Source organism: Brevibacillus sp. FSL K6-2834 (genome assembly GCF_038592925.1).
In the GTDB taxonomy this organism is placed as follows: domain Bacteria; phylum Bacillota; class Bacilli; order Brevibacillales; family Brevibacillaceae; genus Brevibacillus; species Brevibacillus borstelensis.
On the sequence record NZ_CP151945.1, the window covers coordinates 1,392,843 to 1,450,513 of the forward strand.

Annotated in this window: 55 protein-coding genes and 3 pseudogenes (2 of these 58 cut by a window edge); 44 read left to right on the forward strand and 14 right to left on the reverse strand. The window is 49.3% G+C overall.

Features of this window, described 5'->3' with window-relative positions:
* From NST96_RS07000 to NST96_RS07010, 3 genes are all read left to right on the forward strand, one after another.
* On the forward strand, positions 1 to 474 hold the 3' portion of the coding sequence (locus NST96_RS07000; RefSeq protein ID WP_003388180.1) for a winged helix-turn-helix domain-containing protein. It extends 456 nt beyond the left edge of the window; only the last 474 of its 930 coding nucleotides appear in the window; its start codon lies beyond the left edge, outside the window; its stop codon occupies positions 472 to 474.
* A complete protein-coding gene (locus NST96_RS07005; protein ID WP_031932166.1) occupies positions 471 to 1,700 on the forward strand; it encodes an MFS transporter in 1,230 nt (409 codons plus the stop codon). Before NST96_RS07000 ends, NST96_RS07005 begins: the two co-directional genes overlap by 4 nt.
* A 217-nt stretch (positions 1,701 to 1,917) precedes the next feature.
* Positions 1,918 to 2,346 (forward strand): DoxX family protein, encoded by a 429-nt coding sequence (locus tag NST96_RS07010; protein ID WP_081924304.1) that lies wholly within the window; start codon positions 1,918 to 1,920, stop codon positions 2,344 to 2,346.
* A gap of 112 nt (positions 2,347 to 2,458) precedes the next feature.
* Here NST96_RS07010 and NST96_RS07015 read toward each other — a convergent pair whose 3' ends face one another.
* Together NST96_RS07015 and NST96_RS07020 are read right to left on the reverse strand one after the other, a co-directional pair.
* The gene (locus NST96_RS07015; protein WP_003388177.1) at positions 2,459 to 3,079 is read right to left on the reverse strand and encodes a DUF6143 family protein; all 621 of its coding nucleotides are present in this window, start codon (positions 3,077 to 3,079) and stop codon (positions 2,459 to 2,461) included.
* Between the two features lie 213 nt (positions 3,080 to 3,292).
* The gene (locus NST96_RS07020; RefSeq protein WP_024983513.1) at positions 3,293 to 3,667 is read right to left on the reverse strand and encodes a DUF423 domain-containing protein; all 375 of its coding nucleotides are present in this window, start codon (positions 3,665 to 3,667) and stop codon (positions 3,293 to 3,295) included.
* Between the two features lie 199 nt (positions 3,668 to 3,866).
* On the opposite strand from NST96_RS07020, the gene NST96_RS07025 reads away from it, so the two are divergent.
* The 3 genes from NST96_RS07025 to NST96_RS07035 all read left to right on the forward strand — a co-directional run bounded on the left by NST96_RS07025 (position 3,867) and on the right by NST96_RS07035 (position 5,625).
* Positions 3,867 to 4,049 (forward strand): hypothetical protein, encoded by a 183-nt coding sequence (locus NST96_RS07025; RefSeq protein ID WP_171505782.1) that lies wholly within the window; start codon positions 3,867 to 3,869, stop codon positions 4,047 to 4,049.
* 263 nt (positions 4,050 to 4,312) lie between these two features.
* Entirely contained in the window at positions 4,313 to 4,915 is a 603-nt protein-coding gene (locus NST96_RS07030; protein WP_172920417.1) for a hypothetical protein, read from the forward strand.
* Positions 4,916 to 4,941: 26 nt separating this feature from the next.
* Positions 4,942 to 5,625, forward strand: coding sequence for a hypothetical protein (locus NST96_RS07035; RefSeq protein ID WP_171505784.1), 684 nt, complete (start codon positions 4,942 to 4,944; stop codon positions 5,623 to 5,625).
* Between the two features lie 390 nt (positions 5,626 to 6,015).
* On the opposite strand, the gene istB (NST96_RS07040) is transcribed toward NST96_RS07035, so the two are convergent.
* A complete protein-coding gene (istB, locus tag NST96_RS07040) occupies positions 6,016 to 6,738 on the reverse strand; it encodes an IS21-like element helper ATPase IstB (RefSeq protein ID WP_311067724.1) in 723 nt (240 codons plus the stop codon).
* On the reverse strand, positions 6,738 to 7,625 hold the full coding sequence (locus NST96_RS07045; protein ID WP_342405836.1) for a hypothetical protein: 888 nt from the start codon (positions 7,623 to 7,625) through the stop codon (positions 6,738 to 6,740). Before NST96_RS07045 ends, istB (NST96_RS07040) begins: the two co-directional genes overlap by 1 nt.
* 158 nt (positions 7,626 to 7,783) lie before the next feature.
* On the opposite strand from NST96_RS07045, the gene istA reads away from it, so the two are divergent.
* Positions 7,784 to 9,271, forward strand: a complete 1,488-nt coding sequence (gene istA / locus NST96_RS07050) for an IS21 family transposase (RefSeq protein WP_227278712.1) — start codon at positions 7,784 to 7,786, stop codon at positions 9,269 to 9,271.
* Between the two features lies 1 nt (position 9,272).
* Positions 9,273 to 9,998, forward strand: a complete 726-nt coding sequence (gene istB / locus NST96_RS07055; RefSeq protein WP_171506466.1) for an IS21-like element helper ATPase IstB — start codon at positions 9,273 to 9,275, stop codon at positions 9,996 to 9,998.
* A gap of 69 nt (positions 9,999 to 10,067) precedes the next feature.
* Here istB (NST96_RS07055) and NST96_RS07060 read toward each other — a convergent pair.
* From NST96_RS07060 to NST96_RS07070, 3 genes and pseudogenes are all read right to left on the reverse strand, one after another.
* Positions 10,068 to 10,673, reverse strand: a pseudogene (locus NST96_RS07060) (IS21 family transposase); the annotation flags it as partial.
* A 959-nt stretch (positions 10,674 to 11,632) separates the two neighbouring features.
* Positions 11,633 to 11,770: a hypothetical protein gene (locus NST96_RS07065; protein ID WP_221175479.1), complete on the reverse strand. Its 138-nt coding sequence runs from the start codon at positions 11,768 to 11,770 to the stop codon at positions 11,633 to 11,635.
* Positions 11,771 to 11,805: 35 nt separating this feature from the next.
* Positions 11,806 to 12,153, reverse strand: a complete 348-nt coding sequence (locus NST96_RS07070) for a sigma-70 family RNA polymerase sigma factor (RefSeq protein WP_251247560.1) — start codon at positions 12,151 to 12,153, stop codon at positions 11,806 to 11,808.
* A gap of 560 nt (positions 12,154 to 12,713) precedes the next feature.
* Here NST96_RS07070 and NST96_RS07075 point away from each other — a divergent pair.
* Entirely contained in the window at positions 12,714 to 13,907 is a 1,194-nt protein-coding gene (locus tag NST96_RS07075; protein WP_024983511.1) for a hypothetical protein, read from the forward strand.
* Between the two features lie 312 nt (positions 13,908 to 14,219).
* Here NST96_RS07075 and NST96_RS07080 read toward each other — a convergent pair whose 3' ends face one another.
* A complete protein-coding gene (locus tag NST96_RS07080) occupies positions 14,220 to 15,215 on the reverse strand; it encodes a hypothetical protein (protein WP_024983510.1) in 996 nt (331 codons plus the stop codon).
* Positions 15,216 to 15,463: 248 nt separating this feature from the next.
* Between NST96_RS07080 and NST96_RS07085 the strand changes: the two genes are divergently transcribed.
* From NST96_RS07085 to NST96_RS07095, 3 genes are all read left to right on the forward strand, one after another.
* Positions 15,464 to 16,888, forward strand: coding sequence for a SpoVR family protein (locus NST96_RS07085; RefSeq protein WP_003388171.1), 1,425 nt, complete (start codon positions 15,464 to 15,466; stop codon positions 16,886 to 16,888).
* A gap of 313 nt (positions 16,889 to 17,201) precedes the next feature.
* The gene (locus tag NST96_RS07090) at positions 17,202 to 17,585 is read left to right on the forward strand and encodes a BlaI/MecI/CopY family transcriptional regulator (protein WP_003388170.1); all 384 of its coding nucleotides are present in this window, start codon (positions 17,202 to 17,204) and stop codon (positions 17,583 to 17,585) included.
* Positions 17,586 to 17,615: 30 nt separating this feature from the next.
* Positions 17,616 to 19,784, forward strand: coding sequence for a M56 family metallopeptidase (locus NST96_RS07095; protein ID WP_342405844.1), 2,169 nt, complete (start codon positions 17,616 to 17,618; stop codon positions 19,782 to 19,784).
* 119 nt (positions 19,785 to 19,903) lie between these two features.
* Here the strand turns inward: NST96_RS07095 and NST96_RS07100 are convergent, their stop codons facing one another.
* Positions 19,904 to 20,368 carry a hypothetical protein gene (locus NST96_RS07100; protein ID WP_024983508.1) on the reverse strand — a complete coding sequence of 155 codons (465 nt, stop codon included), beginning with the start codon at positions 20,366 to 20,368 and terminating at the stop codon, positions 19,904 to 19,906.
* Positions 20,369 to 20,730: 362 nt separating this feature from the next.
* Here NST96_RS07100 and NST96_RS07105 point away from each other — a divergent pair, with 362 nt between their 5' ends.
* The 6 genes from NST96_RS07105 to NST96_RS07130 all read left to right on the forward strand — a co-directional run bounded on the left by NST96_RS07105 (position 20,731) and on the right by NST96_RS07130 (position 27,348).
* Entirely contained in the window at positions 20,731 to 21,411 is a 681-nt protein-coding gene (locus NST96_RS07105; RefSeq protein WP_024983507.1) for a response regulator transcription factor, read from the forward strand.
* A complete protein-coding gene (locus NST96_RS07110) occupies positions 21,408 to 23,207 on the forward strand; it encodes a HAMP domain-containing sensor histidine kinase (RefSeq protein WP_227278409.1) in 1,800 nt (599 codons plus the stop codon). Before NST96_RS07105 ends, NST96_RS07110 begins: the two co-directional genes overlap by 4 nt.
* A 127-nt stretch (positions 23,208 to 23,334) precedes the next feature.
* Positions 23,335 to 24,006 (forward strand): GDSL-type esterase/lipase family protein, encoded by a 672-nt coding sequence (locus NST96_RS07115; protein ID WP_152562206.1) that lies wholly within the window; start codon positions 23,335 to 23,337, stop codon positions 24,004 to 24,006.
* A gap of 149 nt (positions 24,007 to 24,155) precedes the next feature.
* Positions 24,156 to 25,562 carry an MBOAT family O-acyltransferase gene (locus NST96_RS07120; RefSeq protein ID WP_031932173.1) on the forward strand — a complete coding sequence of 469 codons (1,407 nt, stop codon included), beginning with the start codon at positions 24,156 to 24,158 and terminating at the stop codon, positions 25,560 to 25,562.
* 53 nt (positions 25,563 to 25,615) lie between these two features.
* The gene (locus NST96_RS07125) at positions 25,616 to 26,761 is read left to right on the forward strand and encodes a DHHW family protein (protein WP_340701180.1); all 1,146 of its coding nucleotides are present in this window, start codon (positions 25,616 to 25,618) and stop codon (positions 26,759 to 26,761) included.
* An 89-nt stretch (positions 26,762 to 26,850) separates the two neighbouring features.
* A complete protein-coding gene (locus NST96_RS07130; RefSeq protein WP_024983502.1) occupies positions 26,851 to 27,348 on the forward strand; it encodes a DUF4358 domain-containing protein in 498 nt (165 codons plus the stop codon).
* A 160-nt stretch (positions 27,349 to 27,508) separates the two neighbouring features.
* Here the strand turns inward: NST96_RS07130 and NST96_RS07135 are convergent, their stop codons facing one another.
* On the reverse strand, positions 27,509 to 27,928 hold the full coding sequence (locus NST96_RS07135) for a MarR family transcriptional regulator (RefSeq protein WP_003388168.1): 420 nt from the start codon (positions 27,926 to 27,928) through the stop codon (positions 27,509 to 27,511).
* A 385-nt stretch (positions 27,929 to 28,313) separates the two neighbouring features.
* Here NST96_RS07135 and NST96_RS07140 point away from each other — a divergent pair, with 385 nt between their 5' ends.
* The 12 genes from NST96_RS07140 (at position 28,314) to NST96_RS07195 (ending at position 39,429) form a co-directional block, all read left to right on the forward strand.
* Positions 28,314 to 29,060 (forward strand): gluconate 2-dehydrogenase subunit 3 family protein, encoded by a 747-nt coding sequence (locus NST96_RS07140; protein ID WP_024983501.1) that lies wholly within the window; start codon positions 28,314 to 28,316, stop codon positions 29,058 to 29,060.
* 22 nt (positions 29,061 to 29,082) lie between these two features.
* The gene (locus NST96_RS07145; protein WP_024983500.1) at positions 29,083 to 30,804 is read left to right on the forward strand and encodes a GMC family oxidoreductase; all 1,722 of its coding nucleotides are present in this window, start codon (positions 29,083 to 29,085) and stop codon (positions 30,802 to 30,804) included.
* A 40-nt stretch (positions 30,805 to 30,844) separates the two neighbouring features.
* A complete protein-coding gene (gene tatC, locus NST96_RS07150) occupies positions 30,845 to 31,585 on the forward strand; it encodes a twin-arginine translocase subunit TatC (RefSeq protein WP_024983499.1) in 741 nt (246 codons plus the stop codon).
* A gap of 16 nt (positions 31,586 to 31,601) precedes the next feature.
* On the forward strand, positions 31,602 to 31,802 hold the full coding sequence (locus tag NST96_RS07155) for a twin-arginine translocase TatA/TatE family subunit (RefSeq protein WP_003388163.1): 201 nt from the start codon (positions 31,602 to 31,604) through the stop codon (positions 31,800 to 31,802).
* 63 nt (positions 31,803 to 31,865) lie between these two features.
* A complete protein-coding gene (locus tag NST96_RS07160) occupies positions 31,866 to 32,288 on the forward strand; it encodes a cupredoxin domain-containing protein (protein WP_003388162.1) in 423 nt (140 codons plus the stop codon).
* A 244-nt stretch (positions 32,289 to 32,532) separates the two neighbouring features.
* Complete coding sequence (locus tag NST96_RS07165; protein WP_327925760.1) at positions 32,533 to 34,131, forward strand: OPT/YSL family transporter; 1,599 nt, start codon at positions 32,533 to 32,535, stop codon at positions 34,129 to 34,131.
* A gap of 20 nt (positions 34,132 to 34,151) precedes the next feature.
* On the forward strand, positions 34,152 to 35,213 hold the full coding sequence (locus NST96_RS07170) for a DUF917 family protein (RefSeq protein ID WP_024983496.1): 1,062 nt from the start codon (positions 34,152 to 34,154) through the stop codon (positions 35,211 to 35,213).
* 16 nt (positions 35,214 to 35,229) lie between these two features.
* Complete coding sequence (locus tag NST96_RS07175; RefSeq protein WP_003388159.1) at positions 35,230 to 36,186, forward strand: DUF1177 domain-containing protein; 957 nt, start codon at positions 35,230 to 35,232, stop codon at positions 36,184 to 36,186.
* Entirely contained in the window at positions 36,183 to 36,860 is a 678-nt protein-coding gene (locus NST96_RS07180) for an AroM family protein (RefSeq protein WP_003388158.1), read from the forward strand. The genes NST96_RS07175 and NST96_RS07180 overlap by 4 nt, the downstream gene beginning before the upstream one ends.
* A 14-nt stretch (positions 36,861 to 36,874) precedes the next feature.
* On the forward strand, positions 36,875 to 37,828 hold the full coding sequence (locus NST96_RS07185; protein WP_342405858.1) for an aminopeptidase: 954 nt from the start codon (positions 36,875 to 36,877) through the stop codon (positions 37,826 to 37,828).
* Positions 37,825 to 38,463, forward strand: coding sequence for an aspartate/glutamate racemase family protein (locus tag NST96_RS07190; RefSeq protein ID WP_122958617.1), 639 nt, complete (start codon positions 37,825 to 37,827; stop codon positions 38,461 to 38,463). Before NST96_RS07185 ends, NST96_RS07190 begins: the two co-directional genes overlap by 4 nt.
* A 195-nt stretch (positions 38,464 to 38,658) precedes the next feature.
* Positions 38,659 to 39,429 carry an IclR family transcriptional regulator gene (locus tag NST96_RS07195; RefSeq protein WP_024983492.1) on the forward strand — a complete coding sequence of 257 codons (771 nt, stop codon included), beginning with the start codon at positions 38,659 to 38,661 and terminating at the stop codon, positions 39,427 to 39,429.
* Positions 39,430 to 39,554: 125 nt separating this feature from the next.
* Here the strand turns inward: NST96_RS07195 and NST96_RS07200 are convergent, their stop codons facing one another.
* Entirely contained in the window at positions 39,555 to 40,802 is a 1,248-nt protein-coding gene (locus NST96_RS07200; protein WP_255320275.1) for an MFS transporter, read from the reverse strand.
* Positions 40,803 to 41,064: 262 nt separating this feature from the next.
* On the opposite strand from NST96_RS07200, the pseudogene NST96_RS07205 reads away from it, so the two are divergent.
* The 3 genes and pseudogenes from NST96_RS07205 to NST96_RS07215 all read left to right on the forward strand — a co-directional run.
* Positions 41,065 to 41,427: pseudogene (locus NST96_RS07205) on the forward strand (RidA family protein); the annotation flags it as partial.
* Between the two features lie 14 nt (positions 41,428 to 41,441).
* Complete coding sequence (locus NST96_RS07210; protein WP_342405863.1) at positions 41,442 to 42,392, forward strand: threonine/serine dehydratase; 951 nt, start codon at positions 41,442 to 41,444, stop codon at positions 42,390 to 42,392.
* A 416-nt stretch (positions 42,393 to 42,808) separates the two neighbouring features.
* Positions 42,809 to 43,504: a response regulator transcription factor gene (locus tag NST96_RS07215; RefSeq protein WP_003388149.1), complete on the forward strand. Its 696-nt coding sequence runs from the start codon at positions 42,809 to 42,811 to the stop codon at positions 43,502 to 43,504.
* 62 nt (positions 43,505 to 43,566) lie between these two features.
* Here NST96_RS07215 and NST96_RS07220 read toward each other — a convergent pair whose 3' ends face one another.
* Positions 43,567 to 44,496: an EamA family transporter gene (locus NST96_RS07220; protein ID WP_342405865.1), complete on the reverse strand. Its 930-nt coding sequence runs from the start codon at positions 44,494 to 44,496 to the stop codon at positions 43,567 to 43,569.
* A gap of 7 nt (positions 44,497 to 44,503) precedes the next feature.
* Positions 44,504 to 44,908: a MerR family transcriptional regulator gene (locus NST96_RS07225; RefSeq protein ID WP_081924324.1), complete on the reverse strand. Its 405-nt coding sequence runs from the start codon at positions 44,906 to 44,908 to the stop codon at positions 44,504 to 44,506.
* Positions 44,909 to 45,261: 353 nt separating this feature from the next.
* On the opposite strand from NST96_RS07225, the gene vanG reads away from it, so the two are divergent.
* From vanG to cyoD, 8 genes and pseudogenes are all read left to right on the forward strand, one after another.
* Positions 45,262 to 46,311 (forward strand): D-alanine--D-serine ligase VanG, encoded by a 1,050-nt coding sequence (gene vanG, locus NST96_RS07230; protein ID WP_024983485.1) that lies wholly within the window; start codon positions 45,262 to 45,264, stop codon positions 46,309 to 46,311.
* Entirely contained in the window at positions 46,308 to 47,072 is a 765-nt protein-coding gene (locus NST96_RS07235; protein WP_342405868.1) for a M15 family metallopeptidase, read from the forward strand. Before vanG ends, NST96_RS07235 begins: the two co-directional genes overlap by 4 nt.
* Positions 47,069 to 49,212, forward strand: a pseudogene (vanT, locus tag NST96_RS07240) (serine racemase VanT catalytic subunit). Before NST96_RS07235 ends, vanT begins: the two are co-directional and overlap by 4 nt.
* Before the next feature lie 217 nt (positions 49,213 to 49,429).
* Positions 49,430 to 49,639, forward strand: a complete 210-nt coding sequence (locus NST96_RS07245) for a hypothetical protein (RefSeq protein WP_003388141.1) — start codon at positions 49,430 to 49,432, stop codon at positions 49,637 to 49,639.
* 307 nt (positions 49,640 to 49,946) lie between these two features.
* Positions 49,947 to 50,963: a cytochrome aa3 quinol oxidase subunit II gene (qoxA, locus tag NST96_RS07250; protein ID WP_251255160.1), complete on the forward strand. Its 1,017-nt coding sequence runs from the start codon at positions 49,947 to 49,949 to the stop codon at positions 50,961 to 50,963.
* 23 nt (positions 50,964 to 50,986) lie between these two features.
* Complete coding sequence (locus NST96_RS07255; protein WP_003388139.1) at positions 50,987 to 52,957, forward strand: cbb3-type cytochrome c oxidase subunit I; 1,971 nt, start codon at positions 50,987 to 50,989, stop codon at positions 52,955 to 52,957.
* The gene (cyoC, locus tag NST96_RS07260; protein ID WP_003388138.1) at positions 52,957 to 53,577 is read left to right on the forward strand and encodes a cytochrome o ubiquinol oxidase subunit III; all 621 of its coding nucleotides are present in this window, start codon (positions 52,957 to 52,959) and stop codon (positions 53,575 to 53,577) included. The genes NST96_RS07255 and cyoC overlap by 1 nt, the downstream gene beginning before the upstream one ends.
* 1 nt (position 53,578) lies before the next feature.
* The gene (gene cyoD, locus NST96_RS07265; RefSeq protein ID WP_003388137.1) at positions 53,579 to 53,890 is read left to right on the forward strand and encodes a cytochrome o ubiquinol oxidase subunit IV; all 312 of its coding nucleotides are present in this window, start codon (positions 53,579 to 53,581) and stop codon (positions 53,888 to 53,890) included.
* 337 nt (positions 53,891 to 54,227) lie between these two features.
* Here cyoD and NST96_RS07270 read toward each other — a convergent pair whose 3' ends face one another.
* Complete coding sequence (locus NST96_RS07270; RefSeq protein WP_003388136.1) at positions 54,228 to 54,833, reverse strand: TetR/AcrR family transcriptional regulator; 606 nt, start codon at positions 54,831 to 54,833, stop codon at positions 54,228 to 54,230.
* 205 nt (positions 54,834 to 55,038) lie between these two features.
* Between NST96_RS07270 and NST96_RS07275 the strand changes: the two genes are divergently transcribed.
* The 3 genes from NST96_RS07275 to NST96_RS07285 form a co-directional block, all read left to right on the forward strand.
* On the forward strand, positions 55,039 to 55,608 hold the full coding sequence (locus tag NST96_RS07275) for an FAD-dependent oxidoreductase (RefSeq protein WP_003388135.1): 570 nt from the start codon (positions 55,039 to 55,041) through the stop codon (positions 55,606 to 55,608).
* Between the two features lie 118 nt (positions 55,609 to 55,726).
* Positions 55,727 to 56,410 carry a hypothetical protein gene (locus NST96_RS07280; protein WP_024983481.1) on the forward strand — a complete coding sequence of 228 codons (684 nt, stop codon included), beginning with the start codon at positions 55,727 to 55,729 and terminating at the stop codon, positions 56,408 to 56,410.
* Between the two features lie 178 nt (positions 56,411 to 56,588).
* Positions 56,589 to 57,671: the 5' portion of an MDR family MFS transporter gene (locus NST96_RS07285; protein WP_003388133.1), read on the forward strand. Its footprint extends 456 nt past the window's final position; only the first 1,083 of its 1,539 coding nucleotides appear in the window; its start codon is at positions 56,589 to 56,591; its stop codon lies off the right edge, out of view.

Sequence of the window (57,671 nt, forward strand, 5' to 3'; positions counted from 1 at the left end):
ATCGAGGCGCCGTTCTTGATCGATGAAGCGACAAATGGCATCTGGATCGAGCCGACAGAGAGTCTCAAACGCGTCGTGCTTGTTCCTCAGGCTCACTGTACACCGACCACGATTCTTGACTTTTATCGCGGCATGGCGACGGTCTTGTACCCGGTCATTGACGGAGAAATTGTGAAACAAAACCCAGTGAGGCAGCTATTGGCGACTACCCAATGCCTGGCTGACGAGAAGCGCCTCCTCATCCTTCGTACGCTGGCCCAGAAAACATGCACATTGAGCGAATTGCAGGCAGCAGTCGGGCTCGCCAAAAGCACCGTTCATCACCATGTCACGGCTTTGCGCAGGGCAGGCCTGATCCGCGCCCACTACGCTGACAGTACAACGGTGCAGGGCTATAGCATACGGGACGCGGTCTTTGCCAAACTGCCTGACATGTTGTCGCAATACTTCTACGATGGAGGAAGCGAGCGATGAACAGGCTGAAAGAAGCGTGGGCCGCCCAACATCCCGTTGTCCATCTGCTGATGGCAGGCACCGTATTCGTCATGCTGACGCAGTCGATGAGCATGCCGTTTTTGGCGATTATGCTGAGCGAGACGACGTCGCTGTCGCCTGCAGAGATCGGCGTGATTATCGGTGCCGGTCCCTTGGCCGGAATGGTCGGAGGATTTCTGGGCGGCCTGCTGTCCGACTTGTTCGGTCGCAGAAAGCTGATGCTTCTGTCCATGCTTTTGATGGCAGTCGCTTTCGCCGGATTTGTCGTCACCAACGACCCGTTCATACTCCTTCTCAACAGTATTTTGAGGGGATTGGCCAGCGCCTTCTTCGGTACCGTATCCAAAGCGCTGATGGGAGATTTGACACCGGAGGACAAGCGGTTTCGCGTCTTCGCCAACCGGTATTTGGCGATCAACCTGGGCTTCTCCATCGGGCCGATGCTGGGGGCTTTTCTCGGAATCGCGGGCAGCGGCTTCACGTTTGTGCTGACTGCCATGACCTATTTGCTGTTCGCCGGATTGCTCTCGTATGTTTGCAAAAAGTACCGGGTAGGGGACGCGCCCGGCCAGTTGGCGGAAAAACCGCAAGTTGCAAAGATGTGGCAGGTGCTTGGCCGCGATGTCGTCCTGCTGATGTTTGTGCTCGGAGGCGTACTCTTGGTTACGGTACATGGCCAGATGTCCGTCACACTCTCTCAGTATCTGCAGCAGAACATCAAGGAGGGCGTGGCTTTATTCAGCGTGATGATGAGCGTCAACGGAGTGACTGTTCTGCTGCTGCAGGCCCCTTTGACCAGATGGGCAGAGCGCTTAACGCTGTTTCGCCGGATGGTCGGGGGAGTGCTCTTGATGGCTGCAGGCGAGGTTGGCTTTGCCTTTTCCCAGGAATGGAGCTCATTCATCATTGCGATGATTGTATTTACTCTTGGTGAAATACTGATCGTTCCAGCAGAATACGCCCAGATCGATCAGATTTCTCCCGCACACATGAGGGGAACCTATTATGGAGCGCAAAGCTTTAGTGAGTTGGGCAATTTTTTGGGCCCGTGGGCCGGCGGCATGATTTTATCCACTTATGGGGGACCGGTCATGTTCCTCGTCATGGCGGCACTTGCCCTCATCAGTCTCGTGTTTTTCGGAGCGGGGCGCAGTCTTTACGAAAAGAAACAGCGCAGGTTGGCCAGTCCAGTATCTGCAGGTTGAGCCGGACGAACGATGCCAACGTGAGATATTGGTGTAATATCGTATGCAGTGCCAAATAGATTACGAACGCAGTACGGCATGCAGAGTCGAAGCCGAATCAGAGCCATATGCAGCACCGAATCCGTCACGAAAGCCCGGACTTTTTCTGTTCGGGTTTTTCCTGTTTGTCCGACAGGGAGCATAGAGTAGTAGAAAAAGAGAAAAGGAGGTCGCAAAGATGCAGAAACGGATGGAGGAAGACGACACAGCAGCCGTTTCTTGGGGAAAGGGGATCGAGCAGGCGTCGTTTCTATTTTTGCGGTTCGTAACCGGACTGGTTTTCTGGGCGCATGGCCTTGCGAAGCTGAAAAAGGGGATGGAGCCGGTCGGAGAATCGTTTGTCGGCTACGGTTTGCCGGAATGGCTGGCTTATCCTGTTCTGGCCGTGGAACTGCTCGGAGGAATGGCGTTGATCCTCGGTATCGCCACCCGCTATGCGGCATGGGCGCTGGCAGCCATCATGATCGGTGCCATTGTTACGGTAAAATGGCAAAACGGCTTGATAGGAAGCGGAGGCAAAAGCGGGTATGAGCTTGATCTGGTGCTGCTGGCGACAACTCTCTACCTGGGTGGTCGAAGGCAGAAGCCGCGGATAGCAACGGACTAATGAGTCGTTTTCTGGCAACAGCTTTTATCGTTTCAAAGGCCTCCCGACTGTTCTGCGACTTGGATTGGGATGTGCATGAAGACGCGAAAAAACCGCCAACGTGTAGCGGTTTTTATCGGTACATCGGCTGCTCCCACCATCCGAGCGAAACGATCAAATCGACAGCTTCTCCCTCCCCGGGAAAATAAAATAGCAGAGCTGTACCGGGACCCAGTATCCAATGGCCGGTTTTTTCGGCGGCGACGGATGAGCTGGGAGAGACGACCCGCGTAGCCGAGGCAGTGCCGTTCATGGGAAGCGGGCCGGTATCGTAGACGATCTGACCTTGGGGCTGTGGACAGGGGGAGAGCTGCACAAATCCGGGTGTGACGAACTGGGATACGGTAGGATTGCCGAGAGAAGCGGCTTTGCCGAACCAAAGCTGCGCTTCAGCCGGATAGGCGGCAGAGCGGTTCGTGATTACATACTCATTTACGAACAGATGGACTTCAGAGCGGAGCGGATTGACCAGCGCCGCCCAGGCAGAAGTGCCGCCCCCCGCTGTCAATGGTTCGGTCTGGCCGAGGTAGTATTTGCATTGCATGGCCATGGCCATGGGCAAAGGGATGCCAACGTTCGCATCGGGATGTTCTTCGGCTGTCTGTCCTGGATAGGGGTAAAAGCCCATTTGCATGTACATATCTGTCATGCCGTAAAAGTAAGGCGGCTGATGAGAAAACGGGTGTTTTGCCATCCGGTTCGCTCCTTCGGGGAAACTCACCTACAGGATATGGCAAAGGCCCGGGTGCCGTGCTAGGCATTTTCGCTGAAGATGTCAATTCCGCGTCTGCTCAAAATCGCGGCAGCCTGGCGAACAGGGAGGCGCGGCAGTCCGAATTCTGTTGCAGAATGGAAAACGGCTTCTCCGTCGAAGAAGAAGCCGCATGATGTAAAGACAATGAGTAGGTTAAGAAGCTGTTTTCCACGCCTGGATGGCAAGCAGCGCCCAGCCGACCAGGAAAAGCACGCCCCCGAACGGGGTAATCGCACCCAGCACCTTGATGTTGGTCAAGCTGAGGGCATAGAGACTGCCGGAAAACAGGACAATGCCGAAAAAGAAGCACCAGCCTGCCCAGGTCAATGTGGAGGAACCGGGGAAAAACTTGATGAGCAAGGCAACCGCGATCAAGGCGAGAGCATGTGTGGCCTGGTAGGTAACGCCGGTCTGAAAGACGCCCAGCAAATACTCATCCAGCTTTTGCTTCAAGCCATGGGCTGCAAACGCGCCGAGTGCAACGGACAAAAAACCGTTGATCGCGCCAAGCAATAAGAAGGTACGCAACGTATATCGCTCCTTTGAAGAGGAAATGGTCAATTCAACTGACTCGCTGCTTCTATTGTACCTTACAGGAAGAGCAATGCCCAATTGCAAATTGATGAACACGCCTTGTACTTCTGTCTAAACCGCTTGGCCACCTCTCGCATAGGGTGTAGTAAATCCAGCAGAAGTTAGAGCTGGGTGAACGGGAGGTGACGCACAGATGAACAAATGGCTCTCGCTTCTTGGCGGCTTGGTCGGAGGCTATGCTTTTCTGAAAACGCCTCTGGAAGGTTCCTTCCTCTCCGGCCTGGATCCCGTCGTGGATGGTCTGGGGATTATCACGATGCTGGTATTTTCCGCTGCACTTATTTATACGGGTGTACGCGACATGATCCAGAAGTAAATGCAACAAAATAGGATACGGATTTCAGTGACGATGGCGGCGTCCGGGGAAGGGACGCCTTTTTTCTGTGGGGGATGGGGAGGAGTTTTCTAATTTTTTTATTCTTACGATTGACAAAACTTAACAAAAAATAGATAATTGGATTTAATAGGAATATATAATAAAAACAGGTTATGATCACAATATTTTCCGTTTTTATAATTGAAAAAGAAAGATTCCTAGGTAGGCCGCGGTTACGCTTACCAAGTCAGAGGTGGCTATATATGAGGAAATATAAGTTGGTATTGTTGATAGGTGGATATATATCAGCATTTATTATAGGTGGATATACTTATGGAATTGTTACAAAAGCCCAAATGGTTAATGCTGGGGATGTTTTGACAGAGGAAAGCAGGGAAAAATTCCAAAGTATGACAAAGGAAATGGAAGAGAATTTCAAACCAGACAATTATGAAGAACTATTAAAAGGAAACGATAACATATTAACTGTTCCAGATACTATTCTAGGTCCACAGCAAGAGGATATCACTAAATCTATTTTTGGAAGACAAAAAAACTATATTTATAAAAACAAAACAAATGGAACTATTGTACTTCTAAGCATTAGTTCCCGCCTTGGATCTCAGCACCAACAGTGGCAGCATAGTATCTACTATAGCAATGCCAGATATAATTCGCTTGATAATGAACTTAAGGAATATTATTCCGATATTTATCCCTCTATTAATGTATATCAATATAGTTTTGAAAAAAAAGGATATAGCATAAGCTGTACACTTTTTGCTAATGCTGACTTTGATGAAGGTTCCAACTCTTTAGTAGATTTTGTAACTCAGTTAGATACTTTCTTAAATGGAAGTTTCTAAATATTAGAGAGAAAGGGAGAATTCAATTGTTTAAAGTAAAGAAAAAAGCAGTTCTCAGTAGTTTATTGTCTGTTACTTTTGCCTTGGGTATTTTCGCTTCTGGTACAAACGTATTCGCAAAAGATATTGATCGTGAAGTTGGGTCCTACTCAGTAGGACATCTAAACTACGATTCAGGAAGTAAGCTTCCAAGTTTTGAAAAATCAAATTCGGTACAACCTGCTTCCTCGACTATAGTATATAAGCAAGATGGATTTGTACGCGGTTCAATAAGAGCTAAACAAAATGGTTATGATAGGGAGTATTTTTTAGTTCATAAAGCTGACGTAGAAGTGGCAAGAGGGACAAAGATAAATTATAAATTCCTCCAAACTATAAAGAAGATCAATGAAACTTCGCATTCAATAGATACAGGAGCAAGAGTACAAGGAGGATACAAGTTTCTTACTGAAATAGAGGGGCACTTTGACTACAACTATGTGACCTCGGAAACAATTGAATACACTAAAGGTACGGAAACAAGTGTTTCAGTAGACGAAGTAGGTGATTATACTATTTATTTTTATGCTCAAGCTAAAAGATATGATGTTTATGGAAAGTGGTTGGGTTATACAATAGATGATCGTACTGAGCGACCATTAGACCGATATGTTGGTGAAGTTTATGAAGCTACAACTTATGAAACGATTAGGGCAAAAAAGAATAGATGAGTAATGAAACGATAATTACGTAAAATTTTTTTCTAACATTTTAATAGATCCAGCTTCGTATATAACCCGTAAGATAACCACTAAAAAAAGTGACCTCTTGCGGGTTATTTGTTTTTTAAAAAGATTGATGGTTATGCCGAGAAGAGTATCATTCAGAGTATAAAAATGTTATTACCGAATGAAGCAGGTTGGAGATCCAGATAACGAGATAAAATATTATCTTCGCGGACAATAGGTTCATGCTACTTTTTAATTTTACAAAGAGATTCTAAGAGGTCTTTTTCATGGTCCTTCTCTACATTAAAGTTGGGAACGACTCCTGAACTGTTTTTGGCAAGTAAGAAATGTAGCAAATGGCAATTAAAAATGTACCACTTGCCAACCCCTAAATTATTTACCGTGTAATAGCGATTCTTTGTATCGATGGCTTTCGCCATTGAAGACGATCAAATGAGAGTGATGAATCAAGCGATCAATAACTGCCTCTGTTAAAATTGGATCACCAAATATATGATTCCATTGGCCAAACTGTAGATTGGTCGTGATAATAATACTTTTTCTTTCGTAGCACATGGAGATAATCTGAAATAGCAGTTCTGCACCTTGTTTATGCAGAGGAATATACCCCAGTTCGTCGAGTATTAACAGATCTAGCTTCTCAATATGGTTAAAGAATCGGCTCAACGAGCCAGTCTCGTGAGCGTCTAGCAGCCGATTGACTAATCCAGCGACAGTAAAGAACTTTATCTTTTTCCCTTGCTGCTGAATGGCATTTAAGCCAATCAGAGTGGATAAGTACGTTTTCCCCGTTCCCACACCGCCATAAAAGATCAGATTTTCTTTCTCCTCTATAAATCCACCATGAAGGATATGATCCTGCGTGAGACCTTGTCCCATCTGAATATGACCCCATTCAAATGGCTTTCCTGTTACTCTTGGCAAGGAAGATTGTTTAAAGAGCAGATTGATTTTCCGTACTTCTCGTTGTTGTATCTCGTTTTCTAGTATTTTGAGTAAGTACTCTTCATTTGTAGTAGCTTCAACCTCATGGAAATGTTGCCGAACCCAACTCAACTTGAGACGCTTTGAATATTCTTTTATCAATGCATCCACTAGTGATGACCTCCCGTTCCCTTAAAAAATTCATTGTAATGGGCTAATCCTCTAGTGGCTGTTGGAACGGCAGGAACAAAACCTTTCGGTTGGATGGTATCCCTTTGTCCACGGCCATTCATGAGTTGATAATAGATCTGCTTAATAGAATCAACGGCTGGGTGACCATTCTCAGAGGCAAGCTGCAAAGCTTGCGTGGGTATTTTCATATCATCGTTTTTTAAAATGACGGATAGTAGCTGGAGAGCTTCTTGCTTCTCTGGGACCGTGCAATTCGAGAGATAGACTTGCCATTCGATTGGCAATTGTTCATAAAAACTTGTGTATTTAATAGCAGTTGGCCGTTTTGCCATCAATATCAAATATGGCTGCCAAATCACTGATTTTGGCTCTTTGCCATACAGCCTGGGATGCTGTACGATCAGCTCATATTCTTCAGTTAAAATATCGACTCGGTCAAATGAGATCTTTGCCAAAACCATACATTTGGCAAAACGGGGAGACGTTGAGTAGAGTTTATTTTCGACTCGGATATATCCGTATTTATCCGCTTTTACTCGTTCATATCGGATACAATCAAACTCTTTGGCAGGTAATTGAAGAAGGTGTTCCTTGTCTGCCAAATATAGTTCGGAAAGCATGGTTTCTTTCACATAATGAGGTCTCTCCCGATCTTTCTCGGCTTTTTTCCAAAGGGTTTCGTTTAGCTGATCAAGATTGTGTATCTGCAACTCAGGAAGCAGGAAGTTGTTGCGAACGTACTTGACCATCGCCTCTACGTGCCCTTTTTCATTGCCACTACCGGGATTGCAAAACTCGTATTCAAAGTCATAATGAAAAACGAAGTTTTGAAATTCCTCCGTCAGTTCACGCTGACCATTTGGCATGATCTTTTTCACCGCTGGTGATTGTTTATTGCACAATAGAAATGCCTAATATTGCAGCGTAAAAATGCTCAAAACAAATACAAAAAAGGCACTTGTCAGCATCAATAATTCCTCCTACCGTTAGGTTTGGGACAACTTAGCGAAGGAGAATGGAAAGGATGCTGAAAATGCCTCAACAACACTATATCAGGTTTTTACGCGAAGTAGAAGGATGCTCGGTAAACGAGATTGCAGGACGCGTAGGTGTTCACTGGCGGACTGCCAAAAAATATGCCGATAAAACCGATTGGAATGCCTCGATGACAAAACGAAAGGGCAGAAGTCCTGTCATGGGTCCATTTATGGAGATCGTCGATACCTGGTTAGAGGAGGACCGTTTGGTCCCCCGTAAGCAGCGACACACAGGTGTGCGCATTTTCCAACGTTTGCGCGATGAGCATCAGTTTACAGGTGGACAACGTACAGTATTGGCCTATGTGCAGAGACGAAAAAGTGAAATGGAACTGGACCGTGCCAAAACGTACGAACGGCTTGAACATCCACCGGGTGAGGCACAAGTGGACTTTACAACCATTGAGGTATGCCGAGATCATCGATTGGTCACATACAAACTGCTGGTAATGTCTTTTCCGTACAGCAATGCCGCTTTCGTCTATCCGACACCAGCGGAGAATCAGGAATGCTTTTTGGAGGCGATGAAGCTGTGCTTTGAACAAATGGGAGGTGTTCCTCAGCGAATCTGGTTTGACAATCTCTCCGCTGCCGTCGTTCATATCGAGAAGCAGGGCGAACGGCAATTAACGGATGGCTTCCAGCGATTCTGCGCTCACTACCGGTTTGAAGCTGTCTTTTGCAACCCATACAGTGGTCATGAGAAGGGGCACGTGGAGAACAAATGCGGGTACTCCAAGCGCAATTGGGCAGTGCCGATTCCCATCTATGAAAGCCATGAACAGTTAGTTGCCTACTTCGCCGAGCAAGCTAGCCGTGATCGTGGTCGTCAGCATTATGCCCTAAATCGTTGCATCGCAGATCTATGGGAGGATGATCGCCGTAAATTGCTTACCTTGCCGGAGCATGGATTTGAGGCTTTTCGCTTGGGTGCTGCAGTGGTGAATAAGTATGGAGAGATTCGGAAGGATGAATTGACGGTTCCGTTGCTGGGGATGGCAACGCCAGGCAGTGAGGTACTGATCCAAACGTTTTGGGATCGCCTTGTCATTCTAAACGGCCAACACCAGCTAATTCGGGAAGTACCCAGACCTTATACGGGACGAAATGTAGACATTCCGTGGTCACAAGTATGCGCTGGATGGCTGAAAAAACCACGTAGTGTAACGCACTCGCAGTTTCTCCGTATGCTACCGGAGATCTTGCAAGGGTATGTAACCGTGAAGGATCTAACAGAGCGAAAAGATCGTCTTCAGGCAATGTCGCACTGGTGTGATATTTACACCATCGAACAGATTCAAGAGGTAATTGCTCTACTAGGCCAAGACACACCGATTACGCGCATCACGGCCGTGCTAGGCGTAAAATATGGCAGTCGTGACCTCCCTGTCACGTGGGAGGAGACGTTGTCCCCTCCGGGAACTCGCGTAGAAGGTTCTCTCCAACGCTATGATCAACTTGTGGGGGTGAGCTGAGATGCCGACGGCATTGGGAGATTTGTGCCGACAACTCCGATTGGCGCATGTCGTGGACTACGTATCCGTTCAACAGAATGAGCAGATTCGTAGCATTGTGGAGCAAATCCTTGTTGCGGAACTGGACGGCCGCCGCCGTGCCAAGTTAGGTAAGCTTGTTCAGCAGGCGGGGTTCCCGCATATTAAGACTTTCGAGGGGTATGTGTATGACCATATCTCTTTCCCTAGTGGCAGTAGTCCGGAGCTGCTCCAGGAATTGGATTGGCTCGAACGCAAAGAAAATTTACTCTTAATGGGTGCCGTCGGCACAGGGAAAACCCATATGGCAACGGCACTGGGCGTGGAGGCTTGCCGCCGGGGCAAGGCGGTACAGTTCTACCGGGCTTCCGATTTTGTTTCTGTACTTCAGGAAAAATTTGTGGCGGGAACACTCAGCCGATTTCGCGAGAAATTGAAAAAGATAGATTTACTTATTCTCGATGAAGTCGGCTACGTGCCGTTCAGCCAAACCGGTTCTGAGTTATTGTTTAACGTGATTGCGGATTGCTATGAGCAACAGAGTGTGATCGTTACATCTAACCTGGAGTTTGGCCAATGGACATCGGTGTTTGGAGACACGAAGCTCACGTCGGCGCTCGTTGATCGTCTGGTACACCACGCTCATATCCTCTCATTCACAGGTGAGAGTTTCCGCTTCAAACAGGCAATGGATAGGATTCCTTTGTAGTTTCAAACGGCTGGCAAGTGCTTAGGCAATTTTGGCTGCAAAGCTGAGCATTTTCTACTTGCAAAACACAGGTGATAAATTATCAAATCGAATGACCTTTGGAACTCCACCTATATAGTGAAAGATACGCTTTAATCCCTCCAGAAAGCATTCTCGATTCTGAGACTGGAAAACTTGAAAGTAGAACGTGTTGCTATAAGGAAACGAGAGAACGAGGAATGGCAAGGTAACACTTTCTCCCTGATATTTGAATGGTGCTTCTCCAAAATCAACTTGAGCTGATCCAGGTCTCGTTTCCAATGGCAATGCCGCAGCATCACTTGTCTCCGCTAACTGGTGCTTACGTTGGGAAACATATTGTCTGACAGAGCGAGATGATCCTGTAAATTGGTATTCCTCCACTAATTGCGTGAACAAGCGTTGTGCTGTTCTTCGGAACTTCTTTTTCTTGTTCAAGTCCTCTTTGATCCATTGATCAAGAATAGGTTTAACGGGCTCCATGACTCTAGCTTTTCGAATTTGCTTGGGCTTTTCTTGTAGATTGAAATCATCCATTTCTGCATACTTCTGAACCGTCCTTGAATCACGATTCATTTGTTTGGCAATCTTGCTATAAGCTCGCCCTTTTTTGTTTGCCTCATGCCTGATATAATTAATTTCTGCCACTGCTAACATCTCCTAACTTTATACCTCCCGTCGTCTGTAATGCCCAACAGGAGTGTATTTTGATAAGGGGATGTTGGCAAGTGGTTTTTTAATTTATGCAGCCCCTACGGGTCTGCATAAATTAACTGCCATAACCTACATTTTTAGTCTGCCATAAACAGGTAGAGGCTCATCTCAAATGCTCTACATTGATGACGGACATCTTACTGGAAATGGACGGGTTGCGTCAATTAGGTCTGTCAAGATTTTCGAGTAAACTCAATCAACCTAAATATATGAAAAGGTTTCATCCCCCTAATAATTTTCTGATTTTTCTCTTCCAATTAGGGTCATAGGTTCGCTTTACCTACGCCTTTGACTCGATTGGTTCTAAGGGAGAACTTCTAATTAGGGAATGAAACCTTATATACTGGTATGTTTGATTTTACATAAATTTATTTACAGACCCTGAATCTTCGACCATTTTCCACGGAATGATATTCCTTCCCCCTGTTCAGAAGATAGAATCTGAAGTTGTAGTAAACAGATGATAAAATTCAAAATGAATGTTTATTGTTTATTTTACAATGCTTATCAAAGTAAACTGTACGATAGCTCAAAGTGTACTTCGAGAACTATTTAATCTTTTGTTTTATTCGTCTTAATAAAATTACTTGACCACTAAATAAGAATACTAGAACGGCACATGAGCCAATTAACACAACCTCCGCCATTTGGCAGTACACCTCTCATTTCCTATAATTAACATAGATTTAAGAGAAGAAACCCTGATTGTATTGTTTCTACATTCACAAACTACGATGGAAATTGATCTTCGTCTTCACTATTTTCCTTCTTTTCTTTATTTGTTTTTAAGTGTAAGTCAAGAATATTTTTTACTCTAACTTGCAAGTCCACATGGTTACATGTGACTACTAGAACTAAAAAGCAGACGATAACGGCGAGCACATTTATCAAATCAGATGGTATCATAGTTGAATTTCTCCCTGGCGGATGGCTTCAATCATAGCGGCTTTCATTTCTTGAATAGATTCTTCTCTAGGTAATTTAATAAAGTTTGCAAGGTATTCCATATCAGGGAGTAGAAAGTCAATAACTTCCATCATAGCTTGGTTATCACCTGCCATTGCAAGTTTAAAAGTCATGTAAAAGGAGTCATTTTTTCTTTGAGTATTCGAAGGTATTTGTTTTTGCGTTTGTTCACTCCTTGTCTCGAGATTTTTAATTTTTTTGCTACTTCTTCTTCTGTTTGTCCGTCGATGACAATACTACAAATGATAAAACGAGCTTTTTCTGGTATTTGAGAGAGTACTTCTTCGATATAGAGCTTTGAGACGGTATGAGAAGTGATATCTTCACCATATATTTCATCTATCATGCGAGTGTGGCGGTATACATTTCTTTTAGCAGAATATTGCAAGCGCCAAGCGACACGTTTTAAAAAATTTCGACATTCTTTTTTTATGATTTCATCTCTCAACAGTCTCACCTTCTTACCTTTTAAAATAAGCTGATGGAAATGTGGAAATGGCCAAGGGGGAGGAATATAGCCCTAGTCTAAGACTATCTATTAACAAGGAAATCCAATTGTTTAAATTGCAACCTTATTCCTAGGAAAACATAGGTTATTTTTTATTAATTTATATTAGATGTCGAAATTTGTAAAAATCACGAATGCTTACATAACGTAATTCGACAAATAAATTATTGATAAGTGTCTAACATGAGGTAAAAAAGGGAGGCGAATTATCATGATTGAACGTATGTATGAACATACCCAGCATGTTCCTAGGAATGTATTTTGAAAGGGTCGTTTAGTTTGCTGATCGTGGACGGATGGCGGATATTACCAGGGGTTATTCTGTATATTTCATTATAAAGGAGGTGGAAGTGATACTTTTTCAGGAGGACGATGGGATGAAATCTAAGTATTAGTTAGTAGGATGGGAATTTGTAGAAAAAAATAATTGTAAAAAAGCAACTTATTGATTCATTTTGCGTTTAATAATTAAGGAGGTAATTACCTATAGAGGAAAAAGGAGGAGGAACATGAGCTTCAAGCGAATTGTAGGGTGTCTGAGCATTCTCGTCTTACTCATGTGGAGTGTGACTGACAGTTCGTGCAGCTTTGCTTCAGAACATCCTGAACCTGTTATTGAGCATATGGTAACATTGGTAAAAAGTCCTGAGAAAATACTCGTTAGAGAAAGTTGGTATCATACACAAAGTAAGAATGAGCGCCATGACGAATTCGAATATTCCTTTGCTGACAGTGAAGAAATTGGGATGGGACGGACAATCGTAAAAGAGCAAGGGAAACAGATTTATAGGATTAGTAAAAAACAGGATAAAGTTACTGAGGATACCGGAACGGGACCGTATTATACAACAATATCTCCGGGCAAAACTTTGTTCCAATCCACGACAGATGCCTATCGGACAACGGATTGGACTTCGGCTGGTACTGTACAAATCGACGGGGAACGGGTGGAAAAAATGATAAGAGAAGTACGGGACCCAGTGGCCTCTTATACGGAAATTGTTTATTTGAAACAAACGACCGGCTTGCCTGTTGTTAAAGAGTATTACAAGGGTAGAGACTTAAAAAAACCGCTGATTGCGGAGGCGTTCTTTTTTGAAAAGGTAGACGATCCAGCAGGTGCCTTATTCACGATTCCGGATCCCCAAAAGCATAAACAAATTATCAAACATGTGACACAGATAACAAAAAGTTCAAATATTATTTCCTTTTCAAAAAGCTGGCAACATCCACAAAATGGCGATGAGCGGTATGAATTTTTTAATTATGACTTTTCATTCAAAGAGGGTGTAAGTCAGCAATGGATCGTAAATAAACAAGGAACGAAGTTTTTTCATAAGAGAAAGGAAGGAGGAGAAGTTACTGTAAATACGGAGAGGAAGCCAGGGAATTTTATTCCTGCAGGACTATCTTTGTTTCAAAATCAAGGCGGGAGGGAATGGGAATTTGTAGGAACTGTAAATTATAACAGGAAGATGACACAAGTGTACAAGCAAGTAGATACTGAACCAAAAGGCACTACCACGATATTCGCTTACGTTGATCGAAAAACAGGCCTTCCGATGAAGGAAGAGATATTTTGGACATATTGGGACGAAGAATATTATGCTATTCCTAAAAAAGAACCCCAATCTACTAGCATTTATTTTTTTGAGAACGTCCAAGATCCAACCGGAACGTTGTTCAGTATCCCTAAAAAATAAAAGACTGTGTATAAAATAATAACTGTACTTTGTACCTACGTAGATTTAATAAAAGGTTTCATCCCCGAAGGATGGTTCTCTCCCGAACATTAGTCGCAAGCCGCTTTAATTAGCGTCTGTGACTATATTGTGTCAAGGGAAGATATTCCGCTAAGGGGATGAAACCTTGTTAGATTTAAGCTACTTGGTTTTATGAGATGTTTTCGAGATATTATTAGATACCATATATAAGCCACGAATGTCTTCGTTTTCGCCAAATATTTGGAGGCGGTATCTTAAATAGTGGATTAGAGATTATTATCCAACAACGTTTTACCAATCTTTTCTTTTATCATAGAAATCTTTTATTTTTTTTATTAGACTATCGCCGTTTGATTTTTCAGAGAGAACACTTGAAAGTTGACCTGCATAAAAAGTAATAGGTGTACGCGAGTCAGGGTGGAGGAGTCTACTGAAACGTCGTTCACAATAATCGTAACGTTCAGCGTATGCGCTGTTAGAAAAATATTTATCGTTAATCTCCATTACGACTCCAATATCTGCGGTAGCATTAGCTTTTCTTCCACCAGCTACAGGATCACCATCCAGATCAACAATTTCGCCATCTTGATCCAAATATTCATTTGTAACTGAATCTAGAACAGCATTCACGTTTTCCTTTTCTGATGGTTGGAAGTAGTAGGAAGGCTGGATCAAGATGTAGTCGAAAATATTGGTTCTATTAGCGACAACACCCAGATTATGAATAATCTTTAGTTTGTTTTCATTAAATCCATAGTAAGGGCACCACATAAACTCATTTCCATAATGGTCATCTAAATCGCGAATATAGTACGATATGTCATTCATTAATCTGACGCTAGAATTGGACGTTGGTGAAGTTTCACTAATTTTTTCATAAACTGGATGTACAGTTTCCATCGAGTAATAAAAACCCCTAACGTCTTCCCAACGACCAATTGATTCAAGACTTTCTCGTACACCATCAATATAATTTCTGTAGTACTTGTACAGATGCCTTTCATAGTTGATCGTCCCATGTGTGGCCTCATAATGAGGTAGACCGACCCACACCCAAGGCTGAAAATCGGATTTTGCATATTCCCGGAAAAATGATTCTACTCCGTTAATGCAGAAATCAACGATACTGTTATTATGTCTGGTATCATCGTACCTAAACTTGTCACTTCCTAATCCCACTTCTAAAGTAATCGCATTCAAGCCGGTACCCTCGAGTTTATCAAGGTCTCTTGCACGAATGGGATCATACTGCCTGCCGATATATACTAGCAAATTTCGCATCGCCATTTAATTTTCCCCCTAGTTTTAAAGGTTTAAAAACGACTGTTAGGACCGGTCTTTCCTGTCGCTTCAACTAGCAAGGAAAAAATGACAACGAAAAAGCAACTACAACTCTAAATAATAATTTCGAAGCCTATTCTTTTCGTAAAACAACGAACGAATTACCCACACAAAAATTGCTCAGCAACCCTCATCTAATCCCAAGCACTCCCCATATACATAAGATAAGGACGGAAAGACTTGGGGGGACAACAATGACCAATGAAGAGCGCAAAGAACTTGAGCGTGCCATAGACGAAATTACGGAGATTGCCAAAGGCTTCGGCCTTGATTTTTACCCGATGCGGTACGAAATTTGCCCGGCGGACATCATTTACACGTTCGGCGCGTACGGGATGCCGACCCGTTTCTCGCACTGGAGCTTTGGAAAGTCCTTTTACAAAATGAAGCTGCAGTACGACCTCAACCTGAGCAAAATTTACGAGCTGGTGATCAACTCCAATCCGTGCTACGCCTTTCTTCTTGACGGCAACACCCTGATCCAAAACAAGCTGATCGTCGCCCACGTCCTGGCGCATTGCGACTTTTTCAAAAACAACGCACGCTTCTCCAACACCAACCGGGACATGGTCGAGAGCATGGCAGCGAGCTCGGAGCGCATCCGCCAATACGAAATCGAGCACGGCAAGGAAGCGGTCGAATCCTTGCTCGATGCTTGCCTGGCCGTTCAGGAGCACATCGACCCGAGCCTCTTGCGTCCCAAGCTGAGATGGAAGCGGGAGGTAGAGGAGGCGGGGAATAAACCGGCAGCCAAAGCGGAGCGCAGCACCCCATACGACGATTTGTGGCGGCTGGACCGTGCAGAAGAGAAGACGGAGCCGGAGAAGCCGGCGCGCAAATTTCCGCCAGAACCGGAGAAAGACCTGCTGCTCTTTCTTATGGAGCATAGCCAGATTCTCGACGATTGGCAGCGTGATGTCCTGACGATCGTCCGGGATGAGATGCTCTATTTCTGGCCGCAGTTGGAGACGAAGATTATGAACGAAGGCTGGGCCTCCTACTGGCACATGCGGATTTTGCGCGAAATGGACCTGACCGAAGCGGAGACGATTGAATTTGCCAAGCTGCATTCCTCTGTCATTCAGCCTTCGCCGACGAGCATTAATCCGTATCATTTGGGGTTGAAAATTTTCGAAGACATTGAACGCCGCTGGGACAATCCGACCAAGGAGGAGCAGGAGCGTTTCGGACGGAAGCCGGGGCAGGGACGCGCCAAAATTTTTGAAGTCCGCGAGCTGGAGTCTGACATCAGCTTTATCCGCAACTACTTGACCAAGGATTTGGTCGGCAAGCTCGATCTGTACATGTTTGGCAAGCAGGGGAACGAGTGGGTCGTGACCGACAAGGCATGGGAGGATGTCCGGGATGGTCTCGCCGTTACCCGCGTCAATGGCGGCTTCCCGTATGTCATGGTCCACGACGGCGACTACCTGCGGGCTGGCGAGCTGTACCTGAAGCACCATTTTGAAGGACTGGAGCTGGATGTCAAATACGTGGAGAAGACGATTCCTTACATTTATCGCATGTGGGGGAAAAATGTCCATCTTGAAACGGTGATCGAGGATCGGCCTGTACAGTTTACGTATGACGGGAAAAAGGTGCATCGGCGGTTTTTGTAAGAGTACGGGAAGATCACAAGAACATTTTTTCACGGGAAAGCAAAAAGTGCAGACGGGGCGATCAGCCCCTTTTTTTGTTCCAGACAGAATGGACATCAGCCGCACTGCCATCCCATTGTTCTGCTCAAGCCGCAGCTACTGCTTTTTCGTTTAAAGAGAAGCACCTCGAACGCCATCTCCGCTTTTTGTTGCGCAAGCTTGTTTCATGATGCTGCTGACCTGAACAAAATGAATTTACGCTTGTAAAACTTGGAGTCGGCTGTTATATTTACATTTGTAAATAATAGTTTCCAATCGATAGGAGGTGAAGCATATGACCAACATTCCGAGAATATCCGAATCCGAGTGGGAAATCATGAAGGTGATTTGGAAGCAAAGTCCGCTCACCGCGGAGCAAATCGCAGCTCAACTGCCGGCCGAAATCGAATGGAGCGATCAGACGGTTCGCACCTTTCTGAACAGGCTAGTGAAAAAAAAGGCGATCGGATTCGAGAAGGCGGGTAGAAGCTATCTGTACTACCCGGCGGTTACCGAAAAAGAATGCGTCAAAGCGGAAAGCAAATCGTTTGTAAACAGAGTGTTTGGCGGAGCGGCAAAGCTGATGGTGACCAACTTTTTGGAAGAGGGCGATTGGTCCGAGAAGGAGATTGAGCAGTTGCAGAAGATACTTGAGGAAAAAAAGGGAGAAAAACGATAGCGACAGAAGGCGAAATGCCGGAGGCCATCGTTGAGGTACAAACACATGGAGATCCTATGCGACGTTTTTTTATGGTTTTTCGATTCCACACTAGCGGCGAGCGCAGTGGTCCTGCTGGTGATGGCCATTCAAAAATTGTTTCGGCATCGTCTGAGTCCCCGCCTTCAGCATGCGCTGTGGCTGCTCGTGTTGGTCAGACTGCTTTTGCCTGATTTGCCAAGCAGCCCGGCAAGCATATTTAATGTTGCCGCAACGATAAAAAATGCCGTTTCGATGATTCATGTGGAAGGCAGCAGCCTGTCCCATGACATTTCTCGAAACAGCGAAGAGAATAAAATACCACAAAACAATCATAGCACGGCTCTTGAAAAAAATCATGTGCAGCCTGTAGCGATCGCGCTGCAGGATGAAACGCAAGCACGTCAATTCTCGCAGGTTGGCTATCCGCTGGGAGTACAAGTCGTATCGGCGATCTGGTTTGCCGGGGCCATTGTGTTCATAGGCTATTTGTTTGCCTGCCTGTTCCGGTTGAGAAATCGACGCAAAACGCTCACGCCTGTAACAGACCCGCAGATCTTGTCTGTCATGGATGAATGTCAAAGGAAATTCGGTATAAAGAAGCCAATCCCGCTGTACACAGGGGACTATGCAAAAAGCCCGTTTATCGCCGGATTGATTCATCCGTGGATCTTCGTCCCGGAAGCGGTCGTGAAAGAGTTGGCCCCCTCCCAGCTACTACATATTTTGTCACACGAGCTGGCCCACTGCAAAAGAAAAGACATGTGGTGGAATACGCTCAGCAGCTTTGTCCTGGCGATTCACTGGATGAATCCGCTCGTGTGGATCTGTGTAAAAAGAATGAAAGCGGCCAGGGAGATCGCCTGCGATGCCTGCGTTCTGGAGGTTCTCGGAGAACAAGCAGCGACTCCTTATGGCTTGACGATGATTGAATGTTTGAAGCGGTTTGCGTCCAAATCCGCTCAGCCCCAACTGCTGTATTTTTGGGGTACGACCAACAAAAGCGAAATGACAAGGAGAATTACCATGATCAAAGCATATAAAAAGGGAACGTATAAATTGTCGGCTCTGGCGGTTGTCTGTGTAGCCGGTCTCGGTGTAGCGACATTAACCAACGCCGCCGCGCCTGCACCTGCTCCGGCAAGCAGCCCGGCAACCATTGCGGAAACGGGAAAAGAGCGCCTTCTGTTCAATTCTTCTCATCGGAGCTACGGCAGCTTGGAAAAGGCGGTAAAGGTATCGCCCACACCGTTCAAGGTGCCGGACTTGCCGGAGTTAAGCTTGGCCTATGTTACCTTGTATCTGGATGATCAAAAGCTGTCCAAAGTGGATATTGGTTTTAACAAATATGAAGGAAAGAGCCACTACTTATATGATATGGTGATTCTTCCTAGTGGAGCCGAGCATGATGATGCCTTGTTGGAAAATCAGCAATCCCTGGATATCAAGAAAGAAACGCTGAAGCTGAATGGAATGGACATTCTAAAGCTGACACGGGTATCGGACTCGCTGACCGCCTATTTTTGGGAGGACCAAGGCCTTCAATATAAGCTCAGAGAGTTTGATGTTTCTGATGAAGAAATGTTGAAAGTGATTTCCTCGATGAAATTCCCTGACCAAGACATGTTGAAGCAATATGAAAATCAGAAGGGTCAGTTCAAAACAAACGTCTATGACACAGAAGACTTGCGCTATGCGCAGGAGTTGCTCGGATTTACTCCGAAGCTTCCCATGCAATTTCTTGAAATCTTTGAAGCATCTGGAGCTTGGGCGTACTATCGAGATACGGACCGCACATCAATGGGCTTCTTCGTGGAGTTTGCAAGAACCAACAAACCTGGAAAATGGAAAAACAGCTTCTATTTTGATCAGGAAAAAGACACGAGCACGTATGAAGAGATTCAGAAGACGGGCACCTATTTTCACGAAATTATTAATGGCGAAAAAATTGGCTTGAAGACGACTCCTTTGCAAATAGAGGGGAAAAAAGTATTCCGCACAGAAAAATATAAAATAGATGGAAGGTTGAGCTCGCCGGATGAAGTTGACAATGTCAGTTATTTTTGGGTAGAGAACGATCTCGGCTACCAGGTAACCTTCCAGGAAGATCTTCCGCAGCAACAAGAAATTGTCGCTGAGTTGATCAAAGCAAAACCGGTAGATGCCAGCCAATGGAAATAAGTCTTGCTGAGTTTGAGTGTGATCTGATTAGAAAACTAACGCAAGCCCGGAAAAACGGCAGTAGCGAATAAGGGAAAGCGAAACCACTCGGAGTTATCCGAGTGGTTCCTTTCATTTCATTAATTAATTTTGTACGTGTAAATATCATAACCAAAATCAGCAGTATCGTCCTTACCGCCACTGACCTCAATATAGTAAGTTTTGCCTGCCTCTACTGTGGCGTCAAAATACTTAATTGGGTCATTATATTCAATTTTTCCTACTGTTCCAACGCCATCCCCTTTAACAACCATTGAATAAAACTGGAGGGACGAATGGGAAAAATAAAAACGATATTTTCCGGTTGTCGATGGAGTAAATGTATACCAGTCCGCAGCGTCCCCTATCGGGAGTGTCCCGGAGATTTGGTTTCCGTCGCCAATAGAGAAAAAGTTGGCATCGGCCCTTTTATCGTTTGGTTCTCTATCGTAGAAGATTGCTTGTGGCTTAATGACAGAATTCGTCGAAGCTTCATTTGCAGATGCTGCGACAGCTACACTGGATAAAAGTGCAAGACTGAGCATGCTTAGGACGATCTTTTTCATTGAAAATACCTCCTAAAATTTGGCATATACTATTTTTACCATTTACCCACTATATTGTAAATCTTCTTTATTAATTTCATATAATGTTCAATAAAAACCTTTTTAGTATCTTTACAAATTAATCCAATTATTGTAGCGAAAACTCTGCGAGAACCGGGATAATCCAATAGGACGCAACAGATAAAACAAACCCAAACAGCAAAAAAGATAGAATCCCGCCACCTGTTTCAGTAGACTTGATAGGTAGGATGGTATGTAACAAGTCCCGGAGATTTCCGGTCTTGCCTCCGATTTACACTTGCCACACCGGCCCATCCTTGGCAAAGCTACAGATAAACCTTGTAACGGAGAGTACAAACATGATGCAAAAAACAATTGTAGTCGTAGAAGACGAAGAGATCTTACGTGAAATCATCAAGGATTATTTCCTGCATGAAGGCTATCAAGTGCTGGAAGCAGTCGACGGCGAAGAAGCTTTGGCTTTATTCCAGGAACATGACGTTCATCTGATCATTTTGGATATCATGCTGCCGAAAATCGACGGGTGGTCTGTTTGCCAGCGGATTCGCAAAATATCCAACGTTCCGATCATCATGTTGACCGCCCGCTCGGATGAAGATGACACCCTGCTCGGGTTTGAGCTGGGTGCGGATGATTATATTACGAAGCCGTTCAGCCCGCCGATTTTGCTTGCGAGGGCGAAAAGGCTTCTGGAAAGCCGGCAGCTGCCGCGAGCTTCAGCCGATGACACTTTATCAGGCAGCGGCATTGTGATGCACCTGCCTTCCCGTACCGTCACGGTGGATGGAAAGAACAGCAGCCTGACGCATACAGAATTTGAAATTCTCGCCTATCTCATGAAAAACAAAGGGATCATCATCAACAGGGAGCAGTTGATCACCAAAATCTGGGGCTATGATTTCGCTGGAGATGACCGCACGGTGAACAGCCATATCCGCAATTTGCGATACAAGCTGGGGGATAAAGCAAAATGTATTGTGACGGTTGTCCGTTCGGGCTATAAATTCGAGGAGCACGCATGAGAACGGGCATCGTATTCAAATTGTTTCTGCTGACAAGCGCCTTGTGCCTGTTCATTTTGGCCGTCATTTTTGTCGGTCAAACCGTATTTTTCAAGCAGTTTTATGTGAATAAAAAAGTGGATAATATTCAGGCAAGCCTCCAAAGCTTTGAAACAGCCTACGCAAATAGCGGCGGCGATACACACGCAATCGACAAGCTGGAGGAAGAGTTTTACCGCAAGCACAATACATGGATTACCACCGTTGACAAGCTGGGCAATTTGAAAGGAACTGACGACTTCTATATCGAGGTCAAACTCGATCCTGATCAAGACCACAGCATCGCAGGGGAGACGATAACCGTTCCGCTGTACAGCCTCGTGGGTGCCGAAGAAATTTCCAAGAAGAATCCTTTTCTTCGCGAAGGGGAGCGTGTGATTCTGAATGGCATCACGGTGGATTCGGCAGCGGTCACGTATCGGGTGGGGCTGGGAAACGGAAATATTGCCTGGGAGAACCAGCAGATGGCCAAGAAAGAGCACGAAATCATTCCGAGCTTTGATAATCCGGCAGAGGAGCATGAAGAATTTCCCTCCTACTTTCTCTATGGCCACATCACCAAGGTCCAACTGCCTGACGGAAACCGCGCCAGCAGATTTGTTTATTCCAACCACTTGTTTATAGACCGGGTCAAAGAATTCCAGGCCAATCTGCTGCTGGGGAAAGAGAAGAAGCAGCCTGTAGGTTTGCAAATGATTGATTATGAGGAAAACGACGTAAAGTACAAAATCATGATCGACCCGATAATCGTCGGCGGAGAACCCGCCTATGTCATCGCGATGACCTCGCTGCAGCCTGTTGACGAGGCCGTACAGATGATCCAGGCGTACTACGTGTATCTGATTCTGTTTGTGATGATCCTGATTCTGTTGCTCTCGTTTTACTACTCCAAACGGATTGCGCGGCCGCTATTGCTCATCAACCGCACGACGAAAAAGATTGCCGCGCTGGACTTCTCGGAGAAAATCTCCATTGCCTCCAAAGACGAGATTGGCGATCTTTCTCAGACAATCAATGAGCTTTCCGATACGCTGCATTCGCACATCAAACAGCTGCGGCAGGACATCGAGAAGGAAAAACAGTTGGAAAACACGAGGAAGGAATTTATCGCGGGCGTCTCGCATGAACTGAAAACGCCGCTGAGCGTGATCAAAAGCTGCATCTCGATTGTCAGGGACGGCGTCGCGAGTCACAAGCGGGAGCATTATCTGGAAGCGATGGAAAATGAAGTGAACCGGATGGACATGCTGATCGTCGATATGCTTGAATTGGCGAAGTTCGAGTCCGGTACGTACAAGCTGAAGCTCGATGCTTTTTTTATTGATACGGTGATCCGGCAAATATGCCAGCAGTTGTCTCTGGAGCTGGACAAAAAGCAGCTGCAGCTTCATACCGATCTGGCTCCGGTCGAAGTCATCGCCAACCAGCATCGCATCGAACAAGTCATCACCAACTTTTTGACAAACGCGATCCGCTACTCGCCGGAGAAGGAGTCGATTTCCATTACGGCTATGGAAGAGGAGGGAAGCGTAAAGGTCTGTGTGGAAAACAAAGGGGTCCATATCGAGAAGCAGCATCTGGAGAAAATCTGGGACCGCTTTTATCGCGGGGAGCCTTCGCGCCAGCGCTCAAAGGGCGGCACCGGGCTGGGACTGGCGATCTGCAAAAAAATATTGGATTTGCACGGTGCAGCTTATGGGGTGGCCAATACAGCGGAGGGCGTATTGTTTTACTTCTATTTGCCGAAAAAAGTGTAGAACTTCAGGTTCTGCACTTTTTTTATTTATCTTGATCTCATCTGCATCTGATCTTTATCTGCCCGGATTACGCTATCTCTTGCAAGCGCAAGGCTTGGAAATACATGTACAAGAGAGGGACATCGATATGACGAAAAAATGGATGACATTTTTGCTCACAGGGGTCGCAGCGGCATCGCTGGCGGCGTGCGGAAGCCAGGAAACGGCAAGCAGCCAGGGAACATCTCTTTCCACTCCCGCAGCGAACCAGCAAGAGCCCGCTGCGAAGCCTTCGTTGCCATCCGTTTTTCAAACGAGCGTATTTTTGGGAGATTCCATTACGGAAGGGCTGTCCTTCCATGATGTTTTGGACGAAGCGAATGTGGCTGCCGGCGCCGGGAAAACGGCCGAGTTTGCTCTGGAGGACATTGACGATCTGGTCAAAAGAAACCCGGAGCATATCTACATCCAGCTAGGGTCGGATGACATCCTCTGGCCGGTAGAGAATCCGGTTGCCTATGCGCTGGATCAATACGCAAAACTGATCGGCCAAATCAAAGAAAAGCTGCCGAATGCAAAAATCTCGATCCTTACCGTCACGCCGGTCACAGCGGAGGCAGAGAAAAAAGAGCCCCGCTATAACACGATCGGCGAGTACAATCAGGGACTGAAGGAGCTGGCTGCAAAGGAGCAGGTGGAATATATCGATCTGTCGCCGCTTTTTACAGGTCGATCCGATCTGCATGATGCGGATGGCATTCACTTCAAAGCGGAGTTTTATCCTCTCATGCTGGAGTTTATCAAGAACCGTCAAAAATAGATTCGCTGCCCTGCATTCGGTTCAGGAGGGCTGCAGGGCAGTTCTCTTCCTGAGCGCTCAAACATGCCCGCAGCGTCCAAACATGCTGGGCAACGCCTTATGCGAGCAAGCTTGCCCAAAAACAAAAATTACTCCAGGAGGGGAAAGCCTTGGTATTCAGCAGTCTCTTATTCCTCTTCCTATTTCTCCCTCTGGTGCTGCTTGTTTATTACCTGTCACCGCGCATGCTTCGGAATGGCATCTTGTTTGCGGCAAGTCTGGTGTTTTATGCATGGGGAGAACCCGTATACCTGTTTCTCATGATCTTCTCTACCGCATTTGACTATATGAACGGCCTCATGATCGACAAATACAGAAGCCGCAAGGGCATTGCCAGAGCCATATTCATTGTCTCCATCATATCAAGTCTGGGGGTCCTCGGTTTCTTCAAATACTACGGCTTTCTCGTCGCTGCGATCAATGATCTGTTCGGCCTGAACATCCATGCGGCAGAGCTTCCGCTCCCGGTGGGAATATCCTTTTACACCTTTCAAACGATGTCGTATGTCATTGACGTCTATCTGGGAAAAGTGGCTGTACAGCGAAATTTCATCTCCTTCGGCGCCTATGTGACGATGTTCCCGCAAATGGTCGCAGGGCCGATCGTGAAATACGGCGATATTGCAAAGCAGCTCGCAGCCCGAAAGGTAACCATGGAGCATTTTGGAGAAGGGGCCGAATTGTTTGTCAAAGGGCTGGCAAAAAAGGTGCTTCTGGCCAACAACATCGGACTGCTCTGGACGAATGTGAAAGCGACGCCTGTGGCTGAGCTTACAGTGCTTTCGGCATGGCTGGGTATCATCGCCTTTACCTTCCAGATTTATTTCGACTTCAGCGGCTATTCGGATATGGCCCGAGGCCTAGGGAAAATGCTTGGCTTTGACTTTCTGAAAAATTTCCATTACCCGTACGTGTCCCGAAGCATCACGGAGTTTTGGCGCCGGTGGCACATCTCGCTGGGTAGCTGGTTCCGGGAGTACGTCTACATACCGCTTGGAGGGAATCGGGCGGGGACGGCCAAACAGCTTCGGAATTTGTTCGTCGTTTGGATGTTGACCGGACTATGGCACGGGGCGAACTGGAATTTCATCCTGTGGGGATTGTACTTCGGCTGTTTTCTCGCGCTGGAAAAGCGGTTTCTGCTCGATTGGCTGAAGTATAGGACTCGCTTCGTCGGACATCTGTATACACTGCTGATCGTGATCGTCGGCTGGGTATTTTTCGAGATCGAAGACCTGTCCACCGCGTGGGCATTTATTGGCACGCTGTTTGGACTAGGCGGGCATTCGCTCGTAGATAGCAAAGCGCTATACGATTTATCGACCCATTTCGTCCTGCTGAGCGCATTGGCTATGTGCTCAACCCCGCTTCCCCACAAGGCGTTTTCTGTTCTGCAGGAAAGGCTGAACATCGCCGGAATGCTCATCGGTACCGCTGTCTACGTCGGTCTGCTTTTTCTTTCGACGGCTTATCTGGTCAATGAAACGTACAATCCGTTTCTTTACTTTCGCTTTTAACCGGATGCGGTGGTGTGCATGCAAATCAGCAGGCTTGGCAGGAGGGGGTATTCATGCCGAGAGATGACAAGCTGTCCAAATGGATGCTTGGTTTGGTATTTCTAATGTTTATCGGCGGACTGCTGGTACTGAACACGGGTGCGCCGACACGCGAGTTTTCCGAGTCAGAAAACAGAATGTTGGAGCAGCTTCCGTCCTTTTCACTGGAAAAAGGTATGAATGGAACATTTACTGCCCATTTCGAGAAGTACCTGTCTGACCAGTTTGTTTTTCGAGACTTTTGGATCGGCGTAAAATCGGAAGCGGATCGCTTGATGGGGAAAAAGGAGAGCAACGGGGTTTATGTAGGCAAGGACGGATTTCTGATTCAAAAATTCGGGAAACCGGAGGACGGCGATCTGGAAGAGAAGGCGGAAGCCATAAACGGCTTTGCCAAATCATTGCCGGGGCTCCATACGTACATGATGCTGGTGCCGACTGCAGCCAGCGTGCTGGAAGAAAAGCTGCCTGCCCATGTCACTGGGGACGAAGAACGAACGTACATGGAAAAAGTGAAAGAGGCGCTCAGCAAAGACATTGCCTTTGTGGACGTTTATCCTGCGCTGCGTTCCAAAAAGGAAGAGTATTTGTACTATAAAACGGACCATCACTGGACGACCAGGGGAGCCTACTATGCCTATCAGGAGCTTGGCAAGCAAATGGGCTTTACGCCGAGGATGCAAGCGGATTTTCGGATTGAACGGGCCACTGATGACTTCTATGGCTCGCTTTTTTCCAAAAGCGGATTCAGACATGTGCTCCCTGACAGCATCGACCTGTATCTGCCAAAGGATGATGAAGCGTATAGCGTGGAGTATGCAAGCGAAAAGAGGAGCACCCATTCCCTTTATGAGAGGGAAAACCTGAAGAAAAAAGACAAATACACGGTCTTTTTAAATGGCAACCATCCACTCATCAAAATCACGACTGGTTCCGGGGATGGAAAAAAACTCGTTGTCGTCAAGGACTCATATGCCAACTGCTTTCTGCCCTTTCTGACGGCTCATTTCGAGGAAATATACGTAGTGGACCTCCGGTATTACGAGGATCGCCTGGATGAGCTCATACAGGAAAACCACATAACCGATGTGCTGCTGCTCTATAACGTGAATACGTTTTTGGAAGATCCGTCGATAAAGGAGCTGGCCAGTCAGCGCTGAATCAGGCTGCCGGTGGCCAGCAGGTCGTCCGATCACCGCCATAGAGCGCCGCAGCGTGTAAGTGGAGATAGGAAAGGAGGCCAAGCATGATGCAAAAATGGCTTGGAAAAATAAACGCAGTATTACTCGTTTCGATGATTGCATGTATCGTTGCTCTTTCCGCATTAACCGGCTGTTCCGGACAAAATACGGAAGAGAGTCAGCTTGCAGCGGCAGAAATAGGAGATCGAATCAAACAGGCTGTGCATCTGGATGATATGAAAGCGGGAGACGCGAAAAAGCTTCAAAAGCTGTACAAGCTCGGCGAGGAAGAGGTTGAGGATTTTATTCTGTATACAGCCCCGACGAACGTAAGGGCTGACGAGGTCGCAGTGCTGATCGCAAAGGATGATAGTCAGGCAGAAAGCATCAAGGCAAAAATAGCGGAGCGAATAGAAGAGCAAGGGAAAAAATTCAAAGATTACGTCCCAGATGAGTACTTTTTATTGGAAAAACATGTCTTGAAGACGAAGGGCCGCTACATTCTTTTGGCGGTGTCGAAGGAAGCGGAGAAAATCGAAAGCGCATTTGACGAGGCACTGAAGTGACATAGCAAGAGTGTAGCTTCACTCAAAAAGAGAGCTCCAAATAGAGCTCAAATAGAGCCCCCTGATCAGCCAACTGGAATCATAGGAAAACACAAAGAAGCGCCCTCCGGATCGGAGCGGCGCTTTTTGGCCAGATAGCGTGTAACCGATGTTGAAACGATCAAGAGAGCGAATCGAGATTTTTCATCATTTGCTGCAAGACGCGGTCAAAGACGATCAAATCCTCTTCCTTGATATTTTGCAGGGCGATAATTTCCAGATCGTCAGAGGTTTTCTGCCAGGTGGCGAGCATCTCTTTCGCCTGCGGAGTCAGGGAAACTTTGCGTGCCCGTTTATCCTCGCCTTCCTCGCGAATCACCCATCCCAGCTCCTCCAGCCGGGTCAGCGATCTGGTAATTGTGGGGGCTTCCACGTTTAAATAATTGCTGATATCGACCTGGGTCAAGGAGCCTCGCTGATGCAAACACCAGATAATTCCCCACTGTGAGCTGTACAACCCTTGGGTAGACAGCTTTTCATTCAATTTTTTGGTAAATTTCCTAGCCGCCTGGTTTATTTTGTGTCCATATATGTAGTTCAATGGTTATCCTCCTAAAGGTGTTTTTTAGCAGATGATCCTTTTCTTTCATAAGACGGAACACCAAGAGGTTGGTAACAAATTTTTTGCTTCCATCTGTTTATGATTTCCAAAAAACGGACTGCTCAGCGTCGCGATGAATCCGTTTTCAAATGTTTACCTAAGTAAATGCAACTACTATTCATCCTACTTGCAGAACGGCTTTAAGTAAATGTATCTTTTGTGAAAATTGTATGGAAATTTCATTTGGACAGCGTAGGGATTTCCAAGTTTGTTTTATTGGAAAATTCCAATAACACCTAAACGTTTGACAGATATTTTTCTTTGGAACTATCATGAACTAGGTAATAATTATCTAGTTAATTTTACACATCAAGGAGGAACTACTGTGGCAGATACAAACTCAAAACAGCCCAAAAGTAGCTCGCGGCGCGAATTCCTCAAGAATTCCGGGATCGCCCTCGGGGGGCTGGTGGTTGGAGGCGTACTGGGTGGTTCGTTGTTCGGAAGCAAGAAAGCGGAAGTAGAGAAGGTTGTCGAGAAATCGGTCAACTACAACCAGGCGCTGATGTTTTTCAATCAGGAGCAATTCCAATTGACGGAAGCGGCTTGCGAGCGCATTTTTCCGCAGGACGAGCACGGCCCCGGCGCAAAAGAGCTGGGCGTAGCCTTCTACATCGACCACCAGTTGGCCAGTCCATGGGGAATCAATGCGAAAGATTACATGACCGGTCCGTTCTACCCGGGAGAACCGACCCAAGGAATGCAAACCTCCCTGAAACGCGCGGAGATTTTCACATTGGGGCTGCAAGGGCTGGCTGACTACAGCAAAAAGAAATACAACAAACGCTTCACTGATTTGACCGAAGCAGAGCAAGACGAGACCTTGAAGGTTTTTGAGGCAGGCAAGGAGTATCAGCTTGCGGGAACTTCGACCACAGGGTTTTTTAGCCTTCTGCGCAGCATGACGATCGAGGGCGTTTACGCCGATCCGATGTACGGCGGCAACAAGGACATGCAGGGCTGGAAAATGCGCAATTATCCTGGCAACCAGATGAGTTTCGCCAAAGATATCGAGAAGGACGAATTTATGAAGATTGAGCCTAAAAGTCTTCATGACCACATGGGCCACTGATAACCAGGAAGGGATGACATAAATGAGCAAGAAGCTACCAAAGGTTCCCGTTGTGATCGTCGGTATGGGCTGGGCAGGCGGCATTATCGCTTCGGAACTGACGAAAGCCGGCGTGAAGGTTGTTGGATTGGAACGCGGAAAAGGCAGAAGCACCAGCGATTACTACATGGCTCATGACGAGCTCCGTTACGCGCTGCGCTATGAGATGATGCAGGACCTCTCCAAGGAAACCGTCACCTTCCGCAATAACGAAAAAATGCGGGCGCTCCCGATGCGGACGTACGGATCTTTCCTTTTGGGCGACGGTCTCGGCGGCGCAGGGTCTCACTGGAATGGGCAGTACGGACGCTTTCTGCCTTACGATTTCGAGATTCGCTCCAAAACGATCGAACGCTACGGCGAGAAAAAGATTCCAAAAGGAATGACGATTCAGGACTGGGGCATTACCTACGACGAGCTGGAGCCCTATTTCGACAAGTATGAAAAAATGGCGGGGATCTCGGGTGAAGCGGAGCAAAACCCGATGGTCGGAAAACGCTCCAACCCGTTCCCGACTCCTCCGATGAAAGTCACGCCTGGCATGAAGATGTTCATGGACGCTGCGAAAAAGCTGAATTATCACCCGTACATCATTCCTTCGGCCAACCTGTCCGAGATGTACAAAAATCCGGACGGCATCGAGCGTGCCGCTTGTCAGTACTGTGCGTTCTGCGAGCGCTTCGGCTGCGAGTACGGCGCCAAAGCCGACCCGGTCGTAACCGTCATTCCAGTCGCCGAGAAAACAGGAAACCTGGATTTGCGCACGCATTCCAATGTGACCAAAATCCTGCATGACGGGAAAAAGGCAACCGGCGTGGTTTACGTCAACACCATTACCGGTGAAGAAATCGAACAGCCTGCCGATCTCGTGGTCATGACCAGCTACGTGCTGAACAACGTCCGTCTGCTGCTCACATCCAAGCTGGGCAAACCGTACGATCCGGCATCCGGAAAAGGCGTGATCGGAAAGAACTACGCATACCAGGTAAACAGCGGGAAAGCGGTCGGCTTCTTCGACGACAAAGAGTTCAACACGTTCATGGGGGCGGGTGCGCTCGGCGCGGAGATCAGCGATTTCAACGGCGACAACTTTGACCACAGCAACTTGAACTTCCTGCACGGGGCCGGTATTCGCTTTACCCAGACTGGCGCAAGGCCGATTGCCACCAATCCGGTTCCAAAGGGCACGCCTTCCTGGGGCAAGGATTTTAAACAACAGTCGCTCAAGTATGCGAACTCGACGCTTACGCTGGCTTCCCAAGGGGCAAGCCTCCCGTGGCAGCACCACTACCTCGACCTCGATCCTACCTATAAGGATGCGTACGGAACTCCGCTTTTGCGGATCACCTTTGACTGGGAGGATCAGGACCGGGAATTGAACAAGTATCTGGCTGAGCGGGCCGGAGAGATCATGAAAGAAATGAATCCGACCAAAATGGAAGTCTCCAAAGAAATGAAATCGTACAACATCACCCCATACCAGTCCACGCACAATACGGGCGGTGTCATCATGGGGGCTGATCCGTCGACTTCCGCGGTAAACTCCTACCTGCAGATGTGGGATGCGGAGAACGTGTTTGTCGTAGGGGCTTCCGCATTCGCTCACAACGGCGGATACAACCCGACAGCTACGGTAGGGGCCCTCTCCTACAGAGCAGCCGAAGGCATTTTGAAGTACATCAAGCAAGGCGGCTCCCTCGTCTAGTCTGAAAATGCTGCCCGTTGCCTTTCATTTGGGGGTGTGTATGGAAAACAAACAAGAATTTGTTGGTCATCTGGCTGAGCTGCGAAAGAGATTGATTGTGGTCATTGTCGGCTTCTTTCTGTCACTGTGCATCGGCTTGTACATGTCCCCTGACATTTTGCTGTTTATCAAAGCGCAACCGGTGGCTGCCGATGTAGTCTGGAACGTATTTTCGTTCACGGACGGCATGTTTATCTATATGAAATGCGGCTTTCTGGTGGCGATCCTGCTGACGCTTCCGCTCGGGCTCTACCAGGCCTGGGCGTTCGTCAGGCCAGGCTTGTCCGATGACGAGGCGCGGAAGACGATCTGGTTTGTGCCGCTGTCGTGCTTTCTGTTTTTGTGCGGGATGGCGTTCAGCTATTTCGTCGCGTTTCCAATGATGGTGTCGTTCCTCTCGTCGGTGAACAAAAGCATCGGAGCGGTGGAAACGTACGGGATTGACCGCTACTTCGCCTTTATGTTCAACGTCATCTTTCCGTTGTCGGTCGCGTTTGAAATGCCGGCAGTCGTGCTGTTCCTGACGAGGATCGGGCTGATTACTCCCGCCCAACTGAAAGCCGTTCGGAAATATGTCTATCTGGGACTTGCCATCGTAGGCTCGATGATTTCTCCGCCTGATTTTGTCTCGCATTTGTCGGTCACGATTCCGCTCATTTTGTTATTCGAGCTAAGCGTCCTCATCTCAGGGTGGTATCATCGCAGATCAAGCGGTTTGCTCGTATCTGGGTCAAAGTCATAAAAAGGAGGTATGATCGATGTTCAACAGTATTGGCATCCCTGGATTAATCATTATTCTGGTCATTGCTCTGGTTGTATTCGGGCCATCCAAGCTGCCGCAATTAGGACGGGCGCTTGGGGATACCCTGCGCGAATTCCGCTCGTCGACCAAAGGCGTGGTCGATGACATCACCACCGAAGGCAAGACCGAAAACCAGCAGCAGCCTGAATCCAAGTAACACATGGCCGCTCAGGCCATATCAACATAAATCAATCTATCAGATGCAATGGAGGTAATTACAATGAACAAAAAAGCACTCACTTCTCTGATCCTCGCTTCTGCTGTAGCTCTTGCGCTGGCAGGCTGCGGAAACAGCCAATCCGACCAAGGCAGCGCTGCAAGCAATAACGCAGCAAGCACAGCTACTGCTGACGCAGGTGCGGCTCAATCCGCAGACGGCGTAAAAGAGATCAAGCTTTCCGCGACAAACTTCGAATTTGACCAAAAAGAAATTCATGTGAAAAAAGGCGATAAAATCAAGCTGACGCTGACCAATACAGAAGGCATGCACGGTGTAGCCATTCCTGATTTCAACGTAGACCTCAAAGGTGACGGAAGCGCCGAGTTTACTGCTGACAAAGCGGGCGAGTTTACATTCAACTGCTCTGTTATGTGCGGTGCCGGCCATGATACGATGACAGGAAAATTGATCGTCGAAGAATAAGCCCATCTTTCAACATAGTTTCGTGAAAAACCCAAGCGGACGTCCGAGAAGTCGGATCAGCTTGGGTTTTTTGTCGTTTTTCTGTCGCAGCCTGTTCGCAAACAGACGCAAAAATATTTGCAAAAGTCCAAAATAACGAAAATTGATTATTGAATAAAAAAAGGCGGATTTGTATAATTGCACATATGCTATTAAAATAAGGACCTATGGTCCGAATATGGAGACAAAAGGGGCGAAGGGCAACATGAACAATGGGGAACAAAAGAAGCATCCCAGAGCGTTAGAGCCTGTCACGCTGATCCTGACGATCGTCACGGCGATTCTCGGGGCGGCGATCGGGATGCAGTTGATCGTGACTTTGGGCATTACAGCCAATACAGCCATTATCGGGGCGCTCTTGGCCATGCTGATCGCGAGGGTACCGCTTGCCTTTCTTCGCAAGATGCGCTCTGTCCATCGGCAAAATATCGTTCAGACCGCCATCTCGTCGGCGACATTCGGGGCTGCGAACAGCCTGCTCATTCCGATCGGGATTCCATATGTATTCGGGAAGCCGGAGCTGATCATGCCGATGCTGATCGGTGCGGCGCTGGCGATGTTCGTTGACGCCTTTCTGTTGTACAGGCTGTTTGATACGAAGGTCTTTCCCGCTTCGGGCACCTGGCCGGACGGACGCGCCACAGCGGAGTCGATCATTGCCGGCGACAAAGGCGGCAAACGTGCCGGATTGCTCGGTGTGGGGATTGCCGGCGGTGTAGTCGGCTCCATCCTGGGAGTGCCGATGTCTGCATTCGGTGTCGCCTTCATCGGAAACATCTGGGCACTGGCGATGTTCGGGATCGGTCTTTTGCTCAAGGGCTATTCCGGGACATTGCTTGGAATGGATTTGAAGGATTCGTATATACCGCATGGATTCATGATCGGAGCGGGAATAGTCGCCCTGATCCAGGTAAGCTTCGTCATCTTCAGGAAAAAGTCTCCGCAACAAGGTTCAGGCGCAGAGGCGGAGCAAGCGCTGCAGGTGACCAAAGGGGAAAAGGAAACCTCGCGCACGCTTTTGACAGGGCTTTTGCTGTACATGGCGATTTCGGTCATTTTGGCAATCATCGGCGGATTGTTGACGCACATGTCGTTCGGAATGTTCTTATTGTTCATTATTTTCGCTGCTTTCGCCGCTTATTTGCACGAATTGATCGTCGGCATTTCCGCGATGCACTCCGGCTGGTTTCCGGCTTTTGCGGTGGCGCTGATCACCTTGATCCTCGGCATGCTGATCGGATTTCCGCCTGTCGCGCTGGCACTGCTCGTCGGCTTTAGTGCAGCTACGGGTCCCGCTTTTGCAGACATGGGCTACGACCTGAAGGCCGGTTATATTTTGCGCGGCAACGGCGCTGATCCCGAGTTTGAGAAAGAGGGCAGAAGACAGCAAATGACAGCCGGGATGATCGCTTTCGGCGTAGCTGTCCTCGTCGTCCTTTTCAGCTTTCACAGCCTGTTTTCGCAAAACCTCGTTCCGCCTGTCGATACCGTATACGTAGCGACGATTAACGCCGGGGTCTCTGGCGATGTGGCAGGTGAGCTGTTCCTCTGGGCGATTCCGGGCGCGATCCTGCAATTCCTCGGCGGGCCCAAGCGGCAAATGGGGATTTTGTTTGCGACCGGGTTGCTGCTTACGTATCCCGAGGCGGGCTGGGCTGTTCTCGCAGGTCTCTTGATTCGCGTCATTATCCTGAAATGGAAAGGCCAAGAGGCGGATTCCTCGATGAATATCATGGCAGCCGGATTTATCGCGGGCGATGCTTTGTACAGCTTCTTCAGCTCCGTCTTTTCGATGAAAAAATAGAGGAAGGAAGGAGAAGGCAGATGGAAACGATTACGCTGGATGAACGCAAAATGGAGGCTGCTGTCTGGGGCGGCGCTGTCCTCGGAGGCGGAGGCGGAGGCCCGATCGAAGAAGGCATCCAGCTCGGCAGACTGGCCCTGGAGGTAGGCGAGCCGAAGCTGATTACGATAGATGAACTGCTAGATGACGAGTGGGTGGTGACGGTTTCTGCGGTGGGGGCACCTGCCGCAGCCGAGCAGTACGTCAAGCCGATGCACTATATCCGGGCCCTGCAGCTGCTGCTGGACAAGCTGGGCCGTCCGATCTCCGGGCTGATCACGAACGAAAACGGAGCGAGCACCACAGTCAATGGCTGGTTTCAGTCGGCTGTTACCGGACTGCCCGTTTTGGACGCGCCGTGCAACGGCAGAGCGCATCCGACAGGGAGCATGGGCTCGATGAATTTGACGGAGCTGGAAGGCTACGTCTCTACGCAGACGGCAGCAGGCGGATTGGGCAGCCGGTACATCGAGCTGTGCGCGTCCGGTTCCCTGGAGAACATGGCGCAAATGGTGCGCCGGGCATCTGTAGATGCGGGAGGCATGGTCGCCGTAGCCCGCAATCCCGTACAGGTGTCCTATGTGAAGCAAAACGGCTGTCCGGGAGCGATCCAGCAGGCGATCCGCATCGGCGAGACGATGCTGGCCCACACGGGAGAAAAGGCGATTGAAGCAGTGACCGAGCTCCTGCAGGGCAGAATCATCGAGGTCGGGACTGTTTCGAATTTTTCGTTGAATACGACAGGCGGATTTGATGTGGGCCGGGCCGACATTGGCAGTCTGGAGCTTACCTTTTGGAACGAGTACATGACACTTGAGTCAAATGGCGAGCGGCTGGCCACGTTCCCCGATCTGATCATGGCCTTTGATGCAGAAAGCGGACGCCCGCTGGAATCTGCCAAAATGGCAAATGGTCAAAAAGCGGCGGTCATCGCGGTGCCAAAGGAGCAGCTGCTGCTCAGCTCGACGATGCGAAACCGCAAACTGTTTGAACCTGTGGAAGAAGCGATTGGAAAACAGGTCATTTCGTACGTGTTTTCCTGAAAGGAGAAGGTAAGGCATGGCATTGAAACAGACACTCATTGTCTATGAGGTGATGGACAGTCTATACGCTTCCGGGGAGAAGATCAAGGAACTGTTCTCTTCTTACAGCGATGTTCAGGTTGCAGTAGATACGGTGCAAGGAGACAAAGGCAAAACGGATTTCGTGAAAATCCTGATTCCCGGGACAGAGGGAAAATCCCGGGGAGGCTCGGCTCCGACACTCGGCATCATCGGGCAGCTCGGCGGGATCGGGGCCCGTCCGAGCCGGATCGGCATGGTATCGGATGCGGATGGCGCGGTGGCAGCGGTCGCCAGCGGCTTGAAGCTGGCGGAGATGGCGAGAAACGGCGACAGGCTGAAAGGAGACGTGCTGGTGACGACGCACATCTGTCCGGATGCGCCTACCCAGCCGCATGATCCCGTTGATTTCATGGACTCCCCTGTCGATGATCCGACGATGAACCGCTACCAGGTATGTCCGGAGATGGACGCGATATTGTCCATCGACACGTCCAAAGGAAACAGGCTGATCAATATCAAAGGCTTTGCGCTCTCCCCGACAGTGAAGGAAGGGTACATTTTGCGCGTCAGCGAGGATTTGCTGCGGATCATGGAAATGACGTCGGGACAGCTTCCGGCCACCTTCCCGATCACGCTCCAGGACATAACGCCGTACGGAAACGGCGTGTATCATTTCAACAGCATCATGCAGCCGGCTGTCGCGACAAAGGCTCCCGTGGTCGGAGTCGCCATCACGGCACAATCTGCCGTACCCGGCTGCGGCACAGGGGCCAGCCACGAAGTAGACATCGCAGCCACCGCCCGGTTCGCCATCGAGGTAGCCAAGGAGTTTACGGCTGGCACTTGCAGCTTCTATGATCAGACGGAGTACGACCGCCTCGTCAGCCTGTACGGCTCGCTGGCGGTATTCCAGACGATGGGCAGCCAAGAGACGCCGGGAGAATCGTCATGACGATGAAAAAGCTGGGGCTCGTCACGATCGGACAAGCGCCGCGGATGGATGTCGGCCCCATTTTCCAAAAATACGTCGGAGGCCGGGCGGAAATCATGCAGGCAGGCGTACTCGACGGCATGACCAAAGCGGAGGCGGAAGCGGCCTTTTCACCGGAAAAGGGTGACTACGTCTTGACCAGCAAGCTCGTGACCGGAGAGTCTGTGGTAATGTCCCGGGAAAAGATCGCGCCTGTACTCCAGCGAAAACTGCATGAGCTGGAGGAAGCCGGGTGCAATCCGATTGTCGTCCTGTGCACCGGGACATTCGAGGGGCTTGCCGCAAACAACGCCTTGTTGATCGAGCCCGATGTCATCCTGCGCTCGACCTTGTCCGCGATGCTGAAAAACAAGAGACTCGGTGTGATCGTTCCTCTGCTGGAACAGCAGGATGCGCTCGAAGACGAATGGGGGAGCCTTGTGGATGCCGTCTACGCAGCGGCTTCTCCATATGCGGAGGGAGAGACGGAACTGATCCGCGCCGCAAAAGAGCTGGCTGATCAAAATGTGGACGCGATCCTGATGGACTGCATGGGCTATGTAGAAGCGTCCAAGGCGGTCGTAGAGGCCTATGCGAACCTGCCTGTCATCCTGTCAAACGCCTTGCTTGCCAAAATCGTATCGGAACTGTACTAGGAGGGTATCGGGATATGGACACGCAATTGGTCGAAGTCAGCAAAAGCATATTGGTGACAAGTCTGGCGCTCAAGCAGGAGGATACGCTCCTGGTCGTCGCTGACCTGGAGAAAAAAGAGCTCGCGGAGGCGATTCAGAAGGCAGGTCTTGCGCTCGGAGCAGAATCGCTCCTGATGGTGATGAAGGAGCGGGAAAAGGACGGGGAAGAGCCGCCGACACCGATTGCCGAGGCGATGCGGGGAGCGGACGTCGTCGTTTGTGTGACGGAGTATTCCCTCACCCATACCGAAGCGAGAAAACGTGCAGCCGCGAGCGGCGCCCGTATCGCGACGATGCCGGGGATTACAGCCGACATGTTTCTTGTAGGAGCGATCACGGCGGACTACGGTCAGGTACAGGTGCTGACGGAGCAGGTGACACGGGTCCTGACAACTGGCCACACCGTACGGATCGAGAAGGACGGTCACTCGCTCAGCTTTTCCATCGCGGGCAGAGACGGGATTTCCAGTACGGGCGTGTATCGCAATCCCGGCGAGTCGGGCAATCTGCCTTCCGGGGAATCGTACATCGCACCTGTCGAGGGAACGGCATCGGGAAAAATCGTCGTAGACGGCTCGATTGCCGGTATCGGCAAGGTGAGCGGTCCTCTGCTCGTATCCGTTGACAAGGGACGGATCATCGATTTGGAAGGCCCTGATGCCGATCAGCTACTGGACATGCTGGGAGAGGGAGACGGCAGGCTGCTCGGGGAGTTCGGCATCGGCACCAATGACAAGGCGCGCATCACCGGAAATGTGCTCGAGGATGAAAAGGTATACGGCACGATTCACGTAGCCTTCGGCAGCAACCGGACGTTTGGCGGCACGATTTCAGCAGGTGTCCATATCGATCTGGTCGTCCACGAGCCGGACGTGTTCATCGACGAAGCGAAAATCCTTTCCAAAGGGAGGGTGACCATCCAGCCATGATCGGTATCATCCGGGTAATCACGACTGACGATGCGGACATTCTGAATGAGCACGGCAAGCTGATCGAGAGCAAGTACGGTGTCCAAACCGTATCCGCATGCATTCCCGATCAGCCGTACGGCATTTGCGACGAGGTGACGGAGCGGCAAGCAGTCCCGAAAATCGTCGCACTGGGTCAAAGGCTGGCCGCATCAGGCTGCCGGGTTTTGGTGATCAGCTGTGCGGATGATCCGGGAATCGATGCGCTGCGTCAGCAGGTGAGGGTGCCCGTGATCGGGGCGGGCAGTGCGGCGGCACTCCTTGCCAAAGGATACGGCGAGCCAGTCGGTTTGCTCGATATCGCTGCCGAACCGCCCCGGGTCATGAAGCGGATTTTAGGCAGGCAGCTCGCTTGGCATATATCTCCGCCAGGGGTGACCAATTCCGCAGAGGTCATGGCGCCCCACGGTCGGGAAGCAGCGCTGAACGCTGTACGGACGATGGTGAAAAACGGGGCAAAGACGATCGCGTTTGCGTGCACCGGGTATTCAACCATCGGCCTGGCACCGATCATTCGCAGGGAGTTTGGCGTGACCGTCATCGATCCAGTGGAGGCAGAAGGGCTTCTCGCCTGGTATATCGTCAAAAACAGTTGACAATTTTGGGCGGTCACAGCATCAGATGATATGGTCACAAGAGATGTCTGGCCTATAGTCTCTCAAGTTCAGCGAGCGGGCAGCACTCAGCACGAATCTTCCGTTTCTGGAAATATATATGGAAGCGAATGGCAATATCAGGACTCTTATACTATAATCGACATTGTATAAGGGAAGTGAGGCTGTGATACCGGTATGAGCTTGAAAACACTAGATAACGCTTTGGAAATTTTAAAATTTTTCACCGATGAAACCCCTGCCTGGGGTGTCCGCGAGCTGGCGAAAGAGCTGAATGTGAGCCATTCGATTGTTCATCGGGTTCTGGCCACCTATGAAAAGCACGGTTTTTTGGCGCAAAATCAGGTGACAAAAAAATATGTCCTGGGCATCAAATTTTGGGAGTACGGACAGCTTGTCCAGAAACGGCTGAAGCTCATTGACGCGATTCGGCCGATCATGCACCGGCTGTGCGAAGATACCGGCGAGTCGGTTATTTTGACGATATTGGAGGGAATCGAAGCGGTTGACATCGAGATCGTGGAGAGCCCGCAAAAGGTAAAATACGAGCTGACAGTGGGGAATCGAGCCCCTTTGTATGTCGGAGCTTCCAGCAAGGTGCTGATGGCCTATCTCCCGGAAGAAAAGCGGGCGGAAGTGATCGAACAAGGCTTGTCTCCCTATACAGACAATACAATCGTCGATCCGAACAAACTGATCGATGATTTGGACAACATCAAAAAGCAGGGATGGTGTTATTCCAGGGGAGAGTATTTCGAGGACACATTTGGCATCAGCATCCCGCTGTTCAACAAAGATCGGGAAATCGTCGCCTCCCTGTCCATCGCGGGTCCCAGCTACCGCATGCCCGAAGAAAAGGTACAGGAAGCGCTCCATATGCTCGAAAAAAGAGGGAAAGAAATTCAGGATTACCTGAGTCAAATAGAAGTTCATCAATTGTTTCAATAAGGCGAGTTACCCGCAATTGCTTCAAGGAAAGAAATCACCTGCAATTGTAAAAGGAAAGGGACGCATGCTCTTTATCCGCTTCTCGGCGAATAGAAGGCACGCGTCCCTTTTGCGTTCCCTGCTGATTATTCCTGGATAGCAGGGGTTATGTGTTTGTCTTTAGTGCGGCGATTCCATGAGACGGACAAAAACAGGCTGAACAGCAGCATGAAGGCTCCGAACAGGTACGGAAGATTGATGTGCACATCGAACAGGATACCGGCCAGAGAAGGACCGACGATATTCCCCAGGCTCATGTAGGCGTTGTTCATCCCTGCGACGAAGCCCTGCTCCTTGCCTGCCATTTTGGAGAGCAGCGTATTGATCGCGGGACGGAGGATCGATGTGAAAGTAAAGAAGATGAGGCACACCAGCATCACGTACCAGAAGTTTCCAGACAGCAGCATCAGCACCATAGTCACTGCGGAAACAAAAAAGCTGAGATTGATCAGCCGTTTTTCGCCGAAGCGGCGGAGCAGCTTGTCGATCAGAAGCGATTGAATGACAACGCCGATCAAAGCCCCGACTGTAATCAAAATGGAAATATCCTTTGGCGTATACCCGTATTTCTGATCGACGAACAGCCCGAAAATCGCCTCAAAGTTGGCCAGGCCAAACGTAAGGGTAAAGACCAGCACCAGGAGCACCAGATAAGGAGCTTTAAACGAATAGGCAAACTGCTTGAAAATGTTCTCCCGCTTTTTCTCTGAGCTGCGGGCTGCCAACTGGTCTTCCATTGACAAGGTTTCACGCAAAAACACGAAGGAAGCCAAGGTCGCAAAACAGGCGACAGCGGCAGACACATAAAACGGAACACGCAAGCCGTACTCGGCCAAAAACCCGCCGATCCCCGGCCCGATCACAAACCCGAGCGACATGGATGCTCCGAGGAGCCCCATCCCTTTTCCTCTTGCTTCCACACTCGTAATATCGGCGACGTAAGCCATCATGGAAGGGATCATGAACGCAGCGCCCATTCCCCCGATCAACCTTGACAGGTACAACAGCCACATCTGATCAGCGAGGGCAAAGATGAGTTGGGACAGTGCAAACGCGGCCAGCCCAATGACGATCATCCGCTTTCGGCCGTACTTGTCGGAAAACTCCCCGGCGATCGGTGAACAGATGAATTGGGTCAAGCCAAATGCGGCGACCAGATAGCCCAAGGCCGTACCGCTGGCCCCGAATTCCAGCATGAATTTTGGCAAAACCGGAATGATTAAGCCAATTCCAAGCATAGCAATGAACATGTTGACCATCAAGATGACGAGTGGCGCTTTTTGGATGCTCTGTTCTTTCATTCGATGGTTCTCTCCTCTCTCTCTGTTGCTCAATTTCTTTCAAAAACGCCACGGGACAGGAATCAGCATCCTTCCTGCTCGCAGAAAATAAGACCCATTATATAAAATCGGGGCATGGAAAGGCAACTGGGTCAAACTGTAAAATGTGCAAAATTTACAGTTTGCTGCTTTTGATGCAAAAATCCGCCTCCCATGGAAGAATTGTAGCAGCTATACCGTTAAGGATTGATGAAGATCGTGCAAAGATTTTGCGAGGGGAAAATGAAATGGGCAGTTTCAGGAAGCTTTTGCCTACGTTAGCGGCCAGGTGCCGCGGGTAAACGGGGAGCTCCCTTATACAGGAAAGGTTGGGGCAGAGGTCACGATTGAGCAAGCCCGCGAACTGGCGGAAATCTGTGTATTAAAAGGATTGAGCTGTCTGGAAGCCGAGCTCGGCAGTCTGGATAAAGTGGAGCAGGTATTGAAAGTGACCGGGTTTGTTCAGTCCGCTCCCGGCTTTTCGCAGCAGCCCAAAGTATTGGATGCCGCTTCAGAGCTGCTGCAAGCCATTTTTGGAGAAAAAGGACGGCATGCGCGCTCTGCAGTCGGTGTCGCTGAGCTGCCCGGGAATACACCGGTGGAAATCGAATTTGTGTTTGCAGTCAACGCAAATAAATGAAAGGAGAAGTGCCGATGATTCGACTGGAGCAAGTGAAGGAAGCGCGTCAACAAATCGCTGACGTCGTGCGAGTCACACCGCTCTTGAACTCCGAACAGCTCTCCCTGCGCTGCGGCAATGACATCTACTTGAAAGCGGAGCACTTGCAAAAGACAGGCTCGTTCAAAATTCGCGGAGCGACCAATAAGGTAAAGCAGGCTGTATCAGCAGGAGCCGCCTATGTGACGGCGGCATCCTCGGGCAATCACGGGCAGGCGGTGGCGTATATCGCGCAAAGGCTGGGGATTCCGGCGACGATTGTGGTACCTGAGGATGCTGCCCAGTGCAAGATCGACGCGATCCGGTCCTACCGGGGGGCGGTGGAGAAATACGGGTACACATCGGCAGAAAGGCTCCCGCGGGCAAAGGAGCTCGCAGCGAGCGAGAACGGCGTCTACATCCCCCCGTATGACGATCCTTCCATCATGGCCGGACAGGGAACCATCGGGCTGGAAATACTGGAACAGCTCAGCGACGTGGATGCGATCATCGTACCCATCGGCGGAGGCGGACTGATTTCCGGCATTTTGACTGCAGTAAAGGAATCCAGGCCAAAAGTCCGGGTGATCGGTGTGGAGCCGGCATTGGCAAACGATACATGGCTTTCGCTGAAGCAGCGAAGCATCGTGTCCGTCCCGGGCCCGAAAACAATTGCGGACGGCCTCAGGACGACGCAGCCGGGTGACCTTACCTTTCCAGTCCTGATGAAGCACCTCGATGATCTGGTCCTCGTCAGCGAGGAGGAAATCCGGCAGGCGTTGCGGTTTGTGCTGGAGCGCATGAAGCAGATGATCGAGCCGTCCAGCGCTACGACTGTGGCAGCAGCTATGTTCGGCAAGCTGCCATTCTCCGGCAAAAAAGTCGTGACGGTCATTTCCGGCGGCAATGTCGACGTCGATGGGCTTTACTTATTATTGAAAGCGTAAAAGAGCCAAATACGAGGAAGCATTGAATATTTTGACAGGCATGTGGCTTTTGGATCCTCCAAAAAATCCGCCTCTTTTCCAAATAATAGAGGTGGATTTTTCGTTTTTTTGCTATCTTAGCTTCACTGGAGGGATTTTTATATTCACACAGGCTATAATCAAGCGGACAATCTTTGACGAACTGAGCGATGAGCGGTTGGGATGGGCGTGTATTGAGCACGTCGTCGTGCCGTTGCGGGGCAAGCACCCGGATCACAAGGCTAGACCGATGCCCGTTTCCGGCGAATCTCGGAGGCGGGTTTTTTCATGTGTGCGTTTTTTGTAAGGGAATCTTAAGAATTTCTACGCAAAATTCCCGGTGTTTCTTCAGTAGAATACATAGAGTTCTTATCGCTTTGCTAAAAGAGGGAGAAGTCATGAATTCTACTATTTTAATCGTCGATGCTGAACGGGAATACGCGGAGTATATCGAGCTTTTCCTGAAAAACGAGAATTACAGCATTCACAAATGCGATACGGCCGAAGAGGCTCTTCGCTGTCTCGATTCTGTTCGGCCTGACCTTGCCATTATGGACGTCACGCTGCCGGGGATGGACGGATTCGCGCTCTGCCGACACATTCGGGAAACATCCTATTTTCCGATCATCATGCTGTCAGCACGAGACGAGGAAATCGACCGAATCACCGCCTTGGCGCTCGGAGCGGATGACTATCTCACAAAGCCGTGCCGTCCGCTGGAGCTTGTCGCTCGCGTAAAAGCACAGCTTAGAAGATACACAACATACAATCGTGATCCACAGCAGGAGGATGACAAAATCGCTTTTGCGGGTCTTCTATTAAATAGAAACTCCCACGAATGCTTCTTGAACGGAAACCTTTTGCCACTCACGCCTACCGAATTTTCGATCCTCTGGCTCTTGAGTGAGAACAGAGGACAGGTGGTCAGCTCCGAGAAATTGTTCCAGGAGGTTTGGGGAGAAAAATACTACAGTCATAATACCAACACCGTCATGGTTCATATCAGGAATTTGCGTGAAAAGCTGAATGACTCGGCAGAAAGTCCGACGTATATCAAAACGGTACGGGGCGTTGGCTACAAAATGGATCCGTAAACGGACAGACAACATCCGCATCTCTGCGCGAGAAATACGGCTGTTTTCCGATAGCGATACATTCATTTTGCTGCAAGCATGCGCTTTTGCTTTTCTGCATGGGCTTTGGGAAGATGGATGATTCCCGAAGCAGCCAAAACGCCGATGATGACGAGAGCGGCCCCGATCATTTGAAAGAACGTTATCGGGGTTCCTGAGGCAAATGTAATGATCATCGTAACGACAGGAACAAGATTGAAAAACAGAGAAGTTTTCCCAGCCCCGATTTCTTTTACCCCTTGATTCCACCACAGATAGCCCAAAACGCTTGTAAAGACAGCCATAAAGGCAACCGCGCCCCAAGCGCCGACCGGAACATCCGGAAGAGGAACAGGGTTGGACGTAAACAAAGAAGCGACGATTAACCCAATCGCGCCGGCCGCCATCGTGTATGTTGTCGTAGACAGCGGAGTGGCGTCCTTTATAAAGCGGCGTCCAAGCACGGCATATAGCGTCCAGCAAAGGTTGCCTGCAAAAATAAGCAGATCTCCGACTGAAACCGACAAGGTGGCGATCGCCTCCAGCGAGCCCTGGGTAATGACGAGAAACACGCCGATAAAGGCAAAAGCGATGCCGACTGCCTGTCTTTTCACAATTTTTTCCTTCAAGATCATCCGGGCGAAAATGGTCGTGAGCAAAGGATTCAATCCCATGATCAAGGCCGCGTTGACAGGTGACGTATATTTCATGCCGATAAAAAACAGAGCGTTGAATCCAAAGATCCCGACAATTCCAAGGACTGCATAGGCGATTGCATTTTTCTTGAGCAGGCTTTTGTTTACCCCTTCCGTCAAAAGCAAAATGACCAGCATGACCACGGCAGCCAAACCAAAACGCCACGCCGCCGCGGAGGAAGGCGCCAAGTATTCGACTGTGTATTTGGCGAGGTTGAAGGTGGCTCCTGTAAAAATAGAAAACCCGAGCAGCATCGCGTATATTTTCATAGGCTTCATTTGATGTTCACCCCTCACTCAGCATGGAATGGTAGGAGTCGAGCTTCGACTTTGTTGCCGCGATCACTTCTTCGAGCTCCTTCTTCTTCGCTTCCATATTCTCCAGATGCTTCGTTAAAATCTCGATGCGCCTGTTTAAGGATGGGGTAAGCTCCTTTATCGGCACATCCAGGTGAATCTTTTCCATGATACAGCCGTCTTTTACAAACTCATGGATTTCTTCCAGAGACATGCCGGTTTCCTTTACGCTCTTCAGGAACCGCATGAAGCGGAGATCCGTTTCCGTGTAGCAGCGTCTCCCCGCGCTGTCTCGTTTGGGCGGGGGGAGCAACCCGATTTTTTCGTAATACCGCAATGTATACGAGCTGATGCCGCACTTTTCAGCAGCTTCCCGAATGGTGAACAAGATCATCATCCCTCTCTGTAGATGTAGAACTAGCCTACCTCTTAGAGGTAACTCTAAGTCAAGCAAAGAAATGCAGTTCAAAAACGATTGTTTGCCGCTGTCTGGTATCATAGATCGATTCATTATCCGATCAAAGGAAAACCCTGCTCTTTGGTTCCGGGAATCCGAAGCAGGGTTGGTCGTTTTTTCAGGCCTCTATTCCAGCTCACCTGTTCTGGAAACGTCATGATTCCGTAATGATTTCGTAAGGATTCCCTTAGGCAAAGTTAAAGGACGGCCTGTCTCGTTTCGCTACAATACAATTGCCTGCTTCCCGCAAGCCGGGGCACAGGCATTGTTGGAGGAGGGAGCGGGAACCGATGGAAAAGAAAAAAATAGCCATCCTGTTTGGCGGATGTTCCACAGAGTATGAAGTTTCTCTGCAATCCGCCTATGCAGTCATAAAACACGTCAATCAATCCCGGTACGAAACGGTTTTGATCGGAATCACGAGGCAGGGAGAATGGCTTCGGTATAACGGAAGCCTTGAACAGATTATGGATGATACTTGGAGCACAGACCCGGGCTGCGTGCATGCCGTTATTTCTCCAAGCAGGCATGTTCGGGGTGTGATCGAGTTTCATCGGGACGGAATAAAAGCGACCAGGATCGATGCCGCATTTCCCGTCCTGCATGGAAAAAACGGCGAAGACGGCACGATTCAAGGCTTGCTTGAACTGGCCGGAATCCCTGTCGTGGGATGCGGCACGCTCAGCTCGGCGCTGTGCATGGATAAAGACATGGCTCACAAAATCGCCATGCAGGCGGGAATCAAGGTGCCCCGTTCCATCGTCGTAAACGGCAAAATCAGCGAGGGAGAATTGCAACAGTTGGTCCGGGAGCTTTCTTATCCGTTGTTTGTCAAACCTGCGAGGGCAGGGTCATCGTTTGGCATCACCAAAGTCGAGCGAGAAGACGGCCTTTTCAAAGCGGCGGTGAACGCTCTGGAGTACGATCCAAAAGTCGTCATCGAGGAGGGCATCGACGGATTCGAAGTAGGCTGCGCCGTGATGGGAAATGAGGAACTGATTATCGGCGAAGTGGACGAAATCGAACTGTCGCAAGGGTTCTTTGACTACACCGAAAAATATACGCTCAAAACCTCCAAAATCCACATGCCGGCCAGAGTCGACGAGCAGACAGCCGAACGGATAAAGCATACAGCGGCTGCGATCTACAAGGCGCTGGACTGCCGCGGCTTTGCCAGAGTCGACATGTTTGTAACGCCGGGGGGAGAGCTTGTTTTTAATGAAGTGAATACCATCCCGGGCTTTACCGCCCACAGCCGTTATCCGAATATGCTCAAGGGCATTGGCATGTCGTTTGAGGAAATCGTAGACAAGCTGATAAGGATGGCGATCGAGGAATGAACACATTGATTTTGGAACAAGCCAATATGCATAAAGGCAGCCTGATCTTGATCAACAGAATGCACCCGGTTTTTGAAGAGCCTGCGGAAGACATGCTCATCCCCGCAGATCACAGGCACCCGGACATTTTGCTGGAACGAAGGGCGGCGGCGATGTACGCAGCGCTGATTCACTCGCTCGACGGCGGAGAGCGGATCGTCCCTGTCAGCGGCTATCGCACAAAAAAAGAACAGGAAACCATCTACACCGAGTCGATGCGGGAAAACGGCGAGGAATTTACGCGAAAGTACGTAGCTTATCCGAACCACAGCGAGCACCAGACAGGGCTGGCGATTGACGTGGGCGAGCAGAAGGAAGAGATCGACTTTATCAGGCCGGACTTTCCCTATACCGGCATCTGTCAGGAGTTCCGGCTAAAAGCAGCGAGGTACGGGTTTATTGAACGCTACCCGCAAGGAAAAGAGGCCATTACAGGCATCGCCCACGAGCCCTGGCACTTCCGGTATGTCGGTTATCCGCATGCGGAGCTGATCCGGAAGCATCAGTTTACCCTGGAAGAGTATACGGAGTTTGTGAAAAGCTTCCCCTATGGGGGAGAGCACTTGTTGTTTGAAGCAGATGAACAAACAGCAGAAATTTTTTACGTACATGCCCTGTCTTCCCCGACAGTGCGGATTGACATTCCGAGCGGCGCCCGCTGCGAGGTGTCGGGAAATAACGTGGATGGATTCGTGGCAACGGTTTGGAGGAAGAACGGATGAAACAGGACGCGGGCTATGCGGGCATTGATACCTTTCGCATCATCGCAGCCTTTCTGGTTGTGGCCATCCACACGTACCCGCTCGTCTCCGTCAGCGAGACAGGGGACTTTATCTTGACGAGAATTTTGGGGCGGGTAGCCGTCCCGTTTTTCTTTATGGCAACGGGATTTTTTTTGCTGCCGCGATACATGGACGAGAAGCGTGGAGACAGGGGCAGCCTGGCCAAATTTTTTGTCAAGTCGTGCAAGCTGTATGGCATGGCGATCCTGCTTTTTCTCCCCGTAAACGTGTATGCCGGCTACTTTGAAACCACGCCGCTTTTGCCCAACCTGCTGAAGGATATTTTCTTCGATGGCACGTTTTATCATTTGTGGTACTTGCCGGCGACGATTCTGGGAGCAGGGCTCGTATATCTTCTGCTGCGAAGCTGCAAGACCGGCGTGGTGGCGTTGATTGCCGGGCTGCTTTACATGATCGGGCTCGGCGGGGACAGCTACTACGGCCTGACATCGCAGGTCCCGCTTTTTGCGCAGTTTTACGACGTGCTGTTCAGCTTCTCGGATTACACGCGAAACGGCTTGTTTTTTGCCCCGGTTTTTCTCTTGCTCGGCGGGCTGATCGCGCGGCAGACAAGCGGATTTGGCTTGAGAGAAAGCATGGGCGGACTTGCCGTTTCGCTCTTGCTTTTGCTCGCGGAAGGCTTGCTCTTGCACCATTTTTCTCTCCAGCGCCATGACAGCATGTACGTGATGCTGCTCCCCTGCATGTTTTTCCTGTTTCAATCCTTGCTTCTATGGAGGGGAAAAAGCAGCCGAAGCCTGCGGACCATTTCGATGATTGTCTACATCATTCACCCGCTGGCGATTATTGTCGTGCGCGGATTTGCCAAGATTGCAAAAATGCAGCCGCTTTTGATTGAAAATAGTATCGTCCACTATGTGGCGGTAGCCGCTCTGTCATTTGCGGGGGCTATCTTGCTCACCAAGCTGCTGCAGCGGAAGAGAGAAAGGAAGATCGTATGAAAAGCAGGGCGTGGGCGGAGATCAACTTGAACCATCTTCGCCACAATGCAAAGGTTTTAAAGAAGCTTTTGCCGCCGAAGTGCGAAGTGATGGCGGTCGTGAAAGCAAATGCATACGGGCACGGAGATGCGGTTGTCGCAAAGGAACTGAATCGAATCGGGATTTCTGCCTTTGCCGTGGCTGCCATCCGGGAGGGCGTACATCTGCGAAGACAGGGAATAACAGGAGAGATCCTCATCCTCGGTTATACTTCACCGGAGGAATTTGCGGATCTGGTCCGGTACGATTTGACGCAGACGGTCGTTGATTGCGAATACGGCAAGCTTTTGGATCAGTATGGACGCAAAATAAAGGTTCACGTAAAGATTGACACAGGGATGCACCGGCTCGGGGAGGACTATCAAAACGTACGCGGGATAGCCGGCATGTTTGCTTGCAAAAACTTGAGCGTGGAGGGCATCTTTACGCATCTTGGCATGGCCGATGATTCCAGCCCGGCGGGAATGAATTTCTCCCGCTTTCAGATCGACAATTTTTACAGCGTGCTGGCCCAGCTAAGGGATTGGGGATACGACCTGCCAAACGTACACATCCAGAGCAGCTACGGCGTGTTGAACTTTCCCGAGCTGCAGTGCGACTACGCCCGGATCGGCATTGCCTTGTACGGCGTGCTGAGTACGGCAGAGGATCAAACGAAGTTGTCCGTGGACCTGCGCCCGGTCCTCTCCTTGAAGGCGAGGGTAGCGCTCACAAAAGAGATCGGGGCGGGCGAGACCGTCGGGTATGGGTGCCGCTTTACCGCTCCTTACGACATGACAATCGCAGTCGTTTCCATCGGATATGCGGACGGCTTTCCCAGATGCTTGTCGTGCGGCGGCGGTTATGTGCTGGTGAAAGGGAAAAAGGCTCCTGTCATCGGCAGAATTTGCATGGACCAGCTCATGATCGATTGCAGCGGGATACCGGATGTCCGGCAAAATGACATCGTGACGCTGATCGGCGAGGACGGCACGGAGCGGATAACAGCGGAGCAGGTCGCAAAGCAGGCAGGAACGATTACGAATGAATTGTGCAGCAGGCTGGGAAATCGGCTTGAGCGCGTCTATGTGTCGGATTGACGGAAAACGGATCGTGGCAGGAAAAGACCCCGTCTGTCACATTTGCGCGGAGGCCGGGTTGTTGATTTTTGTTCATAATTGACGGCCGGCTTCCCAATCAAACTCCTCAAGAGTAAGATTTTGAAAATAATTTGAACAAAAAGTGAACAACAAGTGAAAAGTGTGTTACAATGTAAGTAACAATATTTCGAAAACACAAAGACAGGGGTCATGTGTTATGAATAACGGGATGAAAGCAGCAAACACACTCAAATGGTTCGCTTGGATCACTTTCTTCATCGGTGCACTTTTGTTCGTTACGCATGTAAGCGATTTCAGGGCGGAAAACTTCGGTCTGATGGCAGCGATCGGGTTTTTGATTGCAGCGTCGAATATTTTCCTGCTCAGCGTTGTATTTCGACTGCTTCATCTGGAACCGAACAGTTAAACCAGTATGACCAGACGGGCCAGGTCTATAATAAGGAAAGAACTCGAATCAAAACGATCCAACCGATAAAGCGGATGCTTGCCACAGCGGCAGCATCCGCTTTTTTTTTAGTTTCACTGAAAACATGACCATTTTTGGCAGATCAAATCCAATGCAGGAGATCGATAACAATATTATGATCAACTCGTGAACCCTTCTTGAACACTTTGTAACAAAATAAAGACAGAATGTTGAACGGTGTCAAAAACCCACTGCGGAAAATCGTTCTGTCTGTTAGTATGTGAAGGCGAAGAAAAGTTTAATTCATGTGAACAAATTGGGGACGATCGTTTCCTTTTCTGTGGCGAACGAGGAAGGGGTAGAAGAAATGAACAGAGCGAAGACGTTTCGTCAGATGGGCTTCTGGTTAATGGCGATTATCGCCAGCGTCCTGTTGTCGGGATGCGGAAGCGATTACGTTGTCCTGAATCCGAAAGGGCCTGTCGCAGAGACGCAGTACAATCTCATTATGATTTCCGTGATATTGTGCGCGATCATCATCATTCCGGTTCTTGCGCTTACTGCTTTTATCGTCTATCGATATCGGGATACCAAGGACAATAAAGCGCCATACAAGCCGGATTGGGCACACAGTACAACCCTTGAGGTTATTTGGTGGGGTATTCCGGTCATCATTATTGCGATCCTGGGATATTTCACGGTGCGGGATACTTACGCGTTGAAAGAATCGCCGAATCAGGCTGTGAAGCCGATGACCATTCAGGTTACTTCTTTGAACTGGAAATGGATGTTTACTTATCCTGAACAAAACATCGCAACAGTGAACTATCTGGAAATTCCTGCTGGCGTACCTGTTCAATTTCAATTGTCGGCGGACGGTCCTATGAACTCCTTCTGGGTACCGGAGCTTGGCGGCCAGATTTATGCGATGTCCGGGATGGCGACCGAGCTGTACCTGCAAGCGGATAAGCCTGGCGAGTTCTATGGCAGAGGAGCCAACTTTACTGGAGAAGGGTTCGCTCATATGGAATTCAAGGTAGAGGCCAAACCGCAGGAAGAGTTTGACAAATGGGTGCAGCAGGTGAAGAACACGACACCTGTTATGACGAAGGAAGATTACGAAGAGTTGAGAAAGCCTGGCTTGACGGATAAAAAGACGTATTCTGCATTCCCTGAAGGGTTGTTTGAAGAAATCGTCATGAAACACAGCCATGGACATGACATGGACTATGTCATGAAAAAACCGATGCCTGCAACCGGGCAGGAATCGGGCAACAAGACAGATGAGGCTTCTTCGACAGAAACCCATCATCACAACCACTAGTTGAGAGGGAGGAGGAATACCAAGTGTGGGAAAACATAAAGGAGTTTGCATCCACGTTCTTTGTAACAGGTGATCCACTGATCTACGGCGCGGACGTTTCCATCGCACTCACCGTGGTCGCGATCGTCTTCGTTCTGACCAAGTATAAAAAATGGGGCTGGCTGTGGCGCGAATGGCTGACCACGGTCGACCATAAGCGAATCGGGATCATGTACCTGATCGCCTCTCTGCTGATGCTGTTCCGGGGCGGGGTTGACGCCATCCTGATGCGTCTGCAGCTGGCATTCCCGAATGTGGAGTTTTTGCACTCCGATCACTATAATGCCATCTTTACGACACACGGTACGATCATGATTTTGTTCATGGCGATGCCGATGATGTTCGGTTTGTTCAACATGGTCGTTCCGCTGCAGCTTGGCGCGCGGGACGTTGCCTATCCGTTTCTGAACGCAGTCAGCTTCTGGCTGTTCATGCTGGGTGCGATGCTGTTCAACCTGTCGTTCGTCATCGGGGGCTCCCCGGATGCCGGCTGGCTGTCTTACCCGCCGCTTTCGGAAAATGATTTCAGTCCGGGGCCGGGGCAGAACTTCTGGATATGGGGGATACAGATCTCCGGTATCGGTAGTTTGGCCACGGGGATTAACTTCATCGTGACCATTTTGAAAATGCGCGCTCCTGGCATGAAGTTGATGAAAATGCCGTTGTTTAGCTGGTCCGTACTGTCCAGTTGTATCATGATTATCTTTGCTTTCCCGATTTTGACCGTAACACTGGCGCTGCTGTTCCTCGACCGCTTTGCAGGTGCCCACTTCTTCACTATGGACGGCGGCGGTAATCCGATGATGTACCTCAACCTGATCTGGATGTGGGGTCACCCGGAAGTATACATCGTGGTCGTGCCGGCCTTCGGTATCTTCTCTGAGGTCGTGGCTACGTTCTCGAAGAAAACAGTCTTTGGCTACAAATCCATGGTGGCAGCCTTGATGACGATTGCGATCGCATCGTTCTTCACCTGGGCTCACCACTTCTTTACGATGGGTACGAGCGCAAGCGTTATCGCGTTCTTTGCGATATCGACGATGGTCATCGCGATTCCGACCGGGGTGAAGGTGTTCAACTGGCTGTTCACCATGTTCCGCGGACGGATTTCGTTCAAACAGCCGATGCTGTGGACGATCGCGTTTATTCCTTGCTTCCTCGTAGGGGGAGCAACCGGGGTTATGCTGGCTGTCGCTCCAGCGGACTATCAGTACCACAACAGCTACTTCTTGATTGCTCACTTCCACCAAGTGTTGATCGGTGGGGTTGTGTTCGGTTACCTGGCAGGTATCTACTACTGGTGGCCAAAACTGTTCGGCTTCAAGCTTGACGAGAAGCTCGGAAAATGGGGCTTCTGGTTCTGGAATATCGGTTTCTACGTTTGCTTCATGCCGCAATACGCGCTTGGTTTCATGGGTATGACCCGTCGCTATTACACGTATGGATGGGACCGCGGTTGGGCTGACCTCAACCTGATTTCCACCGTCGGGGCGTTCCTGATGGGGATCGGCTTCATCTTCCAAGTATGGCAGATCGTCTACAGCATCAAGCACGGTGAACGCGACACAACAGGCGATCCGTGGAACGGACGCACGCTGGAATGGTCTATTCCGTCCCCGGCACCGTTTTACAACTTCGCCGTCGTTCCTGAGGTAAAAGAAGCGGACGACTGGTGGCATACAAAACAAGCGATGGCAAACGGCACCTATAAAAAAGAGCCTGTGCATCTGGAACCGATCCATATGCCGAAAAACTCGGGTATTCCGTTTATCATGTCCTGCTTCTGGTTCTTGGTCGGATTTGGCTTTACGTTCGGCTGGGTATGGATGGCCGTGATTGGATTTATTGGCGTGGCCCTGTCGATGTGGGCGCGTTCCTTCCAATATGATACGGATTATTACGTACCGGTGGATGAAGTGCGCAGCACGGAGGCTTCACTGGGGAGGGTTGTATAATGCAACAAGTGGCAAAACATCACGACCATAGTCACGGGCACGACCACGATCATGGTCATGAAGATCATGAGCAGCTCAAAGTACTTGGTTTCTGGATATTCGTTGTAACCGACTGTATCTTGTTTGGTACGCTGTTTGCCACCTATGCGGTGCTGATGCACAACTACGCTGGTGGCCCGACACCAAAGGAACTGTTTCAAATGCCGGGTGTCATCGCGGAAACCTTTATCCTGTTGACCAGCAGCTTCACCAGCGGTTTGGCTGTTCTGGCAATGAACAAAGGAAACGTGAAAAAGCTGATTGGCTGGCTGGTTGTAACAGCGCTGCTCGGCTTGGGCTTTATCGCGCTGGAGGTTACCGAATTTGTGCACATGGTGCATGAAGGTGCGACCATTTCCACCAGTGCGTTCCTCTCCGCGTTCTATACGCTGGTCGGTACGCACGGTCTGCACGTCTCGGTAGGTTTGTTCTGGATGGTGGCGATCATGATCCAGCTCGCCCGCCGCGGGATTACGCCGGTTACCCGCCGCAAAGTGACCAACCTGAGCTTGTACTGGCACTTCCTGGACGTCGTGTGGATCTTCCTGTTCACGGTCGTCTACCTGTTGGGGGTGATGTAGGATGCATCATGAAAACCATGACAACCACAATCATGGATCGCTCAAATCGTATGTGATCGGCTTTATCTTGTCGATTGTGCTGACCATTATCCCGCTCGTGCTGGTTATGAACCACATGCTTGAAAAAACGGCACTCGTGATCACGATCATGGTGATGGCCATCTTGCAATTTATTGTGCAGCTATTCTTCTTCATGCATATCAGAGAGGGAGAAAAGCCGCGATACAATGTGCAAACCCTGATCCTGGGGCTGGTGATCGTGTTTACGATCGTTGCCGGTTCTATCTGGATCATGACGTTCAACAAGTACTAAGGTTCGAAAGTGAACCAAGAGCATAGCAAAGCGCTTCCCGATTAAGGGGAGCGCTTTTTTGCATACGGAGAACGATTCATTTTAAAAGAAGGATTGGAAAGTGGCCGTAGTGGGGAGAAGCGTCTTATTTTTAAAGTAATTCGGGGAAGAAAAGGATGAAAAGCCCGGGACTTTTTCTTTGGATATTCCGACTGGATTGCGAATATGAATCTTACGTGATCTGGATGAACGACTGCAGATTGTCGGATGCAGTCAACCGGATGATCGGGTATAGACTAGCTATCGGGATGCATTGTCAACTGTATGAACATGTGCAAGCTAGAAGTCGGATGAAGCGTCACCTGCTTTGATAGGGAGCAAGTACGCCGTAAAGCAGCAGCTCGGACATTTCTTCCGTCAACTGCTCCGGCTGTTTCTCCCCGGTCACGATCCATCGCTCGGTCAACTGGTCAATCATGCCGACGATGCAGCAGGCGGCCACTTCGGGGACCAGCTCTTTGCGAATATGGCCGGCTTGCTGATTGTTCAGGATGTGGGCGCTCAATAGCGCGATTACTTTTTCCTTCATTTCTTTTGCGTCTGGAGACTCAAACCAGGCGATCCGGGTCAGTTCGGGCTCGGATTGCAGAAAGGCAAAGACGTCCCGCAGATTTTCTTTGATTTGCCTGGCTGCTTCTCCCGGAGCGAGCGACGCCACTTTTCCGGCTGATTGGGCGAGCGTTGCCAGCTTCATCCGAAAGCTGTCCACCAGCTCTGTAAAGATGGCTTCCTTGCTCGGAAAATAGAGATAAAAAGCAGCCTGGGTCAATCCGGCGGCTTTGACGATGTCGCTGACTTTGGTATGGTGGTAGCCTTTGCGGGCAAACTGGGCAGTCGCGGCAGCAAGCAGCCGCTGTCTGCTGGCCTCGCCTTTTGCGGTCCTGTTTCGTTCTTGTGTTTCCATCCTTGGTTCCCTCCCAAACAAAAGCGACGAGAAAAGTAACTTACCAGTTATTTTTATCACTACTGCGGAGCAGGCGTCAAGAATGGAGACTGCTGATGGTAAGATTGAAAAACCGCGGGCAAACTGTAAAAAATGGTTTCTATTTTTGTTACTTATTATATAATTAAGTTGATTAAAAGAAGTCCAGAAAGGGTGTGTTGACATTATGTACGATATCGCCATTATTGGAGCAGGTCCAGCCGGGGCAAGCGCAGCGCTTTTTGCAGCCAAGGCGGGAAAGAGCACTTTGCTTCTCGACAATGACAAAAGCATGACCAAACGGGCTTGGATTGAGAATCACTACGGAGTAGAGGGAATTACCGGACCGGACATGGTAGAGCTGGGGAAAAAGCAAGCGGCGCACTTCGGCGCTGAGCTGGTCGCTGCCCAAGTAACTGATATTTCCAAATCAGGCGATGGTTTTGTGATTGCCGCAGGAGAAAACGCGACATATGAAGCCAAGCATGTCATCCTCGCCACCGGCGTACTGGTCGAACTGGCGGAAAAAGCAGGCGTGGCGACAAAGCCTGGCACCGAACCCCGGATCAAAACAGTCATCGACGCAGATGCGGCAGGGAAGACCAACGTACCCGGATTTTGGGCTGCCGGGACATGCGCGGGAGCCAGCGTCCACACGATTATCACCGCAGGCGACGGAGCCAAGGTAGCGATCAATGTCATCAGCGAGCTGAACGGCGAGCGCTACGTCGACCACGATATATTGAAGACAAATTAATCAGCCATTTCTTGCTTCCCCAGGCACCTTTTTCTTGTATAATAGTTCTGAAGTCATTATTGATTTGGGCAGAACCATTTGCTACATAGATCAGGTTACTTACGGAGCTGAATACGAAATGAAAAAAGTCCTGGGGATTACATTGATGGTGGCCTTGCTTGGCCTCAATGCGTACATTTGGCCTGCGCTGATCAAGTCGGTATCGGCGGGGACAAAGGCAGCGGAGCCAAAGGCCGAATCTCGCGTGCAGGCGACAGCGGCAGGGACGGATTTTTCCAACCAAGACCCGAAAAAGACCGAGGTCGCTTTTCAGCAGTTCGCAGCTAGAGAAAATACCGCTGCTTCCCCTCAATTGCAATCTGCAGGGGCGGGGGAACAGAAGCAAACGGCCCAGTCGGCGGCCTCCAAGTCTCCGGCCAAGAAGGCCACTCAGACTGCAACTGCGAGAAAAAAGACGCAGCCGAAAAAACAGGCAGCAAAGAAAACACCGGCACCAAAGGTACAGACGCAGCAACAGCCGGAAGCTTCTCCTGGCTATAACGCTCCGTTTTACACGGACGAGGGCGTTTATGTAGTCGATTACGGCAGTCAGCGAAGCAATTGGGTCGAGCTCTCGGATGGGTCTATCATGCGCAAAAGCGATGGGGTGCGGACCTTTAATATGCCGTTCTCCAAAAATGTGTACACCGGAGAGATCAAGCCGATGGTGGAACCGATATCGGAAGCCGGATACAAAATGTATCAGAGCCAGCAGGCTGGCTTTCAACCGTCTGTAACTACGCATTACAGCAATCCCCGCTGATCGCCAGGCTGATGAGAATGACGGGTTAACCGCATCTCGGGGCCTGAGCGGTCCAGCGGTCTTCCTTTTACAGCGCCATGTCATGTGCGCTGTTTTTTTATCAATCTTTTCATAACAACTCGTTGGCCTGGATTACAATATAATTCGTGGGCAAGCATGGAAATAGGAGGGGTGCGGCGTGATTGCCAAAGAAAGCAAAACGGGATTTGTCGTAGCCGGGCTCCTGCTCGGTCTGCTGATGGCATCGATGGACAATACGATTGTGGCTACAGCCATGGGGACGATAGTGTCCGAGATGGGGGGAATGGACAAGTTCGTCTGGGTGACCTCCGCTTATATGGTAGCCACGATGGCGGGGATGCCGATCTTCGGAAAGCTGTCCGACATGTACGGACGCAAACGGTTTTACATTTTTGGCCTTGCCGTCTTTTTGCTGGGCTCCATCCTGTGCGGGACAGCGGGCAGCATGATCGAGCTGAGTGTATACCGGGCGATCCAGGGGATTGGCGGAGGCGCGCTGATGCCGATTGCCTTCACCATCATTTTTGATATTTTCCCGCCGGAAAAACGGGGAAAGATGACCGGACTGTTCGGAGCTGTCTTCGGTACATCCAGTGTCTTTGGTCCGCTGCTTGGAGCATACATAACGGAGTATTTCGGCTGGCATTGGGTCTTTTACATCAATGTGCCGATCGGGCTATTGTCCCTGCTTTTTATCAGTCTGCACTACAAGGAGTCGCTGGCGCACAACAAGCAAAGCATTGACTGGTGGGGTGCGATAACCCTGGTCGGTGCCGTCGTCAGCTTGATGTTTGCTCTGGAGCTTGGCGGCAATCAGTACGCATGGGATTCGGTTCAGATCATCGCGTTGTTCGCTGTGTTTGTGATCCTGTTTGCCGCCTTTATCGCGGTTGAGCGGAAGGCAGCGGAACCGATCATCTCGTTTGCCATGTTCAGAAAGCGTTTGTTTGCCGCGAGCAACGGCGTGGCGCTCCTGTACGGCTCGGCGTTTATCATTGCGACCATCTACATTCCGATCTTTATTCAAGGCGTATTTGGCGGGAGCGCGACCAACTCCGGCCTGCTGCTCACGCCGATGATGCTCGGCTCTGTTGCCGGCAGCCAGGTCGGAGGGCTGCTCACGACCAAGACGAGCTTCCGCAACATCATGCTGATCTCAGCCGTGTTTTTCGTTCCGGGGCTTCTTTTGCTCGGAACGCTCTCGCCGGAAACCTCGCGCGTCATGGTAACGATTTATATG

What these genes read in the sequence shown, in the direction of transcription:
- NST96_RS07185 (WP_342405858.1), top strand. Translation starts at nt 36,875, where the DNA reads ATGGACACGCAATTGGTCGAAGTCAGCAAAAGCATATTGGTGACAAGT.
- NST96_RS07235 (WP_342405868.1), top strand. Translation starts at nt 46,308, where the DNA reads ATGAACACATTGATTTTGGAACAAGCCAATATGCATAAAGGCAGCCTG.
- NST96_RS07155 (WP_003388163.1), top strand. Translation starts at nt 31,602, where the DNA reads ATGTTCAACAGTATTGGCATCCCTGGATTAATCATTATTCTGGTCATT.
- NST96_RS07145 (WP_024983500.1), top strand. Translation starts at nt 29,083, where the DNA reads ATGAGCAAGAAGCTACCAAAGGTTCCCGTTGTGATCGTCGGTATGGGC.
- cyoD (WP_003388137.1), top strand. Translation starts at nt 53,579, where the DNA reads ATGCATCATGAAAACCATGACAACCACAATCATGGATCGCTCAAATCG.
- NST96_RS07025 (WP_171505782.1), top strand. Translation starts at nt 3,867, where the DNA reads ATGAACAAATGGCTCTCGCTTCTTGGCGGCTTGGTCGGAGGCTATGCT.
- NST96_RS07225 (WP_081924324.1), bottom strand. Translation starts at nt 44,908, where the DNA reads ATGATCTTGTTCACCATTCGGGAAGCTGCTGAAAAGTGCGGCATCAGC.
- NST96_RS07190 (WP_122958617.1), top strand. Translation starts at nt 37,825, where the DNA reads ATGATCGGTATCATCCGGGTAATCACGACTGACGATGCGGACATTCTG.
- NST96_RS07210 (WP_342405863.1), top strand. Translation starts at nt 41,442, where the DNA reads ATGATTCGACTGGAGCAAGTGAAGGAAGCGCGTCAACAAATCGCTGAC.
- NST96_RS07195 (WP_024983492.1), top strand. Translation starts at nt 38,659, where the DNA reads ATGAGCTTGAAAACACTAGATAACGCTTTGGAAATTTTAAAATTTTTC.
- NST96_RS07215 (WP_003388149.1), top strand. Translation starts at nt 42,809, where the DNA reads ATGAATTCTACTATTTTAATCGTCGATGCTGAACGGGAATACGCGGAG.
- NST96_RS07075 (WP_024983511.1), top strand. Translation starts at nt 12,714, where the DNA reads ATGAGCTTCAAGCGAATTGTAGGGTGTCTGAGCATTCTCGTCTTACTC.
- NST96_RS07100 (WP_024983508.1), bottom strand. Translation starts at nt 20,368, where the DNA reads ATGAAAAAGATCGTCCTAAGCATGCTCAGTCTTGCACTTTTATCCAGT.
- NST96_RS07180 (WP_003388158.1), top strand. Translation starts at nt 36,183, where the DNA reads ATGACGATGAAAAAGCTGGGGCTCGTCACGATCGGACAAGCGCCGCGG.
- NST96_RS07045 (WP_342405836.1), bottom strand. Translation starts at nt 7,625, where the DNA reads ATGCCAAATGGTCAGCGTGAACTGACGGAGGAATTTCAAAACTTCGTT.
- NST96_RS07165 (WP_327925760.1), top strand. Translation starts at nt 32,533, where the DNA reads ATGAACAATGGGGAACAAAAGAAGCATCCCAGAGCGTTAGAGCCTGTC.
- NST96_RS07280 (WP_024983481.1), top strand. Translation starts at nt 55,727, where the DNA reads ATGAAAAAAGTCCTGGGGATTACATTGATGGTGGCCTTGCTTGGCCTC.
- NST96_RS07170 (WP_024983496.1), top strand. Translation starts at nt 34,152, where the DNA reads ATGGAAACGATTACGCTGGATGAACGCAAAATGGAGGCTGCTGTCTGG.
- NST96_RS07275 (WP_003388135.1), top strand. Translation starts at nt 55,039, where the DNA reads ATGTACGATATCGCCATTATTGGAGCAGGTCCAGCCGGGGCAAGCGCA.
- cyoC (WP_003388138.1), top strand. Translation starts at nt 52,957, where the DNA reads ATGCAACAAGTGGCAAAACATCACGACCATAGTCACGGGCACGACCAC.
- NST96_RS07090 (WP_003388170.1), top strand. Translation starts at nt 17,202, where the DNA reads ATGACCAACATTCCGAGAATATCCGAATCCGAGTGGGAAATCATGAAG.
- NST96_RS07245 (WP_003388141.1), top strand. Translation starts at nt 49,430, where the DNA reads ATGAATAACGGGATGAAAGCAGCAAACACACTCAAATGGTTCGCTTGG.
- NST96_RS07085 (WP_003388171.1), top strand. Translation starts at nt 15,464, where the DNA reads ATGACCAATGAAGAGCGCAAAGAACTTGAGCGTGCCATAGACGAAATT.
- NST96_RS07080 (WP_024983510.1), bottom strand. Translation starts at nt 15,215, where the DNA reads ATGGCGATGCGAAATTTGCTAGTATATATCGGCAGGCAGTATGATCCC.
- NST96_RS07160 (WP_003388162.1), top strand. Translation starts at nt 31,866, where the DNA reads ATGAACAAAAAAGCACTCACTTCTCTGATCCTCGCTTCTGCTGTAGCT.
- NST96_RS07130 (WP_024983502.1), top strand. Translation starts at nt 26,851, where the DNA reads ATGCAAAAATGGCTTGGAAAAATAAACGCAGTATTACTCGTTTCGATG.
- NST96_RS07220 (WP_342405865.1), bottom strand. Translation starts at nt 44,496, where the DNA reads ATGAAGCCTATGAAAATATACGCGATGCTGCTCGGGTTTTCTATTTTT.
- NST96_RS07175 (WP_003388159.1), top strand. Translation starts at nt 35,230, where the DNA reads ATGGCATTGAAACAGACACTCATTGTCTATGAGGTGATGGACAGTCTA.
- NST96_RS07115 (WP_152562206.1), top strand. Translation starts at nt 23,335, where the DNA reads ATGACGAAAAAATGGATGACATTTTTGCTCACAGGGGTCGCAGCGGCA.
- NST96_RS07065 (WP_221175479.1), bottom strand. Translation starts at nt 11,770, where the DNA reads ATGATGGAAGTTATTGACTTTCTACTCCCTGATATGGAATACCTTGCA.
- istB (WP_171506466.1), top strand. Translation starts at nt 9,273, where the DNA reads ATGCCGACGGCATTGGGAGATTTGTGCCGACAACTCCGATTGGCGCAT.
- istA (WP_227278712.1), top strand. Translation starts at nt 7,784, where the DNA reads ATGCTGAAAATGCCTCAACAACACTATATCAGGTTTTTACGCGAAGTA.
- NST96_RS07105 (WP_024983507.1), top strand. Translation starts at nt 20,731, where the DNA reads ATGCAAAAAACAATTGTAGTCGTAGAAGACGAAGAGATCTTACGTGAA.
- NST96_RS07010 (WP_081924304.1), top strand. Translation starts at nt 1,918, where the DNA reads ATGCAGAAACGGATGGAGGAAGACGACACAGCAGCCGTTTCTTGGGGA.
- NST96_RS07015 (WP_003388177.1), bottom strand. Translation starts at nt 3,079, where the DNA reads ATGGCAAAACACCCGTTTTCTCATCAGCCGCCTTACTTTTACGGCATG.
- NST96_RS07005 (WP_031932166.1), top strand. Translation starts at nt 471, where the DNA reads ATGAACAGGCTGAAAGAAGCGTGGGCCGCCCAACATCCCGTTGTCCAT.
- NST96_RS07125 (WP_340701180.1), top strand. Translation starts at nt 25,616, where the DNA reads ATGCCGAGAGATGACAAGCTGTCCAAATGGATGCTTGGTTTGGTATTT.
- NST96_RS07030 (WP_172920417.1), top strand. Translation starts at nt 4,313, where the DNA reads ATGAGGAAATATAAGTTGGTATTGTTGATAGGTGGATATATATCAGCA.
- NST96_RS07270 (WP_003388136.1), bottom strand. Translation starts at nt 54,833, where the DNA reads ATGGAAACACAAGAACGAAACAGGACCGCAAAAGGCGAGGCCAGCAGA.
- tatC (WP_024983499.1), top strand. Translation starts at nt 30,845, where the DNA reads ATGGAAAACAAACAAGAATTTGTTGGTCATCTGGCTGAGCTGCGAAAG.
- NST96_RS07110 (WP_227278409.1), top strand. Translation starts at nt 21,408, where the DNA reads ATGAGAACGGGCATCGTATTCAAATTGTTTCTGCTGACAAGCGCCTTG.
- vanG (WP_024983485.1), top strand. Translation starts at nt 45,262, where the DNA reads ATGGAAAAGAAAAAAATAGCCATCCTGTTTGGCGGATGTTCCACAGAG.